We start from the raw sequence: 57,671 nt of genomic DNA on the forward strand, positions 1-57,671 counted from the left end.
AGTTGCCTTGGCCGACATGACATGTCGATAGATCCAAGTGCACGCTACGTCACAAGACCAAACGAGAGGCAGGCGCTCAGGCGCGTCTCTTTGCAACGCTGGCAGCATCATGCCCGCACCCTGCAAGGACACGACGCCCAGGCGACACTCCAACCGCCTCCCTGGTGAAATTAGCGCTATGGAACCACCCGATCCCATCCCGAACTCGGAAGTGAAACGTAGCTGCGCCGATGGTAGTGTGGCCTAAGCCATGCGAGAGTAGGTCATCGCCAGGGTTTATACCCAAAAACCCCGCTGCTCACGCAGCGGGGTTTTTCTTTGTGCGCGAGAAACCAAGGGTAGTGCCGGCCGCTGGCCGGCAACCACGTGCAGCCGCGTGATGTTCATGAGGTTGCCGGCCAGCGGCCGGCACTACCGGAACTCAATACCCACGCGTAGATGCGGCGCCCAGGCGGTGCCGCATTCTGTGGAGCACAGCAGCTGGCGGACATACTCCGCCGCAGCGGTAGGTGCTCTGGCCTTCTTACTTATCATCGTGTCGCATGAAGCCTCAAACGGACCGCCTTCGTACCCGTTGAGTCAAACAACCCCGCCGCGAACCACGCCCAACAAAAAGGCGACGCCCTGCGGGCGCCGCCTTCCATGCAGTAGGCGCAGGCCCGGATCAGTCGATCAACGCGGCCTCGCGCCGGCGGAACACCGATACCGCCTGGTTCAGTGCACCGGCCTGCGACTGCAGTTCACGTGCCGCCGCAGTGGCTTCTTCCACCAGCGCCGCGTTCTGCTGCGTGGCCTGGTCCATCTGCACCACCGTCTGGTTGATCTGCTCGATACCGGAGGACTGCTCCTGTGACGCCGCCGAGATCTCGCGCATCAGGTGGCTTACGTTCTCAACGCCGCCGACGATACCCTGCATGCGCTGTCCGGCATCGGCCACCAACTGGGCGCCCTCGCCGACCTGACGACCTGCCTCGTCGATGAGGACCTTGATCTCCTGGGCCGCCGCCGCCGATCGCTGCGCGAGCACACGGACCTCGCTGGCGACGACCGCGAACCCGCGCCCCTGTTCGCCGGCGCGTGCCGCTTCAACCGCTGCGTTGAGCGCGAGGATGTTGGTCTGGAAGGCAATGCCGTCGATCACGCCGGTAATGTCGCCGATCCGCTTCGACGCGCCTTCGATGGCCTGCATGGTGTCGACCACCCGCTGCATGGCGTGGTTGCCATCACTTGCTGCGCCCTGGGTGGAGGCGGCCAGCTCGCTGGCCTGGCGCGCATGCGCTGCGTTCTGGCGCACGGTGGCGGTCAGCTCCTCCATTGAGGCGGCCGTTTCCTGTAGATGAGCGGCCTGTCGCTCGCTGCGCTCGGACAGCGCGCCGTTGCCGGCAGCGATTTCGCTGGCGGCCGTGCTGATGGTGGTGGCGCAGTGCTGGATGTGGCCGACCATGCGCGCCAGCTGGCCGGCGGTGGCGTTGGCATCGCGCTGGATGGCGGCGAACGCGCCGTGGTACTCGCCCTGCATGCGACGGTCGAGATCGCCGTTGGCCATCGCTGAAAGCATCTGCCGCACTTCGTCGACCGTGCTGCCCAGTGTGTCCAGCAGCTGGTTGATGCCCCCGGTCAGGCCGTCGAGGAAGCTGGCGCCTTCGCTGGCCTGCAGGCGCTGTTCCAGATCACCCTGCGCGGCGGCATCGACAATCCCGGCGACGGCATTCTCCAGCGTCAGTTCATGGGTACGGTCATGCCATTCCACCGCAAAACCCAGGCGCGCGCCCTGTGCGTCGAACACCGGGGTGACGACCTGGGCGAAGTGCACCGGCCCGATCCGCACCTTGCCGTTGTGTGTCGCCTGGAGCCCATTGAGGATGCCGCGGATGCGGTCAGGGTTGGCATGGAAGCGATGGATGCTGCTGCCGACCAGCCGCTCGGCGTCGAAATCGGGGAAGGCCTGGCGCAGCGTGGCCTGCTGGTTGCGCAGCAGCGCCACCACCGAGCGGTTGACGTAGCGGATGACGTGATCGTTGTCGGCGATCATCATCGCCGTGCGCGAGGCATCCAGTGCCTGGCGGATCTGCGCGTTCTCGGCATGTGCTTCGGCCTCGCGGCCGCGCTGCGCCTGCACATGGCGTGCGGTATCGGCCAGCGCGTGGGCCAGTGAACCGGGTGCGTAGTTGCGTGCATCGCTGTGTGCGCCGAGGTCGGCGCCCGTGGCGATGTCGCGCGCCAATGCCGCCAGGCGGTGCGGTCCGTGACCCAGCGCTTCGCTCTGTTGGCGCAGGCGCGCGGCGGTCTGGCCCAGCACCAGCGTCAGCACCGCCAGGGCCATGGCATTCAACAGCGGCGGCAGGACGGCCGCCCCATCAAGCAACGGCGCCAGCAACGCACTGACACCCACGGCGCCGGCCAGCCACAACGGCATACGGTCACGCTGGATGAGCAGCACGCCCAGCAGCAGCGCGATGGGCAATGCGGCATTCAATCCGCTGATATGGCAGAGCAGGCTCAACTGCAGTGAAAGCACTACGGCCAGCCCGTTGCGCGCGAGCGCATGGCCGGCCTGGCGCCAGCCCAGCCAGGCCGCTGGCAGCACCGCGGCGGCAACGGCGCTCGCAGCGGGCAGCGACGTGCCGCGCACGGCCAGTACAAGGCCGATCGCTGCGAATACCACGCTGCCCAGCAGCAGGCGACGATCGCCCCGCTGTGCCAGCTGTTGCAGATAAGGGACACGGCCCTGGTCGGGCGGGCGGGAGGACGCAATGGACATCGGCAACTCCTGGATCAACGGACGGCAGCGGCCATGCAACGCGCTGCGCGGATGAGCGCAACGACGGCACGGTCGGGGAATTCGGGGAATGCGGCGCAGGCAGCGACGCGGAGGACGGACACCGTGACCACATCCTGTGGATGACGGTGCAGCAGACGGGACATGCGGTCTTCCTTGCAGAACCAGGAACGAGCCGCAGGCACAAAGGGCCTGCGTGCTGTGGACGCAGGGGCCCACTACCGTTCTATCGGCCGCGCTGGCGCAGAGTGAAGTGCGCGCGGCCGACGATGGTCAGCGTGCGTTGGCGTTTTCGCTCAGGAACGCATCGATGACGGCGGCAATACGCGCCGGGTGTTCCATGTGCAGGTGATGGTTGCCGGGGAATACCGCCAGGCGGCCATCACGCAGATGCTGCAGGCGCTCGCTGCGCATCGGCTCGGGATAATACGACTGTGCAGGCGTGGCATAGATCACCTGGGTAGGACAGGTGATGGCCTGCAGCAGGTTGTCGATCTGGCCTTCGCTGAGGCGGATCGCGGTGGGCAGCATCAGGCGCGGATCGCTGCACCAGCGATAGCCACCTTCGACCGGCTCGACACCGCGTTCGACCAGCAGGCGTGCGCAGCCTTCGCTGAGCTGGTTGGTCATCATCCGCGCCCGGATCGGTGCAGCCAGGTCCGGGAACACGCGCAGCTGCTTGCGTGCCAGTGCTCGGGTGGCGTCGACGTGCTCGCGCAGGCGGCTGGCAGTTTCTTCCTCCGGCCCGCGCAGGCCGCCGAGTGCCTCGATGGCGATCAGCCGTTCGATGCGATCACTGACCGCTGCGGTGAGGCTGGCGATGCCGGCACCCATCGAATGGCCGATCAGGGTGAACCGGTCCCAGCCCAGTGCATCGGCGACATCGAGGACATGGGTGATCGCTGCTGGCGTGGTGTACACCGCCCCGATCGGCAGATGCGCGCTGTGACCGTGCCCGGGCAGATCGATCGCCACCAGGTCCAGGTGCGGCAGATGCGGCGCCAGCGGAACGAAGCTGGCCGCATTGTCGAGCCAGCCGTGCAGGGCCAGCACCCGCGGACCCTCACCCGGCCGGCGCAGGCCGGCGACGCGGACGCCCGCGACCTGCAGCTCAAACGGCTGCAGGCTCATGCCAGCGAGGCCACGGCCAGCCGAGCCAGAGCGCGGGCGTGTTCCGGTGCGGCGTTGAGGCAGGGGATGTAGCGCATCTGTGCGCCGCGCTCGGCCAGTGTTTCGGTGAAGCCCATGGCGACTTCTTCCAGTGTTTCCAGGCAGTCGGTGGCAAACCCGGGGCAGACGACGTCGATCTGCTTCACCCCCGCTTCGGCCAGCTCCCACAGGCTGGGCTCGGCGTAGGGCTGCAGCCAGCGTTCGCGGCCGAAGCGCGACTGGTAACCCATCTGCCAGTCGTCCGCGCCCAGGCCCAGTGCTGCGGCGATCGCGCGCGCACTGGCCTCGCAGCGCTGCGGATAGGGATCGCCGGCATCGGCAAGGCGCTGCGGAATGCCATGGAAGGAGAACATCAGCTTCTGGCCGCGACCCTGCTGCTGCCAGTAGCGCTGGATCGAGCCGGCAACGGCGGCGACCCAGTCCGGATCGATCGAATAGTCCTGCACCAGGCTCACGGTGACCTGTGGGTTCCTGCGCTGCCAGGCATCCACACGATCCTCGACCGAGGCCGTGGTGGTGGTCGAATACTGCGGATACAGCGGCAATACCACGATGCGGCGCACGCCCTGGGTGGCCAGCCGATCCAGTTCGGTGGTGAGCGCGGGTTCGCCGTAGCGCATCGCGTGGCGTACGCGCAGCGTCGGCAGCAATGCCTGCATGGCCTGCGCCAACTGGCGGGTGTGGACCATCAGCGGCGAGCCTTCCGGCAGCCACACCTGGGCGTACTTGGCGGCTGAACGGCTGCTGCGCAGCGGCAGTATCAGACCGCGCAGCAAGGGCTGCCACAGCAGTGCCGGCAGCGAGACCACGCGCCGGTCGGACAGGAATTCGGCCAGATAACGGCGAACGGCGGGAGCCGTCGGCGTCTCGGGCGTGCCTAGGTTGACCGCCAGTACGGCGGTATCGGGTGCGTCGAGCATGGGCGGTATTGTCGCCGATTCCATCGTCACGTCGGCATGCAGGGTTCGGATGGATGTCATCGATAAGGCCAATATGAGCAGGCAACGCTCATTGGGGATTCATCACAACACTACTAATTTCAGTCACTTGCTATATCTTCCTATGGACTGACTTCTGGAGCCTGCCATGCGTCGCCCGATCCAAGCCCTGCTGATCGCCGCCAGCCTGCTGTCCAGCCAGGCCATGGCCGGACCGCAGGAAGACCAGCGCGCCCGCAACGCGGTGCGTGTACTGGCTGAAATCCAGGGAATCCCTGAACAGGGCATTCCGGACAAATTGCTCGACGAAGGCCGCGCGGTCATCGTCATTCCCGACACGATCAAGGCCGGTCTGGTGATCGGCGGCCGTCGTGGCCACGGCCTGATGTCGGTGCGCATGCCCAATGGTGCGTGGTCCAACCCGGTATTCATCAAGCTCACCGGCGGCAGCATCGGCTTCCAGGCCGGTGTGCAGTCCTCCGACGTTGTGCTGGTGTTCCGCAACGACCGCAGCCTGGACAACCTCGTCAACGGCAAGTTCACCCTCGGCGCCGATGCCGGTGTGGCCGCCGGTCCGGTGGGCCGCAATGCCGCCGCCGCCACCGATGGCCAGCTGAAGGCCGAGATCTGGTCGTGGTCGCGCGCCCGCGGCCTGTTCGCTGGCGTGGCCCTGGATGGTGCGATCCTGCAGATCGACGATGCTGCCAACCTTGACGCCTACGGCAGCAACACCACCCCGCGGATGATCTTCGAGGGCCGCGCGGCTGGCTCGCCTTCAATGGATGTGGTCGCTTTCCGTGATCGCCTGGAAGAGGCCACCTATGCGGCGCGCAACAACCGCAATGGTGGCAATGACGCACCGCGTCCGGCGGCCGCTGCAGCGCCTGCCCCGCAGCCTGTTCAGGCAGCGCCGGCGGCACCTGCTGAAGCGACCACGGCGCCGCTGCAGGCCGTGCCGCAGACCCCGCCGCCGGCCCAGCAGGGTTTCCAGCCGGTCAACGACGGTGAAATCCGCACTGAAACACTGGGCAACAACTGACTTTCGTCACGCGCGCCGGCTAACAGCCGGTGCGCTATGCTCGGCAATCTGATCACTAACGTAACGAGCGACTTATGGGCAGTTTCAGCATCTGGCATTGGTTGGTCGTGCTCGCCATCGTCCTGCTGGTGTTCGGCACCAAGCGCCTGACCAGTGGTGCCAAGGACCTCGGCTCGGCGGTCAAGGAATTCAAGAAGGGCATGCACGACGACGACAAGCCGAACGCGCAGTTGGGCGACGAGTCGCGCAGCCAGGACGCCTCGCGCACCGCGCAGGACGAGCACGACCGCAAGCCGCGTTGATCCGGGGCGGTTGCGGTGTTTGATATCGGCTTCAGCGAACTGCTGGTGATCGCGGTTGTCGCCTTGGTGGTGCTCGGACCTGAGCGCCTGCCCAAGGCGGCCCGCTTCGCCGGGCTGTGGGTACGCCGCGCGCGCAATCAATGGGATTCGGTCAAGCAGGAACTGGAACGCGAACTGCAGGCCGAAGACATCAAGCGGCAGATGCAGGACGTGCGCCAGGGCATGCAGGACACCGAGAACCAGCTGCGTGCCAGCGGCGAAGCCATGCGCCGCGAAGCCGAGCAGATGCAACAGCACAGCGACACGCTGGCGCAGCAGGTGCGTGCACCGGCCCCGGCCGAACAGCCGCCACATCTGGCGGATGCGCCCGAGCCAGGGGTGGCGTCGACTGAAGGTGCAGCCATTACGCCTGCCACCGCTGAAGCTGCGGCCGATGCCGTTGCTGATACCGCGACCGAAACGCCCGCGCGCACGGAGCGCCCGTCATGAGCGAACACGACTTCGGCGAAAGTTCGCTGGTGGAACACCTGGTTGAACTGCGCTCGCGCCTGGTGCGTGCGCTGCTGGGGCTGGGCGTTGTGCTGCTGGGCCTGCTGCCGTTTACCCAGAAGCTCTACAACGCACTGGCCGAGCCGCTGATCTCGCAGTTGCCCAATGGGCAGACGATGATCGCCACCAACCCGGCCGGCGCCTTCTTCGCGCCGTTGAAGCTGACGTTCTTCGTGGCCTTGTTCGTGGCCGTGCCATGGCTGCTGTACCAGCTGTGGGCCTTCGTCGCGCCGGGCCTGTATGCACGCGAGAAGCGCCTGGCGATGCCATTGCTGGTCTCCTCGGTGCTGCTGTTCTACACCGGCTGCGCCTTTGCCTATTTCCTGGTGCTGCCGGCGGTCTTCCACTTCCTCACCACCTTCAGCCCGGAAGTGATCGCGATCACGCCGGATGCGAATGCCTACCTGGACTTCGTGCTGGCGATCTTCTTCGCCTTCGGCGGCAGCTTCGAGCTGCCGGTGGCGATGGTGATCCTGGTGCTGCTGGGCTGGATCACGCCGCAGCAGTTCAAGGAAGGACGCGGTTACGCGATCGTCGGCATCTTCGTGCTCGCTGCGATCCTGACTCCGCCGGACGTGGTGTCGCAGCTGATGCTGGCGATCCCGATGTGCCTGCTGTACGAACTGGGCATCCACGCCGCGCGCTGGCTGGTGCCGTCTTCGGTGGTCAAGAAGCCTGCGGCCTGATCCCCGGTAGCGCCGGGCCATGCCCGGCGTTCGTGGGGCGAGGTGACATCCATCCGCCGGGCATGGCCCGGCGTTACCGTTGAGCCCCGCTCAAGCGTGGAAGACGTCGTTGGCCGGCGGCGACTGCGGCACCGACGGTGCGCCGCGGCTGCCGCGATGCACGAACATCTGCTTCCAGGCCGCATAGACGGCGCCGACATACAGCGGCATCAGCACCGTGGTGAACACCAGCTGCGCGATGAAGGCCGCCGCCAGCGGGCCGCCCAGCAGCATGCCGAGCTGGACCACGATCACGAACAGCACATAGACGCAGAACGCGGCGATCAGGCCGAGCACGGTGAACACGGCGGTGGCGCCGATGTTCTCGATGCAGCCCTGCAGGCTCAGGCGCAGCGCGTGCATGCCGCTCTGGCGGTCGAACACCACCAGTGCCGGCTGGGTGAACATCGCCAGGGTCAGCGCCACGGCGGTGCAGAACACCAGCAGCATCCACAGCGCGATGCGCTGCGCGGGCAGGTTGGCGACCAGTTCGGCGGCGGTTTCAGGACTGATCTGCTGCCCGCTGCGGCCGAGTTCCTGCATCTTGGTCATGGTGTCGCTGAAGGCGGTGAAGCCCTCGCGGCCGATCATCAGGTACAGAAGCGCGCCCAGCAGCAGCACGGCCAGCACCTGGATCGCCAGCGGCACCAGCAGGTGGCTGACACGACGGTCGCGGATCGGCTGCAGCAGATGGGTGGCCAGGCCGGGACGACCCTGGTCGATCTCACCCATGGCGTACAGCATGCCGCCGAACATCACCGGTGAAATCACCAGCGTCATCATCTGCAGGGCCAGGCCGGCGGTACCGGGCAGCATCGTTCCCAGCAGGGTGACCACCCAGTTCACCAGCAGCCAGGTCAGGCCGATCCGGGCCAGCTGCAGCGGCGCACGCCGATACAGCGAGAACGTATCCAGCAACCACTGGGCGCCCGCCGAGGCTGGCAGCTTGCGAATCTCTTTCATGGACATCCGGGGAGGGACAGGAGGGGCCGGGCGGTGTGCCCGTGCCGCCGATTATCCCTGTTTTGCCACCGGCTGGGCTGAAGACAGCCGGGCCTGGCGGACAAAGCGCCGCAACAGCTGGCGCGCCAGCGGCGCGGCGCTGACCGCGCGCTCGATGCTGCGCGCGCAACCGCCATGACGGCCGATGCAGTCGGCGCGTGCGCGCACGTAGCCACGCATGTGGTGAGTGGCGAATTCCGGATGGAACTGCACGCCCCAGGCCTGGCGGCCCCAGCGGAAGGCATGGCAGCCATCCAGCGGCGAGCGCGCCAGCACGGCGGCACCTTCGGGTACGCGCAGCACGGTCTGCAGATGGGTGGCGTGGGCCGCGAAGTGGCTCGGCAGGCCCTGGAACAACGGGTCCTGCGCGGCTTGCGGGTCCAGTGCCAACTCAATCGTTCCCGATTCGCGCCCGGCGGGGTTGTAGGCCACTTCGCCGCCCAGCGCGTGGGCCAGCAGCTGGTGGCCGTAGCAGATGCCGAACACCGGCACGTCGTCGTGCGCGGTCTGCCGCAGCCAGGCGGCACTGCGTTCGCTCCATTCGGCGTGGTCGGTGACGAAGGCGGCCGAGCCGGTTACCAGCACGCCGGCGAACTGGCGTGGATCGGGCAGGTCGGCGCCGTGCTCGACGTCGACCACGACGGTCTCGTGTTCTTCCAGGCCGGCGGCGACCCGGATCCAGTGCGGAAAGCGCCCGTAGCGGCGCAACGACGGCACGGGGCGGCCGGTTTCAAGGATCAGGAAGGGCGCTGGATTCATCCGGGGGAGGTAGTACGGACAGGACTTCCTCGATTGTAGTCAGCCCCTGTGCCACCTTTTCAAGCCCGGCCTGGCGCAGGGTTCGCACTCCTTCAGCACGCGCGGCACGGTTGAAACCGGCCAGATCCATGTCCGCACGGATCAGCCCGCGCAGGCGCGAGCCCAATGGCAGCAACTCATACAGCCCGATGCGGCCGAGGAAACCGGTGCGCCGGCACTCCAGGCAACCGACCGGCCGACAGGGCGTGGCGGCATCTGGATATGCAGCTTCGCTATCAGCCAGCACTGCCCAATCGGCCCGGCCGAGGGTGTGCGGCTGCTTGCAGTGCGGGCACAGGGTGCGCACCAGGCGCTGGGCGAGGATGCCGTTGACGGTGGATGACAGCAGGTAATGCGGTACGCCCAGGTCGAGCAGGCGGGTGATGGCCGAGGGCGCGTCGTTGGTGTGCAGGGTGGACAGCACCAGGTGGCCGGTCAGCGAGGCCTGCACCGCCATCTGCGCGGTTTCCAGGTCGCGGATTTCGCCGATCATGATGATGTCCGGGTCCTGCCGCAGCAGGGTGCGCACACCGCTGGCGAAATCCAGGTCGATGTTGGTCTGCACCTGCATCTGGTTGAATTCCGGCGCGATCATCTCGATCGGGTCTTCCACCGTGCATACGTTGACGTCCGGCGTGGCCAGCCGCTTCAGGGTGGAATACAGGGTGGTGGTCTTGCCCGAACCGGTCGGGCCGGTGACCAGCACGATGCCGTGCGGGCGCTCGACCAGGGCGGTCCAGCCGGCCGCTTCCTGCGGGCTGAAGCCGAGCTGGTCGATGCTCTTGAAGGCCGCTTCCGGGTCGAAGATGCGCATCACGCATTTCTCGCCGAAGGCGGTCGGCATGGTCGACAGGCGCATTTCCACTTCACGGCCGCCGGGCGAGCGGGTCTTGATGCGACCATCCTGCGGGCGCCGGCGCTCGGCCAGGTCCATGCGTCCGAGCACCTTGATACGGCTGACCACGGCGGTCATCACCGCCGGTGGCACTTCGAACACCTTGTGCAGCACGCCGTCGATGCGGAAGCGCATGCGGCCCATTTCGCGGCGGGGCTCCAGGTGGATGTCCGAGGCGCGCTGCTCGTAGGCGTACTGCAGCAGCCAGTCGACGATGTGCACGATGTGCTGGTCGTCGGCATTGACGTCGCCGGTGCGGCCCAGTTCCACCAGCTGCTCGAAGCTGGGCAGGGTGGTGTTGGCCTCACCTCGTACGTCGCCACGGGCACCGCGCACCGAGCGGGTGACGCCGAAGAACTCCATGGTGTAGCGGTGCAGGTCCAGCGGATTGACCACCGCCAGCTCGATGCGCAGGCGGGTCAGGTGCTGCAGGTCGCGCAGCCATTCCTGTGCCAGCGGCTCGCTGGTGGCCACCAGTACGCGTTCGCCATCCACCGCCAGCGGCAGGAAGCGATGGCGGCGCGCGTAGGCGTGCGAGGCCACGGCGGTGACCGAGGCGACGTCGACCCGGGTCGGATCGATGCGCAGGTAGCGGCTGCCGGTGCGCTGGGCCAGCCACTCGGTGAGGCGTTCCAGATTGAGGTCGCCGCCGTCGCTGGCGGCCAGCTTGAGGTTTGACAGCAGCACCAGTGGATGCACTTCACTGGCATTGCGGGCGCCCTGTGCGGAAAAACGGATGCGCTCGCGCTCGTGCGCAGCCACCACGCCGTCGGCCAGCAGGGCCGCCGCAACCTGTTCGAACTGCAGGCGACCGGGCGGCAATGGTGCCGCGCCAGGCTCGCCGGGCGTGCCCGTGGGCAGCCGATGTTCCATCCACCTGCTCCTTCCGGGTACGGAATGCCCCGCAGGTCGGCCGTTATACTAGCGCACCCCTTTGCCGGCCAAGACTCGTCCGCATGTCCGCGACCCCGACCGTTCCGATCACCTTCCAGGGCCTGATCCAGACCCTGAACCAGTTCTGGGCCCAGCAGGGCTGCGTGCTCATCCAGCCGCTCGACCTGGAGGTGGGCGCCGGTACGTTCCACCCGGCCACCTTCCTGCGTGCGATCGGTCCGGAAACCTGGAACGCGGCCTACGTGCAGCCGTCGCGGCGCCCGACCGATGGCCGCTACGGCGAGAACCCGAACCGCCTGCAGCGCTACTACCAGTACCAGGTGGCGATGAAGCCGGCACCGGACAACATCCAGCAGCTCTACCTGGATTCGCTGAAGGCGGTGGGCATCGATCCGCTGGTGCACGACCTGCGTTTTGTCGAGGACAACTGGGAATCGCCGACCTTGGGCGCCTGGGGCCTGGGCTGGGAAGTCTGGCTCAACGGCATGGAGGTGACCCAGTTCACCTACTTCCAGCAGGCCGGTGGCCTGGAGTGCCGGCCGGTGCTGGGCGAGATCACCTACGGTCTCGAGCGCCTGTGCATGTACCTGCAGAACTGCGACAACGTCTACGACCTGGTCTGGACCTACGGCCCGGATGGGCAGCCGGTGACCTACGGCGACGTCTACCACCAGAACGAGGTGGAGCAGAGCACCTACAACTTCGAATATGCCGACGTGGAAGAAATGTTCCACCGCTTCGATGCCTGCGAGCGCGAAGCGCAGAAGCTGGTGGAAGTGAACCTGCCGCTGCCGGCCTACGAACAGGTGATGAAGGCCAGCCACACCTTCAACCTGCTCGATGCGCGCCGCGCGATCAGCGTGACCGAACGCCAGCGCTACATCCTGCGCGTGCGCGCGCTGGCCCAGGCGGTGGCCAAGGCCTACTACGAGCAGCGCGAGAAGCTGGGCTTCCCGGGCGCGAAGAAGGCCTGACGGCCCGTTCTCCCATCACGCGTTTCACCTACTACCCCAGGGGCGCCGGCCGCGTCGCGCGCTGCGCCCCCACCACAGGATCGAACCGATGAGCCACTTGTCTCCCCTGCTGATTGAACTGGGCACCGAAGAGCTGCCGGTCAAGGCACTGCCGGGCCTGGCCCAGGCCTTCTTCGACGGTGTTGTCGACGGCCTGCGCAAGCGCGGCGTGGAACTGGAGCTGGGCGATGCACGCCCGCTGTCGACCCCGCGCCGCCTGGCCGTGCTGCTGCCGGGCGTTGGCCTGGAGCAGCCGGAACAGCACAGCGAAGTGCTGGGCCCGTACCTGAACATCGCGCTGGACGCCGAAGGCCAGCCGACCAAGGCGCTGCAGGGGTTCGCGGCCAAGGCCGGGATCGACTGGACCGCGCTGGAAAAGACCACCGACAACAAGGGTGAGCGCTTCGTGCACCGTGCGGTGACCCCGGGCGCGCGCACTGCTGCGCTGCTGCCGGAGATCCTGCGCGAGGCCATCGCCGGCATGCCCATTCCCAAGCCGATGCGCTGGGGCGACCACAGCTGGGGCTTCGCGCGCCCGGTGCACTGGCTGGTGCTGCTGCACGGCGGTGACGTGGTCGAGGCCGAACTGTTCGGCCTGAAGGCCGACCGCATGAGCCGCGGCCACCGCTTCCTGCACGACAAGACCGTGTGGCTGACCCAGCCGCAGGACTATGTGGAATCGCTGCGCGCCGCCTTCGTGCTGGTTGACCCGGCAGAGCGCCGCCAGCGCATCGTCGCCGAGGTGGAAGCCGCTGCAGCCACCGCCGGTGGCAGCGCACGCATCACCGAGGACAACCTGGAGCAGGTGGTGAACCTGGTCGAGTGGCCGTCGGCGGTGCTGTGCAGCTTCGAGCGCGCGTTCCTGGCGGTGCCGCAGGAAGCGCTGATCGAGACGATGGAGATCAACCAGAAGTTCTTCCCGGTGCTGGATGACGGCGGCAAGCTGACCGAGAAGTTCATCGGCATCGCCAACATCGAGTCCAAGGACGTGGCCGAAGTGGCCAAGGGCTACGAGCGGGTGATCCGCCCGCGCTTCGCCGATGCCAAGTTCTTCTTCGACGAAGACCTGAAGCAGGGCCTGCAGGCGATGGGCGAGGGCCTGAAGACGGTGACCTACCAGGCCAAGCTGGGCAGCGTGGCCGACAAGGTCGCGCGCGTGGTGGCGCTGGCCGAGGTGATTGCGCCGCAGGTCGGCGCCGATCCGCTGCTGGCCAAGCGAGCCGCGCAGCTGGCCAAGAACGACCTGCAGTCGCGCATGGTCAATGAGTTCCCGGAACTGCAGGGCATCGCCGGCCGCCACTACGCGGTGGCCGGTGGCGAATCGCCGGAGGTGGCGCTGGCCATCGACGAGGCCTACCAGCCGCGCTTCGGTGGTGATGACATCGCGCTGTCGCCGCTGGGCAAGGTGCTGGCGATCGCCGAGCGCGTGGATACCCTGGCCGGCGGTTTCGCTGCGGGCCTGAAGCCGACCGGCAACAAGGACCCGTTCGCCCTGCGCCGCAACGCGCTGGGCCTGGCCCGCACGATCATCGAAAGCGGCTTCGAGCTGGACCTGCGCGCGCTGCTGGCCAGCGCCAACGCCGGGCTGGCCGCGCGCAACGTGCAGGCCGACGTGGCCGAGCTGTACGACTTCATCCTCGACCGCCTGAAGGGCTATTACAGCGACAAGGGCGTGCCGGCCAGCCACTTCAACGCGGTGGCCGAGCTGAAGCCGGCCTCGCTGTACGACTTCGACCGCCGTCTGGACGCGATCGGGATCTTCGCGGCGCTGCCGGAAGCCGAGGCGCTGGCCGCGGCCAACAAGCGCATCCGCAACATCCTGCGCAAGGCCGAAGGCGATATTCCGGGCCAGATCGATGCGGCCCTGCTGCAGGAAGATGCCGAGCGCGCGCTGGCCGAAGCCGTGACTGCCGCCATCGACGATACCGGCGCCAGCCTGCACCAGAAGGACTATGTGGCCGTGTTGGCGCGCCTGGCCCGCCTGCGTCCGCAGGTCGATGCGTTCTTCGACGGGGTGATGGTCAATGCCGAGGATCCGGCACTGCGCGGCAACCGCCTGGCGCTGCTGACGATGCTGGGCGAGCGCCTGGGCAAGGTCGCGGCGATCGAGCACCTGTCCAGCTGATCGCCCACGATGGGTAGCGCCGGGCCACGCCCGGCGGTTTTTCTGCAGGCCGCGCTGCGCGCTCGCCATGAATCAGACCGTATCCACGCATGGCGTGGATCTACTGGGTAGCCGGCCGCTGGCCGGCAGCGACGCGATGCCGGTATTTCCGCATGCGGCCGCGATGATCGCCACAAAGGCGCGTATTTTGACCGCCACTTAACAACCGATCCGGATTGGCGTGATGCATTTCGCATCGTCACCTCCGGTCGGTATGCTGTGCCGCATGCAGCCAACGAAATACGCCCTGCCGCTGATGGTCCTCTCGCTTTGCGCCACCTCCGTGGCCCATGCGCGCGGCACCATCGACAAGGTGGACATCAAGGGATTGGACAAGGGCGACGACGCCGCGATCATCGAGAACATCCAGGAATCGCTGTCGTTGTTCGACACGATCGGCAAGGAGCAGGGCGAGTCGCGCCTGGAATACCTGCTGTCACAGGCCGAGCGGCAGACCCGCCAGGCGCTGGAACCGTTCGGGTACTACAACCCGGTGATCAAGGTCGAGGCGCCACGCCAGGATGAGCACGTCACCGTGCTGATCCATGTCGACAAGGGCCAGCCGGTGCTGGTGCGCCGCGAGCATATCGATATCACCGGTCCGGCGATGTACGACCAGTACCTGCAGGACGACCTGGCCGCGTTCAAGCCGCGCAAGGGCCAGCGCTTCGAACACACCCAGTACGAAGCCAGCAAGATCACCGTGACCCGGCGCCTGGCCGAGCGCGGCTACTTCGACGCCGACTACACCCAGCGCCAGGTGCAGATCACCCGCGCGGACAACGCTGCCGACATCGACCTGACCTGGGACAGCGGCCGCCGCTACAACATGGGCCCGGTGACCTTCGAGCAGAACTATTTCGACGACAAGCTGTTTGACCCGCTGGTGTACTGGGACCAGGGCAGCTACTTCCACGAAGGCAAGCTGGACCGCCTGCGCGAGTCGCTGACCAAGCTCGATTACTTCAGTGTGATCGACATCCAGCCGCGCCCGGACCAGGCCGATGAAAACGGCGAGGTGCCGGTCGATGTGAAGCTGACGCGGGCCAAGCGCAGCATCTATTCCTATGGTCTGAGCTACGGCAGCGAAAGTGGCGCCGGTGTGCGTGGCGGCCTTGAGCGGCGCTACCTGAACAGCCGCGGCCACAAGATGAACACCCAGCTGGACTATGCGCAGAAGCGCAAGAGCCTGATCACCAGCTACCGCATTCCCGCATTCAACTGGCTGGATGGCTGGTACACCTTCGCCGCCAGTGCCTACGACGAGCAGACCGACTACATCGATCTGCGCAACTTCAAGCTGATCGCCAGCCGCAGCGGCGAGATCAACGAGAACTGGACCGCCATCGCCTCGATCAACGCGCTGCGCGAGCGCTGGCGCTATGCCTCGGGCACTGAATTCACCGATGCGGTCTACAACACGTCCACGCTGGTCTACCCGCAGATCGTGGCCGACTACGTGAAGGTGGATGACGAGCTGTTCCCGCGCAGCGGCATCAGTGGCACCGCGACGGTGCGTGCCGGCGTCGAAGGCGTCGGTTCGGACACCAGCTTCGTGCAGGCCAATGCCGTGCTGCGCTGGTACATCCCGGTGGGGCCGACCAATCGCCTGATCCTGCGCGGCGAAGGCGGCACCACCTGGACCAGCGACCTGGTGGCGATGCCGCCCAGCCTGCGCTACTTCGCCGGTGGCGACCGCAGCATCCGCGGCTATGCCTACCGTGAGGTCGGCCCGCGCACGCCGAAGCCGGACAAGTACGCGCTTGGTGCCAAGCACCTGGTGGTCGGCTCGGCCGAGTACGAGCATTACTTCAATGGCGGTCCGTGGGGTGCAGCGGTGTTCGTCGACACCGGCAGCGCCTTTGATACCGACATCGACCTGCACACCGGCGTCGGCTTCGGCGTGCGCTGGAAATCGCCGGTGGGCCCGGTGCGGGTCGATATCGCTCACGGTCTGAACAACCCTGATTCGCAGTTCCAGCTGTACCTCAACATCGGAGCGGACCTGTGAGCACGCCCGCACCGACTCCGTCGCCGAACACGCCGCCGCGGCGCGTGCGCTTCTACCGTCGTCGCCGCTTCTGGGCATGGTCCGGCGCGGGCGTGGTCGGCCTGGTGCTGGTCGCCCTGTTGGCCGTGTACTGGCTGCTGCAGACGGTGGCCGGCCGCGATGTGCTGCTGGCGCAGGTGGTGGCGCGCCTGCCGGTGGGTGCCAGCTTTACCTGGGACAAGGTCGATGGCCCGGTGGCCGGACCGCTGACCCTGTACAACGTCGACTTCCGCTACGACGACATCCATTTCCACGCCGAGCGCGCGCACCTGGAGCCGGACCTGCGCCCGCTGCTGGGCCGCAAGCTGCTGCTGGACAAGCTGGAGCTGACCAACGCTACGCTCAATCTGGCCAAGAGCGATGAGCCGTTCAAGCTGCCGTCGTGGCCCGATTCGCTGCCGCAGATCGAAATGCCGCTGGCGATCCAGGCCGATGTGATCGCCATCGACAGTTTCCGCATCAGCCAGGCCAACGAGCCGGTGATCGACATCAGCCGCGTGCGCGGTGGCATCGAGATCGCCAATGGCGAGTTCCAGGCGCGCAAGCTGGTGGTGGACAGCGACATGGGCAATTTCACTGCCCAGGGCCGCTACATCCCGGCCAAGGACTACGACACCGACGTCACCGTCACTGCGGTGCTGCCGGCACCGCGCGGGCGTACCGCGGCCACGGTCGGCCTGGTCGCGCGCGGTGACCTGGCGCATATGGAAGTGGCGCTGGCCGGTCGCGCACCGAAGCCGCTGCACGCGATGCTGGTGTTCGATGGCCGCACCGATCCGACCTGGAACGCGACTGTACGCAGCGACGAGCTGGACCTGGCGCTGTTGTCGCCGGCATTGGCCAGCTCGGCCATCGCGCCGCTGGCATTGGACTTCACCGCCTCCGGCAAGGGCGGCAACGCCAACCTGCATGGCCGGGTGAAGCAGGGTGAGCAGGAACTGGAGCTGGCGCCCTCGGTGGTTTCGCTGCAGGACCAGGTGCTGAAGGTCTCGCCGCTGGTGGTCAAGGGCCTGGGCGGCGAAGCACGCCTGGAAGGTACCGCCGATTTCAGCCAGGAAGACCAGCAGAAGCTGAACTTCTCGGTGATCGCGCAGGACCTGACCTGGGTGCCGGCACCGGACCCGAACACCGCCGGCAGTTCGCCGGTGCCGGTGACGCTGAAGGAAGCGCGCTTTGGACTGGCCGGTACCTTGAAGGCGTGGGCGGCGATCGGCCGTGCCGATGTCGAGCGCGAAAAGCAGAAGGCGCAGCTGCGCTTCGATGTGCGTGGCAACGATCAGGCTGCGGAGATCCGCGAACTGCAGGCGCAGACCCCGGGTGGCCAGCTGCAGGTGGAAGGCAAGGTGGCCTGGGCACCGCAGCTGGACTGGGATGCCAAGGCCACGCTGAAGGATTTCGACCCGGGCTACTTCGCGCCGGGCTGGGATGGTCGTCTGTCCGGCAATCTCGCGTCCAAGGGACGCCAGCTGCCGCCGCCGGCCAATGCGCCGCCGGGCACTGCGGGCACGCTGGAGGCCACGGTGGACCTGCCGTCGCTGAAGGGCATCCTGCGCCAGCGCAATGTGGATGCCCAAGGCAAGTTCGCCCTGCAGGGTGAACAGGGCCAGGGTGAATTGAAACTGGCCGTCGGCAGCAGCCGGGTGACCGCCTCGGGCAAGGTCGGCGACCGCCTGGACATCGACGCGCGCTTCGAGCCGCTGCAGCTGAGCGATCTGCTGCCCGGCGCCGATGGTGGCCTGCGTGGCCAGGTGCAGGTGAAAGGCCCGCGCGATGCACCAGACATCACTGCAGATCTGGTCGGCAACAATCTCAACTGGGACGGTTACGGCGCTGAAAGCCTGAGCATCAAGGGACGCCTGCCGTGGCGTGGCGACAGTGGCACGCTGGCGATACAGGGCCAGCAGGTCAATGCCGGCATGCTGCTGGAACGCTTGAACATCGATGCGCAGGGCAGTGTCTCCAACCTGCGCCTGGCCGCACAGACACGCAACGAACTGGGCGCGATCGAGCTGCAGGGCAGCGTTCGCCAGCAAGGTGAACAATGGCGTGGCGAACTGGCCACGCTGCGCATCGCACCGGTGAAGGGCGATGCGTGGGCACTGCGTGCGCCCGCGGCATTCGCCATCAACGGCAGCAACTACACGCTGGGCGAAACCTGCCTGGGCGCTGCGACCGGTGGCGCCCTGTGCGCACATGCCAACTGGCCGCGCGAAGGCCTGGTGGTGCGCGGCGATGCGTTGCCGTTGGCGCTGGTGCAGCCGTGGTTGCCGCCACAGTCCGGCCGGCGCATCTACCTGCGTGGCGAACTCAACCTGGACGCGCAGATCCGTCCGCGTGGCAACGCATGGGAAGGTCATGTGGAAGTGCGTTCGGCCGAAGGTGGCGTACGCCTGGGCGAGAACCGTAACACCGGCGTCGGCGATGCCAACCGTGGCGAGCTGGTGCGTTATGACCAGTTCTCGCTGAAGCTGGACATGACCCCGGCCAGCATCAAGGGCTACCTGGGCATGGGCTTCCAGGGCAACGGCTTCGTCGATGCGAAGATGCAGACCGGTTGGGAGCCGAGTGCGCCGCTCAACGGCGAGCTCTACCTCAACATGTCGCGCCTGTACTGGCTGGAACTGTTCTCGCCGGATGTGGTGCGCCCGACCGGCCTGATCGAAGGCCACGTGAGCCTGCGTGGCACGCGCGGCCAACCGTCGCTGGGCGGTGATGCACAGCTGAGCAACTTCAAGGGCGAGTTCCCGGCGCTGGGCCTGACCTTCGACCAGGGCAAGGGCAGCTTCGTCGCCCAGCCCGATGGGTCGGCCAAGATCACCGCGCAGGCCAATTCGGGCAAGGGCACGCTGTATGTCGACGGCGGCCTGTCCTGGTTTGGCGATGCACAGCCGCTGCAGCTGAAGATCCACGGCGAGAATGTGCTGCTGTCCAACACCAGCGAGCTGCGCATCATCGCCAATCCCAACCTGGACTTCACCCTGGCCAAGGCCGCGATGGAGCTGCGCGGAACGGTGCACGTGCCCGAGGCCGACATCGATCTGGAGCGCCTGGACCGTGGCACCTCGGTGTCCGAGGACGTGGTGGTGCTGGACCCGGCCGATCCGGAAGAGTCGCGCACCTCGCCGCTGGACATGGAGCTGGCCGTCAGCCTGGGCGACAAGGTCAAGATGAGCGGCTTCGGCCTGAAGGGCGCGCTGACCGGCAAGATGCAGGTCTGGGCCAAGCCCGGCCGCGAGATGACCGCCAACGGCGGCCTGGAAGTCAGTGGCCGCTACAAGGCCTATGGCCAGGACCTGACCATCACGCGCGGCAACCTCAACTGGAACTACAACGCGGTGTCCGACCCGCGCATCAACATCCGCGCCGAACGCCGGATCGGTGATGTCACCGCCGGCATCGACGTGACCGGGCGCGCGCAGCAACCACGCGCCGATGTCTGGTCCGATCCGGCGATGTCGCAGTCCGAAGCACTGGGTTACCTGGTGCTGGGGCGCAGCCTGACCGGTGCCAGCAGCGACCAGACCCAGCAGGTGAACGCCGCATCGGCCGCGCTGTCGGCGGGCAGCGGACTGCTGGCTTCGCAGCTGGGTGCCAAGCTGGGCCTGGACGATGCCGGCGTCAGCCAGTCGCGCGCGCTGGGCGGCTCGGTGATCGGTGTGGGCAAGTACATTTCGCCCAAGTTGTACGTGGGCTACGGCGTATCGCTGGTGGGCGCCGGTTCGGTGATCACCCTGAAGTACCTGCTGCGCCGCGGCTTCGACGTGGAAGTGGAATCGAGCACGGTGGAAAACCGTGGCTCGTTGAACTGGCGGCGGGAGAAGTAGAGCCACGCCATGCGTGGCTGCGGTGGCGCCGGGCCCGGTGCTGCCGTAATCCACGGTTGGGCCAGCGCGGACGGCCGCACTGGACATGCAGGCTTTTCATCCAGCAGGCCTGCACCAGTGCCTGCGCGATCATAGCGACTGCGTCCACCAGCCCCGGTCTTGGTGCGTCCTGCCTCATCGGAGCGAAGCGTTGCAAGAAGCACTCAAGAAGCACTGGTGGATGATGCCGAGTACAGTGCCGCTGCCGATCAATCGCTCACGTACTGGCGGGTGCCTGCAATACCAAGCGATCTCCCCTTGTATCGCTGGGGCTGGCGATAGAAGCCCTGTGGGCTATCGCCAAGGCGCCCAGCAGGGTGCACGCCAACAGCAGCGCCACGACAACACGCTGCCACAGGGGCAGTCGGCGGCGCGGCGCTGAATGCAGCCGATTACCGGCCGCTGCCGCCCAGAACAGGACTTGCTTGCGCTGCAACGGCGGCGGCGGAACCACGAACCACATGATCGGCTCGCCGACCAGGTAGTGCAGAGTGTCGCGCATCTCGCGTCGCGTGTGCGCTGACCGCGCCTGCCACCGTGCACGTAGTGGTCGCCAGCGCCCACTCAACCGAGCCACGCGCACGCGGGCCTGTGCTACGGAAACCGGTGCATCATCGCGATGCATGTAGCGAGCAAGAGCAACCTCGTTACCTCGCAACAGCAACCAGCGCACGTGCATGCTGTGGCCAAGGGCGGCCATGTCGTAGCACTCGCGGATATTGCCCCGGTCATACCACTGGAAGCGGTCGGCCAGCTGCTCGAAGTTCGCCTGCGGAAACGGCGTGGTGCCATTCATCAGCCGTTGCCAGGTTGCCAGCTTCACCGCGCGGGCATCCGCGGGTGCCTGCAGTTCCGGGGACTGCTGCAGCCAGGCTGCGAAATCTGCCGGATCGTGCTGCTGCCCGTGGCGGACGATGCGGTCGGCAAGCGCTTCGGCGGCAGATGGCCCCGTCACTGCGGCTTCATCATTCATGCGTCGTGATTTCCTTGCGGCGTGCCACGCAGGATTTCCGCTGCCGAGCTGTGCGTAGCGGGCCTGTTCACAGAACTGCCCCATCGGCGCGTTTCACGCCGATCAGCGAATGCATGGTGCCCAGATCGATTCCTGCGATCATCGGTCCTTCCCTGGTATCCGTGCCTGATTCTAGCCAGCATCGGTGCCCCCAACCATCGGCCGTTGCCCCATCCGGCCCCAGCAGCTATGGTCCCGGGCTGTTCTGTCGTACCGGATTGCCTCATGTCGCCACGCAAAGCCCTCCCCACCGCCCTGGCCCTGGGCCTGACCCTCGCCGCTGGCGCCCACGCCGATGAAGGCATGTGGATGCCGACCCAGCTGCCGGAGCTGGCCAAGCCGCTGCAGGCGGCCGGCTTCAAGGGCAACCCGGCCGATCTGGCCAACGTGACCGCGCCGCCGCTGAGTGCGGTCGTGCGTGCCGGCGGTGGCACCGGCTCGTTCGTGTCGGCCGATGGCCTGCTGCTGACCAACCACCACGTGGCAATGGGCGTGATCCAGTACAACAGCTCGCCCGAGCACAACTTCATCAACGATGGCTTCATCGCCAAGGGTCGCGCCGACGAGCGTCCGGCCAATCCGGACTTCCGCGTGCTGGTGACCGTCGGCTTCGACAAGGTGACTGACCAGGTGCTGGCACAGGCCAAGGGCAAGACCGGCCGCGCGTACTTCGACGCGGTGGATGCAGCCAGCAAGCAGATCGTGGCCGAGTGCGAGAAGGACGGCAGCGTGCGCTGCTCGGTGGCCAACATGTATTACGGCACCGACTTCTACCGCATCGCCCAGCTTGAGCTGAGCGATGTGCGCCTGGTCTATGCGCCGCCGCGCGCGATCGGCAACTACGGCGATGAGATCGACAACTTCATGTGGCCGCGTCACACCGGCGACTTCACCCTGCTGCGTGCCTACGTGGGCAAGGACGGCAAGCCGGCCGCCTACAGCAAGGACAACGTGCCCTACCAGGCACCGGCGCACCTGCAGATGTCGGTGGAAGGCCCGAAGGAGGGCGACTACGCGATGCTGGCCGGTTACCCGGGCATCACCTACCGCCATCGCACCGCCGCCGAATTCGCTGGCCAGATCGATACCGTGCTGCCGCGCCGGGTGTCGGTGTTCCAGCAGATGATCGACACCATCGAAGCGTCCAGTGCCAAGGATGCGCAGGCACGTACCCGTTATGCCTCGCAGTTGCAGTCGCTGAAGAACAACCGCAAGCGCGCCGCCGGTGAGCTGGAAGGGCTGCTGCGCAGCGATGCCAAGGCCCAGCGTGCGGCCGACGAGCAGGCGATGCTGGCCGCCACCGACCGCAAGTACCAGGGCGACATCAAGGCGCTGCTGGCCAACCTGTCGCAGGGCGCGGCGGTGGGCGAGCGCGACCTGCTGCTGGAGCAGATGGCCGGCCAGAGCCAGCTGCTGCGCTCGGCGCTGCTGCTGGAACGCCTGCGCATTGAATCGGCCAAGCCGGATGCGCAGCGCGAGACCGGCTACCAGCAGCGCGACCAGGCGATGATCGAGGGCGTGCTGAAGCAGGTGCAGCGCCGCTATGCACCCGAGGTCGAGAAGGCGCTGCTGACCACCCTGTTGACGCGCTACCAGCAGCTGCCGGATGCGCAGCGCGTGGCCGAGTTCGACACGGCCTTCGGCCGTACCCCGGCACAGCTGGCGCAGGCGCTGGACACGCTGTATGCCGGCACCCAGCTGGGTGACGAAGCGCAGCGCCTGTCCCGCTTCGCCGCTGCCCGCGAAGGCAAGGCGCTGGCCGCCGATCCGCTGATTGCCGTGGCCGGCCCGCTGGTGGCCGCGCAGCTGCGCATCGAAAACGAGAGCAAGACCCGCGAAGGCGAACAGCTGCGCCTGCGCCCGGCCTACATGCAGGCCTTGTTCGCCTGGCGTGCCAAGCAGGGCCGTGCGGTGTACCCGGATGCCAACCGCACCCTGCGCATCAGCTACGGCAAGGTGGAAGCGCTGCACCCGCGTGATGGCGTGACCTATTCGCCGGTGACCACCGTGGCCGGCATCGTCGAAAAGAACACCAACGCCTATCCGTTCGATGCCCCCAAGCCGCTGCTGGCCGCGATTGCCGAGGGTGACTTCGGCAGCACCGCCGACCCCGCGCTGAAGACCCAGACGGTCAACTTCCTGACCAACCTGGACACCACCGGCGGCAACTCCGGCTCGCCGGTGCTCAACGCCAAGGGCGAACTGATCGGCCTGAACTTCGACAGCAACTGGGAGTCGGTCAGTGCCAGCTGGTGGTTCGACCCCCGCTACAAGCGCGCCGTGCACGTGGACATGCGCTACCTGCGCTGGCTGCTGGCCAAGGTCTACCCGGCACCTGAACTGCTGAAGGAAATGGGCGTTCCGGCGGAATAACGCCGGTTCCCGGTAGGCGCCCACGATCTCCCGGCAGGTGCCCACCGTCTTCCGGTAGGTCCCCGCCGTTTCCTGGTAGGTCCCCACCGTTTCCTGGTGGGTGCCCACCTTTTCCTCTGGTGGGTGCCCACCGTTGGTGGGCACGGACGCCTCTGCCACGACCAACGGTCGTGACCCACCTTTGCGACCCCCCGTCGTGACCTACCATCACGATCAACGGTCGTGATCTACTGGCCCCTCCTCCGACGGAAACACGCGCTTGGTCTCCAGCTGGATCCTGCTGCTGGTCTCGGTTGCCTACGCTGCGCTGCTGTTCGGCGTGGCGTGGTGGGGCGACCGTCGGCCGATGTACCCGGACCGGCCGTGGCTGCGGCCGGTCGTCTACAGCTTGGCGCTGGCGGTGTACTGCTCGTCGTGGACCTTCTACGGCGCAGTCGGTACCGCCGTGCGCAATGGCGTGGGCTACCTGCCGATCTACATCGGTCCGTTGCTGCTGCTGCTGTTCGGCTGGCGCATCATCGAGCGCCTGGCGCTGATCGCGCGCAGCCAGAACGTGGTCTCCATCGCTGACTTCATTTCCTCGCGCTTCGGCCGCTCGCGGCGGCTGGCGGCGCTGGTGGCGATCATCGCGCTGATCGGCATCATTCCCTACCTCGCCCTGCAGTACAAAGCGGTGGCGATGAGCCTGCAGGTACTGACCGGCAACACCGGCCCGACCGGGTTCTTCAGCGATCCAGCCCTGTACGTGGCGTTGCTGATGGCGCTGTTCGCCACCCTGTTCGGTACCCGCCAGGTGGACGCCACCGAACACCACCACGGCATGATGCTGGCCATCGCGCTGGAGTCGGTGATCAAGCTGGTGGCGATGGTGGCGGTGGGCGTGTTCGCCTATGTCTGGCTCAGCGACCGCAACGAGGCGGTGGTGGAGTCGGTGCATACGCTGTTCACCGGGCTTCCGCCGGTGGGGTTCATTTCGCAGACGCTGCTCAGTTTCCTGGCCATCATCTGCCTGCCGCGCCAGTTCCATGTGGCGGTGGTGGAGTGCGGCGATGTGCGCGACGTGCGCCGCGCGCGCTGGATGTTCGGCGGCTACCTGGTCCTGATCTCGGCGATGGTGCTGCCGATCGCCACGGCCGGCATCAGCCTGTTCGGGACCGGAAGCGGCGTGGCCGACGACTCGATGGTGCTGGCGTTGCCGCTGGCCGAGGGCCGCAACGCGCTGGCACTGATCGCCTATATCGGCGGGTTCTCTGCCGCCACCGGCATGGTCATCGTGTCCTCGATCGCGTTGGCGACGATGGTCAGCAACGATCTGGTGATGCCGGTGCTGCTGCGTCGCAGTGGCGACCACCAGGAAGCGGCCGATGTCGCCTCGCGGGTGCTGTGGATCCGCCGGCTGGCGATCCTGCTGCTGGCACTGATGGCCTACAGCTACTACCGCAGCAGCAGCAACGACAGCACGCTGGCCTCGTACGGACTGATGGCGTTCGCCGCGGTGGCGCAGTTCGCGCCGGGCCTGATCGGTGGCCTGTACTGGCGCGGCGCCAGCCGTCGTGGCGTCGAGACCGGCATGCTGCTCGGCTTCGCCACCTGGCTGTACACCCTGCTGCTGCCGGCGATGACCATGGCCGGCTGGATGGATGCAGGCTGGGTGCAGCATGGTCCGTTCGGCATCGATTGGCTGCGGCCGCAACAGCTGTTCGGCATGACCGGCTGGGACCCGCTGACCCATGGCACGTTCTGGTCGCTGCTGGTCAACGCGGCGACGATGATGCTGGTATCGGCGCGTTGGCGTCCGGGCGTGGATGAGCGTCTGCGCGCTGCGCCCTTCCTCGATCCCTATGCCGAGCGGCCTTCAGTGGCCGGTGGTTGGCCGGGCCACGTGCACGTGGGTGACCTGCTGGCACTGGCCTCGCGCGTGGTCGGCGAGCGCCATGCGCGGCGCTCGTTCTTCGAACAGGCGCAGTCGCTGGGGCGCGAGCTGCAGTCCTCGGCACCGGCGGACCGGCCGTGGGTGCAGTTCACCGAGCGCCTGCTGGCCGCATCGATCGGGGCGGCGTCCGCGCGCCTGCTGCTGACCAGCCTCCTGCGTGGCTCCGGCATGGACCTGGGCGAAGTGGTGGCGGTGCTGGACGAAGCCGGGCAGGAACTGCGCTTCAACCGCGAGATCCTGTCGACCACCCTGGAAAACATCAGCGCCGGCGTCAGCGTGGTCGACCCGGACATGCGCCTGACCGCGTGGAACCGGCGCTACCAGGACATGTTCGGCTATCCCGACGGCATGCTCTACGTGGGCCGCCCGGTGGCGGATCTGATCCGCTACAACGCCGAGCGTGGCGAGCTGGGCGAGGGCGACATCGAAGTGCAGATCAACCGCCGCATCGGCTATATGCGCGCCGGTTCGCCGCACGTGTTCGAGCGCACCCGCAGCGATGGCAAGGTGATCGAAATGCGTGGCCAGGCACTGCCCGGCGGCGGCTACGTCACCAGCTACAACGACATCACCGACTACAAGCACGCCGAAAGGGCGCTGCTGGAAGCCAACGAAACACTGGAACAGCGCGTGGCCGAGCGCTCGCATGTTGCGGAAGTCGCACAGCAATCGAAGACCCGCTTCCTGGCGGCGATCAGCCATGACGTGCTGCAGCCGTTGAATGCGGCGCGGCTGTTCGCTTCGGCGCTGCGCGACAGCGACCATGTCAGTGATGAGCAGCGGCACCTGGCCGAACGCGTGGATGCGTCGCTGCGTGCGGCCGAAGAGCTGCTGGATGGGCTGCTGGATGTGTCGCGGCTGGATGCTGGTGGCCTGCATCCGGTGATCGGTGAATTCGATGTCAGCGCGTTGATGCGTGAGCTGGCCGCGCAGTACACGCCGGTTGCGGCCGGGCGTGGGCTGCGGCTGGATCTGTTCGCGCGTACCACCTGGGTGCGCAGTGATCGCCGCCTGCTGCGCCGCGTGCTGCAGAACTTCCTGGCCAATGCGCTGCGCTACACGCGGCAGGGGCGCATCGTGCTGGCCGTGCGCCAGCGCGGCGACGAAGTGGAGCTGCAGGTGTGGGATACCGGCCCCGGCATTCCCGAACACCACATGCGACAGATCTTCGATGAGTTCCACCGCTACCAGCAGCCGTTCGACTGGGGCGAGCAGGGCCTGGGGCTGGGCCTGTCGATCTGCCAGCGCATCTCGCGCCTGCTTGACCATCGCTTGAATGCCCGCAGCCGGGTTGGCAGTGGATCGATGTTCTCGATCATCCTGCCGCGGGTGGCGCCGTTGCCGGGATATACCGAAGCGCTCACCGTGGCGCAGGCCGCACCGCCGATCCGCAGCGATTCGCTGGCCGGCCTGCGCGTGCTGTGCGTGGACAACGACGAGGAGATCCTTGATGGCATGCGCGCGCTGCTGGGGCGCTGGCAGGTGCAGGTGATCACCGCATCGACGGTGGACCAGGCGTTGCAGAAGATCGCCGAGCGTCCGCAGGTGATGCTGGTGGACTACCACCTGCACGATCGCATGGATGGCCTGGATGCACTGGTGGCACTGCGCGAAGCGGCGGGCTATCCATTGCCCGGCGCGCTGCTTACCGCCGATGGCCGCGATGAACTGAAGCGGATGGCACGCGAGCGCGGCTATCGCCTGTTGACCAAGCCGATCAAGCCAGCCTCGCTGCGCGCGTTCCTGGGCGCGTTGCGGGATACCCGCGACAACGACTGAATCCACGCCACACGCGGATGACGAGCCCGGTAGTGCCGGCCGCTGGCCGGCAACCTCGCAATCGCCGGCAGGTTACGCCACGCCGTGCAGATGTTCGTACAGGATCGTCGCACCGATGATCACCAGGATCACGCCACCGATGATTTCGGCGCGCTTGCCGACCATGCTGCCGAGTGCGCGGCCAAGCATGATGCCGGCGGTGACCATGGTCAGCGTGCACAGGCCGATGACCGCCGCCATCACGCCGATATGCACGTCCATGAAGGCCAGGCCGATGCCCACCGCCATCGCGTCGATGCTGGTGGCGAAGCCGGTCAGTGCCAGCTTCCAGAAGCCATGGTGCTGCGACGGATCCTCATCGTCCTCGCCGCTGTCAGGGCGCAGGCCGTTGTAGATCATGTGGATGCCCAGTGCGCCGAGCAGGCCGAAGGCGATCCAGTGGTCGAAGGCTTCGACGTACTGCAGGGCGGCACGACCGAGCAGCCAGCCGATGATGGGCGTGATCGCCTCGATGACGCCGAAGATGATGCCGGCGCGCAGCGCATCACGGAACACCGGCCTGCGCATGGCGGCACCCTTGCCGATTGCGGCAGCGAAGGCATCGGTGGACATGGCAAAGCCGATCAGCAGGATCGAAACAGGAGACATGGGCGGCAGCAGAAGGTCGGGCAAGGACGGACGCACGGCTCGCGCTCGCGCCCAACCTGACGTTGCGCGCGCGGGCCGCTGGTCTCGCCAACCATCATGGTTGTCCACGCCACGGCGCACTGGCCGAGTATGTTGACGTGGACGATTCCTGCGTAGGAATCCGGCTACTCCCCAAGGGGACGCGAAGCTTAGCACCGCGATCCGCGCGTGGCGCATTTCGTGCGAAACGCGCAGGCACGGCTGGTTTGTATAGCGATGGCTATACCACGCGCGATACGGTAGCGCCGGGCCATGCCCGGCGGGCGCAGCGGGTAGTGCCGGCCGCTGGCCGGCACATGCAACGGCGAGAGCGTGCCAAGCAAGCGTGGCACCCACCAGAGCAGTTTCCGGTAGCGCCGGGCCATGCCCGGCGAGCGCAGCGGTGATACAGGTACAGGCGATTGCCGGCCAGCGGCCGGCACGAACCCTCAGTCTTCTTCCGGCGGCAGCACGATGGCGTCGTCGTCGATCGCCAGCTTGCCGGCCATCAGCACCGCCTGGGTGCGGTTGGTCACGCCCAGCTTGCGCAGGATCGCGGTCACGTGAGCCTTGATCGTCGCTTCGGAGACGTTGAGGTCGTAGGCGATCTGCTTGTTCAAGCGGCCCGCACCCAACATCTGCAGCACGCGGAACTGCTGCGGGGTCAGCTCGCGCAGGCGCTGGCCGACTTCGCGTTCTTCGCTGCCGGTCGGCGGCACGTTGTGTGCTTCCGGCGGCGCCCAGGTCTCGCCATCGAGGATGGTGCCGAGTGCATGGCCGATGGTGTCCGAGTCGGCGGATTTCGGAATGAAGCCCAGCGCGCCATGGTCGAGTGCACGCCGCATCACCGTGGCTTCTTCGCGTGCGGACACCACCACCACCGGCAGGTGCGGATGCAGCGAGCGCATGTGTACCAGTGCGTTGAAGCCCTGTGCGCCGGGCATGTTGAGATCCATCAGGACCAGGTCGGCGTCGTTGTGCTGGTCGGCCAGCGCATACAGCGCCTCCACGCTGTCGGCCTCGAACAGTTGAACGCCCGGAATGACCCGCTGCACGGCACCCCGCAGGGCTTCGCGGAACAACGGATGGTCATCGGCAATCAGGAGGGTGGTCATGGTCGGGGGGAACCGTGGGGGGAAAGCAGATGGGGTCAGAGCCCTTTCCTTGTGGAAAGGGATCCGACCCCGGGTAGCACATCAACGCACCTTGCGTTCGTCCACCAGCGACGCCACGACCGACGGATCGGCCAGGGTCGAGGTGTCGCCGAGCTGGTCCGGTGCGTTCTCGGCGATCTTGCGCAGGATGCGGCGCATGATCTTGCCCGAACGGGTCTTCGGCAGGCCCGGCGCCCACTGCAGGTGATCGGGCGTGGCGATCGGCCCGATCTCCTTGCGCACCCAGGCGACCAGCTCCTTCTGCAGCTCGTCGCTGGGCGCTTCTTCGGCCACCAGGGTGACGTAGGCATAGATACCCTGGCCCTTCACGTCGTGCGGGAAGCCGACCACGGCGGCTTCGGCCACCTTCGGGTGCGAGACCAGCGCGCTTTCCACTTCGGCGGTGCCGATGCGGTGGCCGGACACGTTGATCACATCGTCCACGCGGCCAGTGATCCAGTAGTAGCCGTCTTCGTCGCGGCGGCAGCCGTCACCGGTGAAGTAGCTGCCCGGGTAGGTGCGGAAGTAGGTGTCGATGAAGCGCTGGTGGTCGCCGTACACCGTGCGCATCTGGCCCGGCCAGGAGTCACGGATGATCAGGTTGCCTTCGGTCGGGCCGTCCTTGATCTCGCCATCGGCATTGACCAGGGCCGGCTGCACGCCGAAGAAGGGCAGGGTGGCCGAACCTGGTTTCAGATCCATCGCACCGGCCAGCGGCGAGATCAGGATGCCGCCGGTCTCGGTCTGCCACCAGGTATCGACGATGGGGCAACGGCTGTCGCCGACCACTTCGTAGTACCAGCGCCAGGCTTCCGGATTGATCGGTTCGCCGACGCTGCCAAGCAGGCGCAGCGAAGCGCGCGAGGTCTTCTTCACCGGCTCCTCGCCTTCGCGCATCAGCGCACGGATGGCGGTGGGGGCGGTGTAGAAGATCGACACCTTGTGCTTGTCGATCACGTTCCAGAAGCGCGAGGTGTCCGGGTAGTTCGGCACGCCTTCGAACATCAGCGAGGTCGCGCCGTTGGCCAGCGGGCCGTACACGATGTAGCTGTGGCCGGTGACCCAGCCGACGTCGGCGGTGCACCAGTAGATGTCGTCCTCGCGCAGGTCGAACACCGCTTCATGGGTGTACGCCGCGTACAGCAGGTAGCCGGCGGTGGTGTGCAGCACGCCCTTCGGCTTGCCGGTGGAACCGGAGGTGTAGAGGATGAACAGCGGATCCTCGGCGTTCATGGGTTCCGGCTCGCAGCTGGCCGGCTGGCTGTCGACCACATCATGGAACCAGCGGTCGCGCGGGGCCTGCATGTCCACCGCACCGCCGGTGTGGCGCACCACCAGCACGGTTTCCACGGTATTGGTGCCGGGCAGCTTCAGCGCCGCATCGACGTTGGCCTTCAGCGGAATCTTCCGGCCACCGCGCAGGCCTTCGTCGGCGGTGATGATCAGCTTGCTCTGGCAGTCGCTGACACGGTCGGCGATCGAATTCGGGGCGAAGCCACCGAACACCACCGAGTGGATCGCACCGATGCGCGCGCAGGCCAGCATGGCCACGGCAGCGTCGACGATCATCGGCAGGTAGATGGTGACCCGGTCGCCCTTCTTGACGCCCAGGTTGCGCAGCGCGTTGCCGAGACGGCAGGTGCGCTCGTAGAGCTCGCGATAGGTCACGTGCTGGGCCGGCGCGTCCGGGCTGTCCGGCTCGAACAGCAGGGCAGTCTTGTCGCCGCGCTTTTCCAGCTGGCGGTCCAGGCAGTTCACGCTGGCGTTGAGCTCGCCATCTTCGAACCACTTGATGTGGAAGTCGGACAGGTCGTAGCTGACGTTCTTGATCTTCGTCGGCTTGCGCGACCAGTCCAGCCGCTCGGCGGCCTTGCCCCAGAACGCATCCGGATCGGACACCGAGGCCTGGTACTGCTGTTCATAGGTGTTCTTGTCGATACGCGCCTTGGCGGCGAACTGCGGATCGACAGGGTAGAGATCAGCCATGGCACCCTCACTTGCACGTTGACTTTGTGTGTGCAGCCGCAGCATTGCAGCAGCCGTTCCCCCTCAGTTTGCCCCATCCACCCCCGGTCGCGTCACCACTTCGGTTAGACCTTGGTCGAAAGTCGGGGCCCTGCAGGCCCGGGTTCGACCAATGGCCAATAGCCGGTGCGTGCAAACGCCCCGCAGTCTCGGCTCGACCGTGCCCCACGCGCGGCATCACCTTGCCACTTGGGAGAGAGGGCAACATGAGCCACCGTACGTTGAAAGCCGTGCGCACACCTTTGGCGGCCTGCCTGTTGGTCGCCCTGGTCGCACCGGGCATGGCGTTCGCCGAGACCGCCAAAGAGAAGGCACTGGAGTCACGCGTCGCCGAACTGGAGCGGCAGGTGCAGGCGCTGCTGGCGTCGCAGCAGCAGCAACAGACCCAGATCGTGCAGACCCAGCAGGCGGTCACCGACGTCCGCACGCTGCAGGCCGAACAGAAGCCGGCGGTGCCTGCGGGCAAGCAGCCGATCCAGGTCACCACCATCACCCCCGGCGCGGCGCCGGGCACCACGGTCAAGATCGGCGGTTTCATCAAGGCCGATTTCCTGGCCACCCAGACCAGCGATGGCCAGCTGGCCGACGACGCCACCGGCCGCTCGCTGTACCTGCCCGGGCAGACTCCGGTGGAAGGCGCCGGCGGCAGCGGCAAGCGCTCGGACGTGGACTACAACGCCCACGCCAAGTTCTCGCGCTTCAACCTGGGCATCGACAACGTCAGCGAGTCGGGCAACAAGGCCGGCGCGTTCTTCGAGATGGATTTCTTCGGCAACTCGCTGGGCAACCAGACCGCCACCAACACCTATGGCGTGACCCTGCGCCATGCGTACATGTACTGGAACAACTGGATGGCCGGCCAGACCTGGTCGAACTTCATGGATGCGGCGTCGTTGCCGGAAGCGGTCGACTTCGTCGGTCCCACCGATGGTGTGATCTTCGTGCGCCAGGCGCAGGTGCGTTACACCCAGGGTGGCTTCAGCGTCGCGCTGGAGAATCCGGAAACGACCACCCTCACCGGTACGCGCAATCCGGTCACCGGCGCCTGGACCAATGCCAGCGCCAATTCCGATCGCGGCAGCCTGCCGGACCTGACCCTGCGTTATGGCTGGAAGGGTGACTGGGGCACGTTCGGTGTTGGCGGTATCGTCCGTCAGCTGAAGGTCGACAACCAGGCCACCGGCGCAAAGGCCGACAAGGTGGCCGGTGGCCTGACCCTGGGCGGCAAGTGGGTGATGGGTGACAGCGATTCGCTGCACTACCAGTTCACCGGTGGCGAGGGCATCGCCCGTTACATCGGCCTGGGCATTACTGCGGATTCGGCCTATGACGTGGCCCGTGACGAGCTCAACCCGACCGGTGTGATCGCCGGCTATGTCGGTTGGCGCCATGCGTTCTCGCCGAAGCTGCGCACCAACCTGATCTACGCGCGCAGCGACTACGACAACGACAGCATCCTCGGCCCGCTGGTGACCAAGAGCGTGCAGAGCATCCGCGGCAACATCTTCTACTCGCCGCTGCCCAAGGTCGATGTCGGTGCCGAGCTGATGTACGGCAAGCGCGAGATAGAGAACGGCAACAAGGGCGATATCACCCGTCTGCAGTTCACTACGAAGTACAGCTTCTAAAGGAGTGCCGACCAGGGTCGGCACCTACCAAGAATGAGTGCCGACCAATGGTGTCGGCACCTACCTAGACTGCGTGCCGACCGAGGTCGGCACCTACAGAGGGAAAGCTTCCCATGTCCACAACACCTGCACCGGCGAAAGCCCAACTAACCCAGGGACACAAGAAGGTCATCTTCGCGTCCAGCCTGGGCACCGTTTTCGAGTGGTACGACTTCTTCCTGTACGGCTCGCTTGCGGCGATCATCGCCAAGCAGTTCTTCAGTGGCGTCAATGAAACCACGGGCATGATCTTCGCCCTGCTGGCCTTCGCGGCCGGCTTCTTCGTGCGCCCGTTCGGTGCGGCCTTCTTCGGCAGCCTCGGCGATCGCATCGGCCGCAAGTACACCTTCCTGGTCACCATCCTGATCATGGGCATCTCGACCTTCCTGGTCGGTGTGCTGCCCAACTACGCCTCTATCGGCTTCGCCGCGCCGGTGATCCTGATCATCCTGCGCCTGGCCCAGGGCCTGGCCATGGGCGGCGAGTACGGTGGTGCGGCGACCTACGTGGCCGAACACGCGCCGGACGACAAGCGTGGCCTGTACACCAGCTTCATCCAGTGCACGGCCACCCTCGGCCTGTTCATGTCGCTGCTGATCATCCTGGCCTGCCGCTACTTCCTCGGCAACGAAGCGTTCGAAGCCTGGGGCTGGCGCATTCCGTTCCTGGTCTCGATCGTGCTGCTGGGTGTGTCGGTGTGGATCCGCCTGCAGCTGAGCGAGTCGCCGCTGTTCCAGCAGATGAAGTCGGAGGGCAAGGGTTCCAAGACGCCGTTCCGTGACAGCCTGAAGGGCGGCAACCTGAAGCTGATGCTGCTGGTGCTGCTCGGCGCCGCAGCGGGCCAGGCGGTGGTCTGGTATGGCGGCCAGTTCTACGCGCTGTTCTTCCTCAGCAGCATGCTGAAGGTCGATGCCACCACCTCCTACTTGCTGATCGCCGCCGCGCTGGCGCTGGGCGTGCCGTTCTTCATCTTCTTCGGCTGGCTGTCCGACCGTATCGGCCGCAAGAAGATCATCCTGGCCGGCTGCCTGTTGGCCGCAATCACCTACATCCCGATCTTCAAGGGCCTGACCCACTTCGCCAACCCGGCCATCGAAGAGGCCCGCAGCAGTTCGCCGGCCCTGGTCGTGGCCGACCCGACCACCTGCTCCTTCCAGTTCGATCCGGTGGGCCTGCGCAAGTTCACCAGCTCCTGCGACGTCGCCACCGCCGCGCTGACCAAGGCCGGTGTGCCGTATGACGTGCAGCCGGCCGCTGCTGGTTCGCTGGCGATGGTCAACGTGGGCAGTGCCAGCGTCACTTCGTACGAGGCCGCTGGCCTGACCAAGGAAGAAGGCAAGGCCAAGGCCGACGCGTTCGGTGCCGAGCTGAAGACAGCATTGACCGGCGCTGGTTATCCCGCCAAGGCTGATGGTTCGCGCATCAACTACGCAGGCACGATCCTGATGCTGTGGCTGCTGGTGCTGTACGTGACCATGGTCTACGGCCCGATCGCCGCCTACCTGGTCGAACTGTTCCCGACCCGCATCCGCTACACCTCGATGTCGCTGCCGTACCACATCGGCAACGGCTGGTTCGGTGGCTTCCTGCCGGCGATCTCGTTCGCGCTGGTGGCCGGTACCGGCAACCTGTACTACGGGTTGTGGTACCCGATCATCATCGCGCTGATGTCGGTGGTGATTGGTGGCCTGTTCCTGCGCGAGACGAAGAACGTGGACATCACCAAGTAAGAATGATGTTCATCGAATGAAGGAGAGGCCGTGGTGCAGACCACGGCCTTTTCGTTTCCCTGTAGCGCCGAGCCATGCTCGGCGACCGCGCAACGCGCGGCACAAAACTCCGCAGACACGAACAAACAGCGCTGAATGCCTTCATCGCGGTTGACAAGCATCCGAAGCCACCGCCCGTATCGCGACCGGGGTCGGATCCCTTTCGCAGGCGAAAGGGCTCTGACCTCTACCTCCAGAGGCAGTGCGAGGTAGAGCCGAGAGCGGTCGACCAACGGTCGATGCTAATCGCCGTACAGCGCTTGCCTCTGCGAGGGAGTGACGCCAAAGATCCCCGCGTCGATCAGCTTCCTGTAGTGGTCTCTGTTGCGTGGACCCGGCGGGTCGCAACGAAGCAGATTGTCGAGGGAACCATCGGGCGCATCCGAAGGACTCCGATGACCTGACGCATAATCCTCTGCGGTAGCGCCTTCTTCGGTCAGGGTGACAGGTGGGAGGCCGGGAGATGCCCAGTTGCCAATGTCATTGAATGACCCGCCACAGAACTGGCCGGTCTGCCGCGTAACCATGCAACCGCTGCGCGTGTTCATGAACCCACAGTACGGAACCTCATGCATGAAGCGATCTCCATCCGGAGAAGCGACCTCACCGGATTCCACGTCAGTGACAAGCACATACCGGCCGTCAGGAGACGTCGCCGGATCGGCATCGTGTTCGAACAGAGAGTAGGAGCGCTCGCTCAGCTCTATCCGACGCACCAGCTTGCCATGCCTCATGACCGACACGTTCCGGTAGCGACCGTTCTCCTCACCGTCATACCGCAGCGTGATGTCACTGCCAGCCTGTGTCCACTTCTCGTTGCCAGCTTTTGCGTCCACTGGTGAAGCCAGTGATGGGAGCAAAGTGAAGACCAGGCTCAACATACTCATCCTCTCGGAAACGGTCATTTGCAAGCGAGGAAGATGCCATGGGCATCAGCGGCTTGCGGCGGCCCCTTCTGTGCATTCGCCTTCCTGCTCCAGCTGTCGTCTTGAAAACTCCTTGATGCAGAACGCTCGCTGTTCACTCTCATCGCCCGCTTGTCTGATCCGATTAAGCAACTGATCGACGCCGGGGCAATGCGCAACACGAGCGGCAACGAGGTTGCACACGGGAACAAAGGGGAAGTGCACGTCATGGCGTGGAATGTTCAGCTTCTCGTCCCAGGCCTGGAGCGGAAAGAGCACATGCAGCAACCCGTCCACCGCTTCATCTTCGCGTGGTCGCGTAAGGGCGGTATCCGGCGCATCCTCGAGCAATCTGGCATATGCATCCAGAAAGAGACGGCCTCGATGATCGTGCTCTGCGGGTGTCGTCGCCCGCCGCAGGGCGATGTAGAACGAGAAGAGGCTGTCTACATCGGGTCCGCCGCAGGTCACACCGGACGAACGTGAGCTGCCATTGACGGGAATCTGTACACGGCAGGTAGTACGCTCGAGCCTCTCAGCAAGCGCCTCGAGCACCCTGCCAATACTGGCACCGGGTGTGGCATCGCCCTCAAGCTCGCCGACGACGGTGGCCAGGGTGTCGCCCAACAATGGGATGTGTCCGTGCTCGGCGTTCAGGCCGATTGCCGCGACATCAATGGACTGCTCGCTGGCATCGGAAACTCCGGCCATGAGAAGACATCCGATCAGAAATGCATGTGCGCGTCGCATCTACGCATGTTGTTGGAGGTGGGACACTACCTTCAGCACGCTGACGTCCTGCGGCAATGAAACAAGTACGAATCTACATATCAGCCCAGTACTCGATCGTGCCGGTGTGAGGTGACGTATCCAGCCCCACGGAAGACTGGGATTGCTAGCCAGAACTGCCAACCTCTGACGCAAATGGCCCGAATTTTCTCTATTCGTCAGTGCGTCCCATAGCATGAGTGAATCATCGAATCGGATCGGGCATGCGCAGCGTACTTCTGGCAGTGATCATCACTGTCTCAGCGTCAGCGGCCGACGCAGAAATGCATGCAGCTGCCGACGGCTTGGCGCCGCAGGGCAGGCTGCGAGTCGAGGAAAGATCGCCCGTAATCAAGCAACTGTGCGAGACAGAGACGGTCTGGCTGTCCTGGAACGACGCAGTACCAAACGCAACATTGGTGAGCTGCGATTGCAGTTGCACGTCGCATAACAACTCAGGATGGCTTGTCGAGGCACAGCCGGAAGACGACACCTATCGGGTACATCGCGTCTCTCTCGGAAAGGTCTTCAGTCCCAGGGAGTTCCGTCGGGCTGGCGTGCGAATTCAGGACATCGTCTTGTCGCATCCGTGGTGTTCAGTCGCCAAACCGAGCATGCCGATGAATGCGATCTTTGCGACGTTGGTGAAGCAGCCCAAGGAATCGGGCGATGAGGCCTACTGCTTTACGCCCCACTTCTTCGTAGGTGATCGGAATGTCTCCCTGAAGAGGATTCCAATGCCGGGCGAACAGTTCTCCGACGCGCCCGCAGTGGGATCAGCACTGATCGCGCGGGAGGTCGAGATGCTGCGTGACTGGAGGCGGAAGTTTGCACCTGAGTAGCGCATTCGTTCCCTCGGACAAAGCATGAGGGCTATACATTCCGGAGTTTCAGTGATGTTTGTTTTGAAGCGCGTGGCACTGGCATTTCTTGCTGGCCCACCTCTGCTCTTATCTGCTGACGCTGTGGATGCCAGTGCGATGTACGGCGTCAACCACACCCATTGGGCGATCAACCGGTTCAGTGTCGATGGCCGTTCAGCCATTGACATCATTGGCCCATATCAAGGCGGGGGTGGAGCCTGCTGCTACGGCGCACCAGAGCGCTGGTATCCGGGGCTGGCGGTGCGGGTTGACTGGGAAACGGGTGCCGGAAGCACAATAGATTTTCCTGGGACAGAGGATTGGTCCAAAGTTCTGGCTTGGAGAGAAAAAATCCTGGCGCAGAAGCGCAGACACAGCAAAGTCGTCCCCGTCCCGGATTACACCGACCAGGAGGTCTGCGGCCTCACCGTGCATTTCCTGCCCTGTGATGAGATTCAGGTCACCACCTCCTGTTACGCCTACGGCAGCCCCGAGTACCCAATCAAGACCCCGCTTGAATTGCCAGAACCGCAGTCATGCCCGGCAGAACGTACCGACCAGCAGAAGGCCCAGTGATGGACGCGTTCATTGCGAAGGGTGCACGCATGCACGTTTGTGGCGAGGTTCCCGAATGAGGCCATGCGCCACGGCGTGAAGGTTGGCATGCGAGTCGAGCACGGCTCGACTCTACAATCGGCCCATGACCACCACCACCACGCCGACCGACCTCCCCGCCATCTTGCACACTCTGCGCAGCGCGTGGCAGGCCCAGCGCCCGTCGCTTGACCAGCGAGAAGCCGACCTGCGCCGCCTGCGCGCGGCGTTGAAGGACCGCATGGACGAAATGGCCCAGGCCATCGCCGAAGACTTCGGCCACCGCGCCCACGTGGAATCGAAGCTGGCCGATGGCATGAGCGTGCTGTCGGCCATCGACCACCTGCGTCGCCACCTGCGGCGCTGGTCGAAGCCGCAGCGGGCATCGGCTGGCTGGAAGCTATGGCCGGCGCGCGCGCAGCTGCGGCCGATGCCGCTGGGCGTGGTCGGGGTGATCTCGCCGTGGAATTATCCGGTCACGCTGGCGTTGGTGCCGCTGGCCACCGCGATTGCCGCCGGCAACCATGTGCTGCTGAAACCCTCCGAACACACCCCGCGCACCAGCGCGTTCCTGGCCGATCTGCTGGCCAGCGTGTTTCCGCCCGATCGCGTGGCGGTGGTGCAGGGTGGGGCGGACGTGGCTGCAGCGGTCTCATCGTTGCCGCTGGACCACCTCGTGTTTACCGGTTCCACCGCGGTCGGCCGCAAGGTGATGGCGGCGGCGGCCGATCATCTGGTGCCGCTGACGCTGGAACTGGGCGGCAAGTCGCCGGCGATCGTCTGCCGCGATTTCCCGTTGGACAAAGCCGCTGCGCGGCTGGCCACCGGCAAGTGGTTCAACGCCGGCCAGACCTGCATTGCGCCGGATTACGTGCTGATCGACAGCGTGCGCCAGCGTGAGTTCGTGCAGGCGCTGCAGCAGCAGGTGCGCGAGCGCTATGGTGATTTCAGCGATGCCGACGATTACACGCGAATCATCAACGAGGGCCAGTACCGGCGCCTGCAGGGCTATCTGGCGCAAGCCCGCGAACGCGGCGTGCCGGTGATTCCGCTGGCGCAGGTGGATGACGCGCGCGCCGATCGCGAGCGGCTGCTGGTGCCGACCGTGGTGCTGGACCCGCCGGATGACCTGGACCTGATGCGCGATGAGATCTTCGGCCCGCTCCTGCCGGTGCGCGCCTATCCGGACCTGGATGCGGCGCTGGCCGACATCGTGGCCCGCGACCGGCCGCTGGCACTGTATCCCTTCAGCCACGACACGGCCACGGTGGAGCGCATTCTCGGCCAGGTGCTGGCCGGCGGGGTCACGGTCAACGACACCCTGCTGCATTTCGCCGCCGATGGCTTGCCGTTTGGTGGGGTGGGCGCCAGTGGCATGGGGGCGTACCACGGGCGGGCCGGGTTTGAAGCGATGAGCAAGCTGTTGCCGGTGCTGTGGCAGTCGCGCTGGGCGGCCAGTGATCGGCTGCGGCCACCGTATTCGAAGATTGCGGGGTTGTTGAAACTGCTGCTGCGGTGAATCCAGGCAAGGCGTGCATCCAGTGGTAGTGCCGGCCGCTGGCCGGCAGGTGCAGGGTCTTGCTGGAAGGGTCATCGGGTTGCCGGCCAGCGGCCGGCACTACCGGTAGGGGCCAACCCGCGCGGCCCGTTCTGGTAGGGGCCAACCTTGGTTGGCGCGCGTGAACCCCAAGCGCCGACCAAGTTCGGCCTCTACGAAGGCAACAGCGGGAAGCAAAGCGCCGACCAAGGTCGGCCTCTACCCAAGCCCACCCGGGTAGAATGCCCGCATGAAAATCGCCTCGTGGAACGTCAATTCGCTCAATGTCCGCCTGCCGCACCTGGAGCAGTGGCTCAAGGACTTCGGCCCGGACATCGTCGGCATCCAGGAAACCAAGCTGGAGGACCACAAGTTCCCCGACTCGGCGCTGGTCGCCGCCGGTTACCGCAGCGTGTTCGCCGGGCAGAAGACCTACAACGGCGTGGCGCTGGTGTCGCGCGAGCCGGCGCAGGACGTGCAGATCGGCATTCCCGGCTTCGAGGACGAGCAGAAGCGGGTCATCGCCGGCACCTTCGGCGACCTGCGGGTGATCAACCTGTACGTGGTCAACGGCCAGGACGTGGGCACCGACAAGTACGAGTACAAGCTGCGCTGGCTGGAGGCGGTGCACGCGTGGATCGCCGAAGAACTGCAGCGGCATCCGAAGCTGATCGTGATGGGCGACTTCAACATCGCCCCCGATGCGCGCGACGTGCATGACCCGGAGGTGTGGAACGACAACCACATCCTGACCTCCATTGCCGAGCGCGGCGCACTGAACAAGCTGCTGCAGCTGGGCCTGCACGATGGCTTCCGCCTGCACAACGATGAGGCCGGCACCTTCAGCTGGTGGGACTACCGCGCAGCGGGTTTCCGCCGCAACCTCGGCCTGCGCATCGACCTCACCCTGGTCTCCGACGCGCTGAAGGGCACTGCGGTGGCCTCGGGCATCGACCGCGAGCCGCGCACCTGGGAACGTCCCAGCGATCATGCGCCGGCGTGGGTGGAATTGGGTTGAACGAACGGGGCCCGGCGATTGCCGGGCCCGTTGCGATGCATCTGCCGGCCAGCGGCCGGCACTACCGCCGCGTCAGCGTATGCTCTTGCGGGTGAACAGGTTGACGATGGCCAGAAGAATCACCGCGCCGATCAGCGAGAACAGGAACGTGCGCAGGGTGATCGCTTCATTGATGCCGCCGCCGAACAGCCAGCCGGAAATCAGTGCGCCGACGATGCCCACCACGATGTTGAGGATGATGCCCTGCTGGCCATCGCGCTTCATGATGATGCTTGCCAGCCAGCCGACGATGCCGCCGACGATCAGCCAGATGATGATGCCCATGATCGACTCTCCGGTGGATAACCGCGTCCAGTTGACGCGCAATGCCGTGAACCCGCTGTGCAATCCTGTGATGGGCGCGTGCGGATGAGCCTGCCAGCCACCCTTGAGGGCCCCTGGCGGTTTGGTCCGGTTACCGTCTGGCGCTGCCCGCACGTCCCCGGCCAGCGCGGTGAGCCGCAGGCCCGGCAGGTGCTGGCACAGGCCCTGGGGGGCGATCCGGATGCGCTGCCGCTGGTGCGCGACGACAAGGGCCGGCCGGAACTGAGCGGCGCGCTCGCCCACTACGGCACCGGCTGGAGCCACAGCGGCGAGGTGCTGCTGGTAGCGCTGGGCGAGGGCGTGCGGCTGGGCGTGGACCTGGAACTGCTGCGGCCGCGCCCGCGCATGCTGGAAATCATCCAGCGCTTCTTCCATCCCGACGAAGTGGCCTGGCTGCAGGGCCTGGACGAGGCCGACCGCGAACACTGGTTCTTCCGCGTCTGGTGTGCCAAGGAAGCGATGCTGAAGGCGCACGGGCAGGGCATTTCCTTCGGCCTGCACCGCCTGCAGCTGGCCCCGGCCGACGATGGCGCCCTGCACCTGCGCTGGTGTGACCCGGCGCTGGGCGAGGCCGCGCGCTGGCACCTGCACGAATGGCAGGCCAGCGGACAATTCCGCGCCGCATTGGCCTGGTATCCGCAGTGAATCGGCGAATCAACGGCGAAAACCGGCGATAATGCCGGCATGAGCGAACACGATCTTCCCGCCGGCGTAGCGAACACGCTGCAGCAGGGCCTGGCCAGCATGGGCCTGGCCGCCGAGCTGGCCCCGCCGCTGCTGCGCTACCTGGCGCTGCTGCACCGCTGGAACGGCACCTACAACCTCACCGCCATCCGCGATCCGCAGGAAATGGTCACCCGCCATCTGCTCGATTCGCTGGCGATGCAGCCGTTCGTGGCCGATGGCAGCCTGGCCGACCTCGGTACCGGCCCCGGGTTGCCGGGCATCCCGCTGGCGATCGCCTGCCCGGGCCTGCAGGTCACCCTGGTGGAAAGCAACGGCAAGAAGGCCCGCTTCATGCGCGAGGCCGTGCGCCAGCTGGGCCTGGGCAATGCCCGCGTGGCCGAATCGCGCGCCGAAGCGCTGGCCGAGCCAGGCAGCTACGACCAGCTGACCGCGCGCGCGATGGACACCCTGGCCGGCATCGTCCGCGTCGGTGGCCACCTGCTGCGCCCCGGTGGCGTGTTGCTGGCCATGAAAGGCGTCTACCCGCATGAGGAGATCGCAGCGCTGCCGGCCGGTTGGCAGGTGCGCGAGGTGGTCCCGCTGAGCGTGCCCGGCCTGGCCGGTGAACGCCATCTGGTCACCGTCACAGGTCCCTGAACCCCGCCGCCCGCCCCTTGTGGAACAAGCGGTTGGCGATCCACGATTTCCGCACGGGCCCGGTTGTACGCATAATGACCGGTCCCAGCACACGTCGACGAGGCACACCCGCATGGCCCGCATCATCGCCATCGCCAACCAGAAGGGTGGCGTCGGCAAGACCACGACCGCCGTCAACCTGGCCGCTTCCCTGGCCAACGCACCCAAGCGCGTGCTGTTGGTCGACCTGGATTCCCAGGGCAACGCGACCATGGGCAGTGGCGTGGACAAGCGCGAGCTGGTCTCCTCCACCTACGACCTGCTGCTGGGCGAGTCCAGCGCCGCCGACGTGCGCGTGCAGACCGCCGAAGGCTACGACCTGCTGCCGGGCAACATCGACCTGACCGCGGCCGAGATCCAGCTGATGGCGCAGAGCGAGCGCGAGCAGCGCCTGAAGCGCGCGCTGGCACCGATCCGCGATGAGTACGACTACATCCTGATCGACTGCCCGCCGGCGCTCTCGCTGCTGACCCTCAACGCACTGGCCGCCGCCGATTCGGTGATCGTGCCGATGCAGTGCGAGTACTACGCACTGGAAGGCCTGAGCGCGCTGGTGGAAACCATCGAAGCGCTGCGTGCCAACCTCAACCCGGCGCTGGAGATCGAAGGCGTGCTGCGCACCATGTTCGACGTGCGCAACAACCTGGCCAATGCCGTGTCGGCCGAGCTCACCGAGCACTTCGGCGACCGGGTGTTCCGCACCATCGTGCCGCGCAACGTGCGCCTGGCCGAGGCGCCCAGCCATGGCCAGAGCATCGTCGGCTACGATCGTGCTTCGCGCGGTGGCGTGGCCTACCTCGGCCTGGCCGGCGAGATCATCCGTCGCAACAACGAACGCAACAAGGCCACCAAGGCCGTGGAGACCGTCTGATGACCAGCAGCAAGCCTGCAGCCAAGAAGCGAGGCCTCGGCCGCGGCCTGGACGCACTGCTCGGTCCGAAGGGCGCGGTCAGCCAGGTGCAGGCCAGTACGGCGGTGATCGAGCCGCTGCCCGGTGAAGTGCTGCGCAAGCTGCCGGTAGGCCAGCTGCAGCCGGGCAAGTACCAGCCGCGTCGCGAGATGGACCAGGGCAAGCTGTCCGAACTGGCCGACTCGATCAAGTCGCAGGGCGTGATCCAGCCGATCCTGGTGCGCCAGCTGCCGGCAGGCAACTTCGAGATCGTCGCCGGTGAACGTCGCTGGCGCGCCTCGCAGCTGGCCGGCCTGGACGAAGTGCCGGTGGTGGTGCGCGAGCTGGAAGACCGCACCGTCATCGCGATGGCGCTGATCGAGAACATCCAGCGCGAAGACCTCAACCCGCTGGAAGAAGCCGAAGCGCTGCAGCGCCTCATCAGCGAATTCACCCTGACCCATGCCGAGGCCGCCGAGGCCGTCGGTCGCTCGCGCGCGGCGGTGTCCAACCTGCTGCGCCTGCTGGAGCTGCCGATCGCCATCCGCCTGCTGCTGGAAACGCGCCGGCTGGAGATGGGGCACGCCCGCGCGCTGCTGACGCTGGCCCCGGAACTGGCCAGCAAGCTGGCCCAGGAAGCGGCCGACGAAGGCTGGTCGGTGCGCGAGGTCGAGCGCCGCGCGCAGGCGTTTGCCGCCGGCAAGGTGCCGAGCAACCGTCCGCAGCCGGTGGCCAAGGTGCAGCAGGCCGACATCGCCTCGCTGGAAACCGAGCTGTCCGAAGTGCTGGGGACTTCCGTTGCGATCAACCATGGCCGCGGCGGCAAGGGCAAGCTGATCATCCATTACGCCAACCTGGACACGCTCGATGGCGTGCTGGAGCGGCTGCGCACGCGCCAGGGCTGACCCCGGCGCATCTTCATGGGCGCACGGCCTGTTCCTGCCGTGTGCCGTCGATTGCAGGGAACGCACCGCCGCGCGTGCCGGAGGCCGCGTCGTCCACCGCAGGTGGGCCGCTCCGCCCCGTGGCTCATCCAGGGAGCAGGACATGACCATTGAAGTAGACGACGTCAGCCCGGGCGGCAGCCCGATCCTCGTGCACAGCCGCGAGAAGGACTTCACCCCGGCCCAGGGGGAGTCGCACATCGAGGAGATCAGCGCGCACATCGAGCGCCATCTGGGCCCGATCTCCGGCGTCTTCCATGAAATCATCTCCGATATCGTGCACATCGACGTGCATGTGGTGCCCGCCACCGACGAGTGCCCGTACCTGCGGCTGGTGACCTCGGGCATGAGCGACCTGCCGATGGCCGTGCCCGACGAGGTGGACGCCCCCCGGCACATGGAACTGATGGTGACCCTGCCGGCGGATTGGCCGATCACCCAGGATGCCTTCGAGGATGAGCGCAACTATTGGCCGGTGCGCCTGTTGAAGACCTTGGCGCGGCTGCCGCACGAGTACGACACCTGGCTGGGCTTCGGCCACACCATTCCCAACGGCCATCCGTCCGAGCCCTATGCACCGGGCGTGGGGTTCGATGGCGCCATCGTGCTGCCGCCGGTCACGACCCCGGACGACTTCGGCACGCTGGCACTGGAAGACGGCACCACCATCGAGTTCATGGCGATCGTGCCGCTGTACCCGGAAGAGATGGACCTGAAGCTGAAAAAGGATTCGGAAACCCTGCTGGATCGCTTCGATGCGAAGAACATCCAGGATGTCATCCAGCCGGGGCGCACCAATGTGGCCAAGAAGCGTTTCGGCCTGTTCTAGGCCCTGCGCGTACCATCAGACGCCATCACTATTGAATTGACCGTTGAATTCCAGGCTCACCGCAATGACCATCCTGCTCACCGGCGCAGCCGGCTTCATCGGTGCCTACACCGCCCGTGCCCTGCTTGATGCGGGCCAGTCGGTGGTCGGCCTGGACAACTTCAACGATTACTACGACCCACAGATCAAGCGCGACCGCGTGGCCGCGCTGTGCCCGACGCTGGATCTGCGCACGCTGGACCTGACCGACCGCGACGGCCTGGCCGCGCTGTTCGAGGAAGTACAGCCGACTGCGGTGATCCACCTGGCCGCGCAGGCCGGCGTGCGCTATTCGCTGGAAAACCCGCACGCCTACGTCGACAGCAACCTGGTCGGCTTCGTCAACATGCTCGAGCTGTGCCGCCATCGTGGCGTGCAGCATCTGGTGTATGCGTCCAGCAGTTCGGTGTACGGCGATTCGGCCACGCCCCCGTTTTCCGAAGACCAGCGCGTGGACCAGCCGCGCTCGCTGTACGCCGCTACCAAGGCCGCCAATGAACTGATGGCCTACACCTACGCACAGCTGTATGGCCTGCGTGCCACCGGCCTGCGCTTCTTCACCGTGTATGGCCCGTGGGGCCGGCCGGACATGGCGCCGCTGCTGTTCTCGCGCGCGGTGCTGGCTGGCCGTTCGATCGATGTGTTCAACGAAGGCCGCATGCAGCGCGATTTCACACATGTCTCCGACATCGTGGCCGGTATTCTCGGCGCCCTCGCGCATCCGGCTGATGGTCCGGTGCCGCACCGGGTGTTCAACCTCGGCAACCACACGCCGGTCGAGCTGGAGCGCTTCATCGGCGTGATCGAGCAGGCCGCCGGTCGCCCCGCGCAGAAGGTCTACAAGCCGATGCAGCCGGGTGACATGGTGCGCACGATGGCCGATACCCGGCGCGCACATGACGCATTTGGCTACGAACCGGTCATGCCGATCGAACAGGGCCTGCCGCCGGTGGTGCAGTGGTGTCGCGAGTATTTTGCTGATCGCGCCTGAAAACCGATCCTCACGCCGCCGGATTCATCTTCGGATAACCTCGGCTTCGGAAAATGCGCGGTCTTTGTCCCTCCTTGGCCGAGTCCCCCCATGAGCCAACCCGAGCTGTCCGTCGTTGTCCCCGTATTCAACGAGCGCGACAACGTCGCGCCCCTGGTGGCCGAAATCACCGCTGCACTGCGCGGACGGCTGCCGTTCGAGATCGTCTACATCGACGATCATTCGCGCGATGACACCCTGGCCGTGCTGCAGGGCCTGAAGGCCACCACGCCGGAGCTGCGCGTGCTGCACCACGTCTCGCAAAGCGGGCAGAGCACCGCGGTACGTACCGGCGTCAAGCACGCGCGTGCGCCGTGGATCGCCACCCTCGACGGTGATGGCCAGAACGATCCGGCCGACATCCCCAGGCTGCTGGACGCCCGTGATGCGGCCGATGCCCAGGTGAAGCTGTTCGCCGGCTGGCGCGTCAACCGCCAGGACAGCGGCAGCAAGCGCTGGGCCAGCAAGTGGGCCAATGCCATCCGCGCGCGCATGCTGCGCGATGACACCCCCGATACCGGCTGCGGCATCAAGCTGTTCGAGCGCAACGCCTTCCTCGATCTGCCGTACTTCGACCACATGCATCGCTACCTGCCGGCGCTGATGCAGCGTGCCGGCTGGAAGACCACCAGCGTGCCGGTCAACCATCGCCACCGTACGGCCGGCGTGTCCAAGTACAACAACCTGGGCCGCGCGCTGGTCGGCATCCGTGATCTGCGCGGCGTGGCCTGGCTGATCACCCGCAGCAAGCGCACCGCGGTGGAGGAGCGTTGATGGATCTGGAGCTGCACTGGCTGGACCAGCCGCTGACCTGGTTGTACTGGACCGGCCTGCATGTGACCGGTTGGAAGCTGATCGGCTACACCGGCGCGTTGATGTTCGGTGGCCGCTGGCTGGTCCAGTTCGTCGCCTCCAAGCGCGCCGGCAAGCCGGTGATCCCGCGCCTGTTCTGGTACATGAGCGTGGTCGGCAGCCTGATGACGCTGAGCTACTTCCTGTTCTCGGCCAAGCAGGACTCGGTGGGCGTGCTGCAGAACCTGTTCCCGGCGTTCACCGCGTTGTACAGCCTGCAGCTGGACATCAAGCATCGCGGCTGGAAGCGGGACAAGGCCAGTCACTGACGCCCTGGTAGACGCCGACCTTGGTCGGCGCTGGTTTTCTCCGGGTGCCAACCAAGGTTGGCAGCTACCAGAGCGGCCACGCAGGCGCCGCCGTGGTAGCGCCGGGCCATGCCCGGCGGCTGTGGGATGGCGGCCAACATCGGCCGCGCTGCGCGCTCGCGGGGCATGGCCCCGCGCTACCACGCGCGCCGGCAAGCCGGTGATCCCGCGGCTGTTCTGGTACATGAGCGTGGTCGGCAGCCTGATGACGCTGAGTGCCCAGGTGACGCCGACCTTGGTGGGCACCGCTGTGGTAGCGCCGGGCCATGCCCGGCGGCTGTGGGATGGCGGCCAACATCGGCCGCGCTGCGCGCTCGCGGGGCATGGCCCCGCGCTACCACACGCCTTCGGCGCTGGGTCTCCCCGCCTGCCAACCAAGGTTGGCAGCTACGAGGGCTAGGCCCAGGCAGGACCTTCGTCCCATGCCATGCGCGGTGCGGGGTGCCATGATCGGGGTCTGCCTTCCCGGGAACCTGTGCTTGTGAAAACCCGTCTTGCCGTAGCCCTGCTGATCGCCCTGTCTGCCCCTGCCGTGGCCCTGGCCGCAGCACCCACCGCCGTCGCGCCGGCCAGCGTGGCTACCGAGTCGCCCGCCGATGCCGCCTTCCGCGCGCTGTACGAGAAGGAATGGAAGTGGCGCCAGCAAGGCGGCGGCGAGGCCAGCGAGGACGAAGACGCGCCGGCCAATGCCACCCGCATGCCCGACGTCGGCCCGGCCGCGCAGCAGGCACGCCTGGAGGTATGGGACCAGACCCTGGCCGCGCTGAAGAAGATCGACCCGAAGACCCTTTCGCCCGACAACCAGGTCAACTACGCGATCTACCGCGACCAGGTGTTCAACCTGGCCGAAGAAGTGCGCCTGCGCGGCTACGAGATGCCGTTCAACGCCGATTCCTCGTTCTGGTCCAACCTGTCCTTCATGGCCCGGCGCGAAATGAAGACCGTGCAGGACTACCAGAACTACATCGCGCGCCTGAATGATGTGCCGCGCTACTTCGACCAGCAGACCGGGAACATGCGTGCCGGCCTGAAGCGCGGCTTCAGCGTGCCGCGTGCGGTGCTCGATGGCCGCGAGGTGTCCATCGCCACTGTCGCCGAACTGAAGGACCCGACCGAATCGCCGTTGTACGCGCCGTTCAAGAAGCTGCCCAACACCGTCCCGGCTGCCGAGCAGGCCAAGCTGCAGGCACAGGCCCGCGCGGCGATCAGCGGCAAGGTGGTGCCGGCGTTCCAGCAACTGCGCACTTTCTTCGTCAACGAATACGTGCCACAGGCGCGTACCACCCTGGCCGCCGAAGCGATGCCTGACGGCAAGGCGTACTACAAGCAGCAGATCCACGAATACACCACGCTGGATCTGTCGCCGGACGAGATCCACCGCATCGGGCTGGATGAAGTGGCACGCATCCAGAAGGAAATGAACGACATCATCAAGCAGGTGAAGTTCAAGGGCAGCTTTGCCGAGTTCCTGACCTTCCTGCGTACCGACCCGCAGTTCTATGCCAAGACGCCGGAAGAACTGCTGTCGCGCGCCGCATGGATCTCCAAGCGCGCCGATGGCCAGCTCGGCAAGTACATGACATTGCCGCGCGCGCGCTTCACCATCGTGCCGGTGCCGCCGGACATCGCGCCGTTCTGGACCGCCGGCCGTGGTGGCATGGGCACCTACTGGCTCAACACCTACAACCTGCCGTCGCGCCCGCTGTACAACCTGCCGGCGTTGACCCTGCACGAATCCGACCCGGGCCATGCACTGCAGGGTGCCATCGCTGCCGAGCAGAAGAACCTGCCGGAGTTCCGCCGCAATGCCTACATCTCCGCCTATGGCGAAGGTTGGGCGCTGTACTGCGAGAAGCTGGGCGTGGAAATGGGCATCTACGAAACCCCGTACGAGGATTTCGGTCGCCTGACCTACGAGATGTGGCGCGCCACGCGCCTGGTGATCGACACTGGCGTGCACAGCAAGGGCTGGAGCCGCGAGCAGGCGCTGGCCTACCTGCGTGACCACACGGCGCTGAGTGAGCACGAAGTGACCACCGAAGTGGATCGCTACATTTCCTGGCCGGGGCAGGCGTTGAGCTACAAGCTCGGCGAGATCGCCATCGTGCGCCTGCGTGCGCAGGCCGAGAAGGAGTTGGGCGACAAGTTCGACGTCAAGGGCTTCCACGACACGCTGCTGAAGCAGGGTTCGGTGCCGTTGCCGGTGCTGGAGCAGCAGATCCAGGCGTACATTGCCGAGCGCAAGAAGGCCTGATCGCGGTGTGACCGGGTCAGAGCCCCGCCAGAGCGGCGGGGATCCGACCCTGCTGCGGGTCGGATCCCTTTCCGCTGGAAAGGGCTCCGACCCCCTCTCATCTCACCCTGCCACGCGCACCTTCGCCACGCGCGCGGCGAAGGTCGGCAGCACCAGCAGGGTCAGCACCGTGGCGGTGATCAAGCCACCGATCACCACCGTCGCCAGCGGCTTCTGCACTTCCGCACCGGAACCACTGGCGATCGCCATCGGAATGAAGCCGACGATGGCCACCAGTGCGGTGGTCAGCACCGCGCGGATACGGCTGGATGCACCGTTGATTGCGGCCATCATCGGCACGTCACCGGCGTCCAGACGCTCGCGGATCGCCTGCATCAGCACCAGGCCGTTGAGCGTGGCCACGCCGGACACAGCGATGAAGCCCACTGCGGCCGACACCGAGAACGGCATGCCGCGCAGCAGCAGGGCGAGGATGCCGCCGACCAGCGCCAGCGGCACGCAGCTGAACACCAGCACCGCTTCCTTGCCGCTGCGCAGGGCCATGAACAGCAGGCTGCCGATCAGCAGGAATACCACTGGCACCACCGTGGCCAGGCGCTTCTCCGCGCGCTGCAGGTTCTCGAACTGGCCACCCCAGGTCAGGTACGCACCGGGCGGCAGCGCCACGTCGGCCACGGTGGCCTGTGCTTGGCCAACGAATCCGCCGAGGTCGCGGCCGCGCACATTGGCCTGCACCACCACCCGGCGGCTGCCGTTGTTGCGGCTGATCTGGTTCGGCCCTTCGCTGACGCTGATGCGCGCCACCGAGGACAGCGGAATCACCACGCCGGCCGGCGTGGCGATCGGCAGCGAGGCCAGCTGATCCGGGTCGTTGCGTGCGCTGTCATCCAGACGCACCACCACATCGAAGCGACGGTCGCCCTCGAAGATCTTGCCGGCTGCCGTGCCGCCGATGCCGGTGGACAGCGCATCGCTGACGTCGGCGGCGGTCAGCCCGTACTGCGCTGCCGCTACATGGTCGATCTTGACGTTGAGCGTGGGCAGGCCGGAAATCTGCTCCACCCGCACATCGGCCGCGCCCTCCACCGCGCGCAGCTTCAGCGCCACCTGGTCGGCCACCTTCTGCAGCTGGCTGAAGTCATCGCCGAAGATCATCACTGCCAGGTCGGTGCGCACGCCGGAAATCAGCTCGTTGAAGCGCAGCTCGATCGGCTGGCTGAACTCGAAGCTGTTGCCCAGCTGCTGGCCGGCCAGTTCTTCGAAGCGGGCCACCAGCGCCTCCTTGCCCAGCGTCGGATCGGGCCAGTCCGCACGCGGCTTGAGCACGATCACGCTGTCGGAAATGTTGGTCGGCATCGGGTCGATTGCCGCTTCGGCGGTGCCGGTACGCGAGAACACCGTTTCCACTTCCGGTTGCTGGGCGATGGCCTTCTCCAGTGCCAGCTGCATCGCCAGCGATTGCTCCAGCGAAGTAGACGGGACGCGCAGTGCCTGCATCGCCACGTTGCCTTCATCCAGGGTAGGCATGAATTCGCGGCCGAGCAGGCCGAACGAACCAATGCCCACCAGCAGCATCAACGCTGCACCGGCGATCACTGCGCGCGGCCGCGCGACGGCCTGGCGGATGATCGGCTCGATGCGTCCACGCAGCACGCGGATCAGCGTCGTTTCGTGCTGGCCATCATCACTGTGTGCCTCGCCTTCCTTCGGCTTCGGCTCGAGCACCATCAGCGCGGCCATCGCCGGCACGAAGGTGAAGGAGAAGATGAAGGCACCCACCAGGGCCAGCATGAACGTGGCGGCCATCGGGTGGAACGTCTTGCCCTCCACCCCTTCCAGGGTGAGGATCGGTGCGAACACCAGCAGGATGATCAGCTGGCCGAACGCTGCCGGTCGTGCCATCTTTCGCGCCGAATCGGCCGCTACGCGCAGGCGCTCCATCGCGGTCAACGCACGGCCAAGTTCGGCACGACGCTGGCCCAGCATCAGCAGCGTCGACTCGATCACGATCACCGCGCCGTCCACCAGGATGCCGAAGTCCAGCGCACCCAGGCTCATCAGGTTGCCACTGATGCCGAAGCGGTTCATGCCGATCACCGCGAACAGGAACGACAGCGGGATCACCAGTGCGGTGATCGTCGCCGCGCGCAGGTTGCCGAGCAGCAGGAACAGCACCACCACCACCAGCAGCGCGCCCTCGGTGAGGTTCCTGGCCACGGTCTTGATGGTGGAATTGACCAGCACGCTGCGGTCCAGCACCGGCGCGGCCACGATGTCCGCCGGCAGCGAGGCATTCACCTGCTGCAGCCGTGTGGCGGCCGCCTGGGCCACGGTGCGGCTGTTGCCGCCGGCGATCATCAGCGCGGTACCGAGCACGGCTTCATGGCCGTTGCGGCTGGCCGCACCCAGGCGCGGTGCGCGGCTGAGGCCGACATCGGCCACATCGGCCACCCGCACCACCACGCCGTTGCGGGTGGCTACCGGCGCCTGTGCCAGATCGTCGGTGGTCAGTGCCAGACCGTCGGCACGCACCACCAGGCCTTCGCCGGCGCGCTGAACGAAGCCGGCACCGGCCTGTACGTTGGAGCGCTGCAGGGCCGTCACCAGATCAGCCAGGCCCAGGCCATGCGCGGCCAACCGCGCGCTGTCCGGATGCACGCCGTATTCCTTCACGTAGCCACCGACGGTGTCCACGCCCGCCAGCCCGGGGCTGGAGCGCATCTGTGGCGCGATGATCCAGTCCTGCACGGTGCGCAGGTAGGTGGCGCGTTCTTCCGGCGTGCGCAGCAGGTTGCCTTCCGGCGTGCGGTAGACCTCGCCGGCCTGCCAGCCGGCTTCACCGGGCTTGGCCAGCTTCGCAGGGTCGAACGCGGTGAAGTCCACCGTCCACATCAACACCTCGCCGAGGCCGGTGGTGACCGGCGACAGCATCGGCGAGGCACCCTCGGGCAGCGCTTCGGCGGCCTCGCGCATGCGCTCGGCCACCTGCTGGCGGGCGAAGTAGATGTCGGTGGCATCGGTGAAGATCGCGGTGACCTGCGAGAAACCATTGCGCGACAGCGAACGGGTGGTGGTCAGGCCGGGGATGCCGGCCAGCGCGGTTTCCAGCGGATAGGTCACCTGTCGCTCGATCTGCTCGGGCGTCAGTGCCGGTGCCACCGTATTGATCTGCACCTGGCGGTTGGTGATGTCCGGTACCGCATCGATCGGCAGCTTGCCGAGCTGGAACAGGCCCACGGCGGCAACGAGTGCAGCCAGGGCCACGACCAGCCAGCGGTGGCGTACCGCGGTTTCAATGATGAGCTTGAACATGGAAGGTCCTCAGTGCCCGTGCTCGGCTTCGCCCTTGGCCAGTTCGGCCTTGAGCAGGAACGCGTTGGCACCGACGATGCGTTCGTCGCCGTTCAAGCCGCCGAGAATCTCGATGCGGTCACCGGCACGTCGGCCGGCCAGTACCGGCTGCACCTTGAAGCCGCCCTGGACGGCGACGAATACCGCGCTGCTGCCGCCGACGTTCTGTACCGCATCAGCCGGCACGCTCAACGCGCCGTCCTTGCCGTCGGTGACCACCACCGCCGACACCGGCGAACCGGCCGGTGGCAATGCGGCATCCACCGGCATGGCACGGATCACCGCCACGCCACCCTGCTGGCGCACATCGGCGGCCGAACCGGTGACGGTGGCACTGAAGCTGCCGCCCGGCACGGTCACTTCCAGCGTCATGCCCGGCGTGACCTGCGCGGCCAGCGCCGGTGGCGCGGTGAACACCAGCTCGTTCATCGACGGATCGGCGACGTCGGCCACCGGGCTGCCGGCCGCCACCACGCCGCCGGGCGTGACCTGCACGTTGCCGACGATGCCGGCCACCGGGCTGGTGATGCGCACGCGGCCGCTGCTGTCGGGCGAACCGGTGGCGGCGGCCTGTGCCTGCGCGGCAGCGGCCTGCGCCTGCGCCGCCAGCGAGCGCGCGCGTGAGGTTTCCAGTTCCTGGCGAGCGACCACGCCCTGTTCGACCAGCGCCTTGTCGCGGCCGTGGGCCAGGCGCGCCGCCTCGGCCTCCGCGGCGGCGGCAACCGCATTGGCGCGGAACACTGCCGCCTCGCCACTGACCACGATCGCCAGCGTCTGGTTCTGCTTCACTGCCGTGCCCGGTGCGACCAGCACGCGCTCCACGCGACCGGTCACGGTGGAAGCGACCGAGGCACGTGCACCGATCGACGGTTCCACCCGGCCGGACAGCCGCGTCGAACCACCGCCGCCGCGGCCGACGGCCACCACGTCGATGCCGGATGCCTTGATCTGCTCTGGCGTCAGCTGCACCACGCCTTCATCGGCATCTGCTGCGTTGCCGGTTTCGGCCTTGGCGTCGGTGCTGTCGGCGGCGTGGCCATGGCCATCGTCGGCCGTTGCCTTGCCGGCGGGCTCCGAGACTGCCGGGGCCTGTGTGTTACCAGAACAACCGGCCAGCAATGCAGTCAGCAACAAGCCGCCAACCAGCGGGAAAGAACGGGACAGGTTCATCGGGCCTCCACAAAGGGTGCGCGCCCTTCGAGGCGGGCGAGATCGATTTCCGCGCCGACGCGCGACAGGCGCGCGTCCACGGCGGTGCCGCGGGCGGCGATGAGGGCACTGCGGGTGCTGCGCAGTTCCAGCTGCGAGATGCGCCCGGCGTCGAAGCCGATGCGCGCCAGCCGATAGGCTTCCTCGGCGGCGACCACGCTTTCGTCGGCGGCGCGGGTGCGGCTGCCGGCGGCCTTCAGGCCCGCTACCGCCGACAAGCGTTCGGCTTCGCTGTCGCGCCGCTGCTGGTCCAAGCGTGCTTCGGCCGCGCGCTGTTCGGCACTGGCGGCGCGGATGCCACCACGATTGCGGTCGAACAACGGGATCGAGAGACTGACGCCGAGCGTGTAGGCCTGTTCGCGGTCCTCGCGGAAACGCGTCTGCGCGGCGGTAACGCTGAGGTCGGGCAGGGCGCGCTTGCGCTCGACGTCGACCAGACGACCGGCCGCATCAACTTCGGCTTCGGCCACACGCACGGCCAGAGCCACATCGATGGCGCCACGCGGTGCTGGCGGTGCGCGATCGAGCAGACTGTTGTCGATGGTCTGCACCGGTGCATCCAGCAGGGCCGCACCGGCCAGGCGGGCCAGCGCGGCGTCGCGGAAGGCCTGCGCCTCATCCAGCGCGGCGCTGGCATTGGCCACTTCACTCTGTGCCTGCACGGCACGCAACTGCGGCTCGCGGCCATGCTTGACCATGGCGGTGACCGCCGCCGCATCGTCGCGGGTGAGGCTCAGCGCTTCTTCGGCCAGCGTGTAGCGACGCAGGGCGCTTTCCGCCTGTGCGTAGATCGCCGCCAACTGGCTGGCGACATCGCTGCGGCTCTGCGAACCCCGCAAGGCAGCGGCCTGTGCCTCGGCGTGGGCGGCGCGGACGCGCGCGCCGCGCTGGCCCCAGACCTCCAGAGGCTGGGACAGGGTAAGCACTGTGTCGGCCCGGCCCATGCCGCCGTAGGAGCCTGTGCCCCAAGCGTTTTCGGCGGACCAGGAAAGGGATGGATTGGGCAGCGCCCGGGCCTGGTCGGCGCGGGCGTCGGCCGCCTCGGCCAATGCCGCGCCGACGCGGGCGCCGGGCAGCTGGTCCAGGCGTTCAAGCAGGGTGTCGTACGAAGGTGCGGCTTGTGCGGCGACCTGTGCGGCGGGGATCAGGCCCAGCAGCACGGCGACGACCAGCCCGGCCGCGCGCGGCGACCGACGTGTCAGGATCGACATAGGGGGATTCCGGTTGTGAGTGAAACGGGAGCCCGCGATTGCGGGACGCGCTCAACTCACGCCCGGGGAGGACGTGCCAGTTCGTCCTGGGCGACCGCATAGGTCGCCGCATCGCCTGCATTCGTCCAGCGCGCCGGTTGCGGCGCGCCAAAGGCGGCGAAGGTGCTCGCCGGCAGGCTCAGGTTGGAGTGGTGGCAGTGGTTGTGGCTGCAGGCAGCGGCGTGCTTGCCGTCGTTGTCAGTGTCACCGTCGGCATCTTCGGCACCGGCTTCCACATGCACCACGGTGCTGTCGTGCGGTTCCACCGCACACGCCAGCACATCAGCCACCGGCACGACCACGAATGCCGCCATCAGCAGCATCAGCAGGGTCGAACGAAGGTGGCGGGCGATCCGGCGCATGGAGGGGAGGCTAGCAAGCGGTTTTCGGTGGATACAATATCAATGGCCACCTCGGGAATTCGTCGGAACCTCCCGTTCAGGTGCGGGGTACGCCACTGGATGGCGCCTTCGGCTCTGGTAGGTGCCGAGCTTGGTCGGCATGCCTTTCGACGCCCAGCCTGCGATCCCAGGTAGTGCCGGCCGCTGGCCGGCAACCTCATGAGCGCAGGCAATCGCCCGCCGTTGCCGGCCAGCGGCCGGCACTACCTGTCCGCAGGCAGCTTGGCGATCACCTTGATCTCGAACTGGAACCCATACAGCCAGGTCACGCCGATGCCGGTCAGGGTCGGGTGCGGCGCTTGGCCCCAGTACTCGGGCACGATCGCCCAGGCCTTTTCGAAGTTGGTTTCCGGGTCGACCAGGAACACGGTCACGTCGATCACGTCATCGAACGTGCAGCCGGCCGCGGCCAGCACCGCGTTGAGATTGTCGAAGGCGCGGCGGACCTGGGTCTCGAAGTCCGGTTCGGGCGAGCCATCCTCGCGGCTGCCGACCTGGCCGGAAACGAACAGGAAGCCATTGGATCGGATCGCCGGCGAATAGCGGTTTCGCTCGTACAGCGCCTGCCGGCCGGCGGGAAAGACAACATCACGGTGGGACATGGGACGGATTCCAGACGGGAGCGGACCATCCTCCCCGCTGTCGCTGTCTGGATAAACCGTGATGATCGGTCTAGATTGATTGCATATTCCAAACAATCACAGCCGCGGCCATGGACCGTTTCGAAGCGATGCGCGCGTTCGCCCGGGTGGTGGAGACCGGCAGCTTCACCCGCGCCGCGCACACCCTGCAGCTCAGCCGCACCACGGTCACCCAGCTGGTGCAGCAACTGGAAGCGCATCTGCGGTTGCGGCTGCTCAACCGCACCACGCGCCGGGTCAGCGTCACTGCCGATGGCGCGGCGTATTACCCGCGCATCGTTCGCCTGTTGGCCGAGCTGGAAGAGGTTGAAGGGGGGCTGGGCGAGGCCGCCGCACAACCGCGCGGGCGCCTGCGCGTCGACGTGCCGGGGCCGTATGCGCGCCTGCGGCTGGTGCCGGCATTGCCGGATTTCCAGGCGCGCTATCCGGAGATCCAGCTGGACATCGGCGTCAGCGACCGCGAGGTCGATGTCATCGCCGACAACGTCGATTGCGTGATCCGTGGTGGCGCGCCTGCCGATCCCGCGCTGGTGGCACGACCGCTGGCGCGCCTGCCGATCGGCTTCCATGCCAGCCCGGGCTATGTGCAGCGGTTCGGTGTGCCGGAACACCCGCGCGCGCTGGAAGGGCCGGACCACCACACGGTCGGTTTTCTCAGCCCACGCAGTGGCCGCGCCCGCGTGTTCACCGCGCAGCGTGGCGCCGAGCGCGTCGAGGTGCAGGGGCGTCATTCAATCGGCTTCGATGATGGCAACGCTTATCTGGCCGCTGGCCTGGCCGGCCTCGGCGTGGTCGCGCTGCCCAGCTACATGGCCGAACCGCATGTGGCGCGCGGCGAGCTGCTGCCCGTGCTGCACGATTGGCAACTGCCGCCGATGCCGATGCACGTGATGTTCCCGCCGAACCGGCACATGAGCCAGCGGCTGCGGGTGTTCATTGATTGGGTGGTGGAGACGTTGGGCTGAGCCACCGCTCGAGTGCGGCCACGCCGCATGCCACTCCATCCTCGTTCGCCATTGCAGCGCCCAGCGCGGCCGCCCGTGCGCGTGTATCGGCATGCTCGGCGAACGCCAGTGCATCGGCCAACACGTTCGGCTGCAACCGCTTGGGTGACAGTGGCGCCGGTGCCACGCCCAGGTGCTGCAGTCGATCGGCCCAGAAGAACTGGTCGGCGGCGAACGGCATCACCATCGACGGTATGCCGGCGCGGCATGCCGAATGCGTGGTGCCGCTGCCGCCGTGGTGGATCGCCAGTGCGCAGCGCGGCAACAACGCTTCATGCGGGGTCGGGCCGATCACCCGTACCGAGTCGGGCAGCGTCATGTCGGGCACGCCGACCCAACCGGGAAACAGCAGCACGCGGCGCGGCGCCAGCGCCGACAACAGCGCCGGCAGCACACGTTCGCGCTCGAAGCCGGTCATGCTGCCGAAGCCCAGATAGACCGGCGGCGGTCCTGCATCGAGGAAAGCCTGCAGTTCGCACGACGGATGCCACGGCGCAGCAGGGGCCGACCATTGGCCGCACACGAGGTGGTCGGCCGGCCAGTCCGAAGGCGGTGGCAGCAGCTGCGGCGAGATGCCGTACAGCATTGGCAAGCCGGTCCAGAGCGAGCGTCGTGGCGGCTGCCCGGCGTGCTGGCGGGCCGTGTTGATCGGGCCGCGGAACTGTCGCCAGATCAGGCCGTTGACCAGGCCATAGCTGGCC

Annotated in this window: 46 protein-coding genes, 1 rRNA gene, 1 pseudogene and 1 riboswitch (1 of these 49 running past the window's edge); of the genes and pseudogenes, 28 read left to right on the forward strand and 20 right to left on the reverse strand. The window is 66.7% G+C overall.

The window, feature by feature from the left end; genetic code table 11:
- Positions 1-160: 160 nt before the first annotated feature.
- Positions 161-275: ribosomal RNA gene (gene rrf, locus ABIA73_RS07995) — 5S ribosomal RNA — on the forward strand.
- A 389-nt stretch (positions 276-664) separates the two neighbouring features.
- Here the strand turns inward: rrf and ABIA73_RS08000 are convergent.
- The 4 genes from ABIA73_RS08000 to hemH all read right to left on the reverse strand — a co-directional run bounded on the left by ABIA73_RS08000 (position 665) and on the right by hemH (position 4,869).
- Positions 665-2,761: a methyl-accepting chemotaxis protein gene (locus ABIA73_RS08000; RefSeq protein WP_134833290.1), complete on the reverse strand. Its 2,097-nt coding sequence runs from the start codon at positions 2,759-2,761 to the stop codon at positions 665-667.
- A gap of 14 nt (positions 2,762-2,775) precedes the next feature.
- Positions 2,776-2,925 carry a hypothetical protein gene (locus ABIA73_RS08005; RefSeq protein WP_154231535.1) on the reverse strand — a complete coding sequence of 50 codons (150 nt, stop codon included), beginning with the start codon at positions 2,923-2,925 and terminating at the stop codon, positions 2,776-2,778.
- Positions 2,926-3,052: 127 nt separating this feature from the next.
- The gene (locus ABIA73_RS08010) at positions 3,053-3,910 is read right to left on the reverse strand and encodes an alpha/beta fold hydrolase (protein WP_354275618.1); all 858 of its coding nucleotides are present in this window, start codon (positions 3,908-3,910) and stop codon (positions 3,053-3,055) included.
- Entirely contained in the window at positions 3,907-4,869 is a 963-nt protein-coding gene (gene hemH, locus ABIA73_RS08015; RefSeq protein ID WP_354275698.1) for a ferrochelatase, read from the reverse strand. Before hemH ends, ABIA73_RS08010 begins: the two co-directional genes overlap by 4 nt.
- Before the next feature lie 166 nt (positions 4,870-5,035).
- Between hemH and ABIA73_RS08020 the strand changes: the two genes are divergently transcribed.
- From ABIA73_RS08020 to tatC, 4 genes are all read left to right on the forward strand, one after another.
- A complete protein-coding gene (locus ABIA73_RS08020; RefSeq protein WP_025878761.1) occupies positions 5,036-5,926 on the forward strand; it encodes a lipid-binding SYLF domain-containing protein in 891 nt (296 codons plus the stop codon).
- A gap of 74 nt (positions 5,927-6,000) precedes the next feature.
- On the forward strand, positions 6,001-6,228 hold the full coding sequence (gene tatA / locus ABIA73_RS08025) for a Sec-independent protein translocase subunit TatA (RefSeq protein WP_025878762.1): 228 nt from the start codon (positions 6,001-6,003) through the stop codon (positions 6,226-6,228).
- Positions 6,229-6,243: 15 nt separating this feature from the next.
- Entirely contained in the window at positions 6,244-6,717 is a 474-nt protein-coding gene (gene tatB, locus ABIA73_RS08030) for a Sec-independent protein translocase protein TatB (protein ID WP_218788206.1), read from the forward strand.
- Positions 6,714-7,463, forward strand: coding sequence for a twin-arginine translocase subunit TatC (gene tatC, locus ABIA73_RS08035; RefSeq protein WP_025878764.1), 750 nt, complete (start codon positions 6,714-6,716; stop codon positions 7,461-7,463). The genes tatB and tatC overlap by 4 nt, the downstream gene beginning before the upstream one ends.
- Positions 7,464-7,553: 90 nt before the next feature.
- Here tatC and ABIA73_RS08040 read toward each other — a convergent pair whose 3' ends face one another.
- Genes ABIA73_RS08040 through ABIA73_RS08050 form a run of 3 tightly spaced genes read right to left on the reverse strand, consistent with a single transcriptional unit; the run spans position 7,554 to position 11,070 of the window.
- Positions 7,554-8,465 (reverse strand): BPSS1780 family membrane protein, encoded by a 912-nt coding sequence (locus ABIA73_RS08040; RefSeq protein ID WP_105164885.1) that lies wholly within the window; start codon positions 8,463-8,465, stop codon positions 7,554-7,556.
- A gap of 51 nt (positions 8,466-8,516) precedes the next feature.
- Positions 8,517-9,263, reverse strand: a complete 747-nt coding sequence (locus ABIA73_RS08045; protein ID WP_025878766.1) for a glutamine amidotransferase — start codon at positions 9,261-9,263, stop codon at positions 8,517-8,519.
- On the reverse strand, positions 9,235-11,070 hold the full coding sequence (locus ABIA73_RS08050; RefSeq protein ID WP_032976767.1) for a GspE/PulE family protein: 1,836 nt from the start codon (positions 11,068-11,070) through the stop codon (positions 9,235-9,237). The genes ABIA73_RS08045 and ABIA73_RS08050 overlap by 29 nt, the downstream gene beginning before the upstream one ends.
- 83 nt (positions 11,071-11,153) lie before the next feature.
- Between ABIA73_RS08050 and glyQ the strand changes: the two genes are divergently transcribed.
- From glyQ to ABIA73_RS08070, 4 genes are all read left to right on the forward strand, one after another.
- Positions 11,154-12,065, forward strand: coding sequence for a glycine--tRNA ligase subunit alpha (glyQ, locus tag ABIA73_RS08055; RefSeq protein ID WP_025878768.1), 912 nt, complete (start codon positions 11,154-11,156; stop codon positions 12,063-12,065).
- A gap of 88 nt (positions 12,066-12,153) precedes the next feature.
- Entirely contained in the window at positions 12,154-14,229 is a 2,076-nt protein-coding gene (glyS, locus tag ABIA73_RS08060; RefSeq protein WP_059065650.1) for a glycine--tRNA ligase subunit beta, read from the forward strand.
- A gap of 253 nt (positions 14,230-14,482) precedes the next feature.
- Complete coding sequence (locus tag ABIA73_RS08065) at positions 14,483-16,279, forward strand: autotransporter assembly complex protein TamA (RefSeq protein ID WP_025878770.1); 1,797 nt, start codon at positions 14,483-14,485, stop codon at positions 16,277-16,279.
- On the forward strand, positions 16,276-20,142 hold the full coding sequence (locus ABIA73_RS08070) for a translocation/assembly module TamB domain-containing protein (protein ID WP_354275619.1): 3,867 nt from the start codon (positions 16,276-16,278) through the stop codon (positions 20,140-20,142). Before ABIA73_RS08065 ends, ABIA73_RS08070 begins: the two co-directional genes overlap by 4 nt.
- 256 nt (positions 20,143-20,398) lie before the next feature.
- On the opposite strand, the gene ABIA73_RS08075 is transcribed toward ABIA73_RS08070, so the two are convergent.
- Complete coding sequence (locus ABIA73_RS08075) at positions 20,399-21,154, reverse strand: hypothetical protein (RefSeq protein WP_354275620.1); 756 nt, start codon at positions 21,152-21,154, stop codon at positions 20,399-20,401.
- 264 nt (positions 21,155-21,418) lie between these two features.
- Here ABIA73_RS08075 and ABIA73_RS08080 point away from each other — a divergent pair, with 264 nt between their 5' ends.
- Positions 21,419-23,566 carry a S46 family peptidase gene (locus ABIA73_RS08080; protein WP_354275621.1) on the forward strand — a complete coding sequence of 716 codons (2,148 nt, stop codon included), beginning with the start codon at positions 21,419-21,421 and terminating at the stop codon, positions 23,564-23,566.
- A 259-nt stretch (positions 23,567-23,825) separates the two neighbouring features.
- The gene (locus ABIA73_RS08085; RefSeq protein WP_025878774.1) at positions 23,826-27,278 is read left to right on the forward strand and encodes a hybrid sensor histidine kinase/response regulator; all 3,453 of its coding nucleotides are present in this window, start codon (positions 23,826-23,828) and stop codon (positions 27,276-27,278) included.
- Positions 27,279-27,350: 72 nt separating this feature from the next.
- Here ABIA73_RS08085 and ABIA73_RS08090 read toward each other — a convergent pair whose 3' ends face one another.
- The 3 genes from ABIA73_RS08090 to acs all read right to left on the reverse strand — a co-directional run bounded on the left by ABIA73_RS08090 (position 27,351) and on the right by acs (position 31,084).
- A complete protein-coding gene (locus ABIA73_RS08090; RefSeq protein ID WP_032976929.1) occupies positions 27,351-27,926 on the reverse strand; it encodes a manganese efflux pump MntP in 576 nt (191 codons plus the stop codon).
- A gap of 89 nt (positions 27,927-28,015) precedes the next feature.
- Positions 28,016-28,105: riboswitch (yybP-ykoY riboswitch) on the reverse strand.
- Between the two features lie 288 nt (positions 28,106-28,393).
- On the reverse strand, positions 28,394-29,059 hold the full coding sequence (locus ABIA73_RS08095) for a response regulator transcription factor (protein ID WP_006477308.1): 666 nt from the start codon (positions 29,057-29,059) through the stop codon (positions 28,394-28,396).
- Positions 29,060-29,140: 81 nt separating this feature from the next.
- Complete coding sequence (gene acs / locus ABIA73_RS08100) at positions 29,141-31,084, reverse strand: acetate--CoA ligase (protein ID WP_025878776.1); 1,944 nt, start codon at positions 31,082-31,084, stop codon at positions 29,141-29,143.
- Between the two features lie 245 nt (positions 31,085-31,329).
- On the opposite strand from acs, the gene ABIA73_RS08105 reads away from it, so the two are divergent.
- Both ABIA73_RS08105 and ABIA73_RS08110 read left to right on the forward strand, forming a co-directional pair.
- Positions 31,330-32,751 carry a DcaP family trimeric outer membrane transporter gene (locus tag ABIA73_RS08105; RefSeq protein WP_025878777.1) on the forward strand — a complete coding sequence of 474 codons (1,422 nt, stop codon included), beginning with the start codon at positions 31,330-31,332 and terminating at the stop codon, positions 32,749-32,751.
- A 113-nt stretch (positions 32,752-32,864) separates the two neighbouring features.
- A complete protein-coding gene (locus ABIA73_RS08110) occupies positions 32,865-34,520 on the forward strand; it encodes an MFS transporter (protein ID WP_025878778.1) in 1,656 nt (551 codons plus the stop codon).
- Between the two features lie 281 nt (positions 34,521-34,801).
- Here the strand turns inward: ABIA73_RS08110 and ABIA73_RS08115 are convergent, their stop codons facing one another.
- Both ABIA73_RS08115 and ABIA73_RS08120 read right to left on the reverse strand, forming a co-directional pair.
- Positions 34,802-35,437: a hypothetical protein gene (locus ABIA73_RS08115; protein ID WP_154231536.1), complete on the reverse strand. Its 636-nt coding sequence runs from the start codon at positions 35,435-35,437 to the stop codon at positions 34,802-34,804.
- A 54-nt stretch (positions 35,438-35,491) separates the two neighbouring features.
- Entirely contained in the window at positions 35,492-36,175 is a 684-nt protein-coding gene (locus tag ABIA73_RS08120) for a hypothetical protein (RefSeq protein ID WP_354275622.1), read from the reverse strand.
- A 281-nt stretch (positions 36,176-36,456) separates the two neighbouring features.
- On the opposite strand from ABIA73_RS08120, the gene ABIA73_RS08125 reads away from it, so the two are divergent.
- From ABIA73_RS08125 to xth, 4 genes are all read left to right on the forward strand, one after another.
- Complete coding sequence (locus tag ABIA73_RS08125) at positions 36,457-37,074, forward strand: hypothetical protein (protein WP_354275623.1); 618 nt, start codon at positions 36,457-36,459, stop codon at positions 37,072-37,074.
- A 54-nt stretch (positions 37,075-37,128) separates the two neighbouring features.
- Entirely contained in the window at positions 37,129-37,671 is a 543-nt protein-coding gene (gene tli1a / locus ABIA73_RS08130) for a Tli1a family immunity protein (RefSeq protein WP_354275624.1), read from the forward strand.
- Positions 37,672-37,795: 124 nt separating this feature from the next.
- Complete coding sequence (locus ABIA73_RS08135; protein WP_354275625.1) at positions 37,796-39,208, forward strand: coniferyl aldehyde dehydrogenase; 1,413 nt, start codon at positions 37,796-37,798, stop codon at positions 39,206-39,208.
- 268 nt (positions 39,209-39,476) lie between these two features.
- Positions 39,477-40,244 carry an exodeoxyribonuclease III gene (gene xth / locus ABIA73_RS08140; protein ID WP_354275626.1) on the forward strand — a complete coding sequence of 256 codons (768 nt, stop codon included), beginning with the start codon at positions 39,477-39,479 and terminating at the stop codon, positions 40,242-40,244.
- A gap of 72 nt (positions 40,245-40,316) precedes the next feature.
- Here the strand turns inward: xth and ABIA73_RS08145 are convergent, their stop codons facing one another.
- The gene (locus tag ABIA73_RS08145) at positions 40,317-40,568 is read right to left on the reverse strand and encodes a GlsB/YeaQ/YmgE family stress response membrane protein (protein WP_025878785.1); all 252 of its coding nucleotides are present in this window, start codon (positions 40,566-40,568) and stop codon (positions 40,317-40,319) included.
- An 84-nt stretch (positions 40,569-40,652) separates the two neighbouring features.
- Here ABIA73_RS08145 and ABIA73_RS08150 point away from each other — a divergent pair, with 84 nt between their 5' ends.
- The 10 genes and pseudogenes from ABIA73_RS08150 to ABIA73_RS08195 all read left to right on the forward strand — a co-directional run bounded on the left by ABIA73_RS08150 (position 40,653) and on the right by ABIA73_RS08195 (position 49,114).
- On the forward strand, positions 40,653-41,252 hold the full coding sequence (locus ABIA73_RS08150; RefSeq protein ID WP_080149549.1) for a 4'-phosphopantetheinyl transferase family protein: 600 nt from the start codon (positions 40,653-40,655) through the stop codon (positions 41,250-41,252).
- 39 nt (positions 41,253-41,291) lie between these two features.
- Positions 41,292-41,930, forward strand: a complete 639-nt coding sequence (rsmG, locus tag ABIA73_RS08155; RefSeq protein WP_025878787.1) for a 16S rRNA (guanine(527)-N(7))-methyltransferase RsmG — start codon at positions 41,292-41,294, stop codon at positions 41,928-41,930.
- 112 nt (positions 41,931-42,042) lie between these two features.
- Entirely contained in the window at positions 42,043-42,840 is a 798-nt protein-coding gene (locus ABIA73_RS08160) for a ParA family protein (RefSeq protein WP_025878788.1), read from the forward strand.
- Positions 42,840-43,763: a ParB/RepB/Spo0J family partition protein gene (locus ABIA73_RS08165; RefSeq protein WP_025878789.1), complete on the forward strand. Its 924-nt coding sequence runs from the start codon at positions 42,840-42,842 to the stop codon at positions 43,761-43,763. Before ABIA73_RS08160 ends, ABIA73_RS08165 begins: the two co-directional genes overlap by 1 nt.
- 142 nt (positions 43,764-43,905) lie before the next feature.
- Positions 43,906-44,631: a suppressor of fused domain protein gene (locus tag ABIA73_RS08170; RefSeq protein WP_032976777.1), complete on the forward strand. Its 726-nt coding sequence runs from the start codon at positions 43,906-43,908 to the stop codon at positions 44,629-44,631.
- Between the two features lie 64 nt (positions 44,632-44,695).
- A complete protein-coding gene (locus tag ABIA73_RS08175) occupies positions 44,696-45,661 on the forward strand; it encodes an NAD-dependent epimerase/dehydratase family protein (protein ID WP_025878791.1) in 966 nt (321 codons plus the stop codon).
- Positions 45,662-45,751: 90 nt separating this feature from the next.
- Positions 45,752-46,474 carry a glycosyltransferase family 2 protein gene (locus ABIA73_RS08180; protein ID WP_099589329.1) on the forward strand — a complete coding sequence of 241 codons (723 nt, stop codon included), beginning with the start codon at positions 45,752-45,754 and terminating at the stop codon, positions 46,472-46,474.
- A complete protein-coding gene (locus ABIA73_RS08185) occupies positions 46,474-46,821 on the forward strand; it encodes a lipid-A-disaccharide synthase N-terminal domain-containing protein (protein WP_025878793.1) in 348 nt (115 codons plus the stop codon). The genes ABIA73_RS08180 and ABIA73_RS08185 overlap by 1 nt, the downstream gene beginning before the upstream one ends.
- 121 nt (positions 46,822-46,942) lie before the next feature.
- Positions 46,943-47,077, forward strand: a pseudogene (locus ABIA73_RS21520) (lipid-A-disaccharide synthase N-terminal domain-containing protein); the annotation flags it as partial.
- A gap of 264 nt (positions 47,078-47,341) precedes the next feature.
- Complete coding sequence (locus ABIA73_RS08195; protein ID WP_301867172.1) at positions 47,342-49,114, forward strand: DUF885 domain-containing protein; 1,773 nt, start codon at positions 47,342-47,344, stop codon at positions 49,112-49,114.
- A gap of 102 nt (positions 49,115-49,216) precedes the next feature.
- Here ABIA73_RS08195 and ABIA73_RS08200 read toward each other — a convergent pair whose 3' ends face one another.
- The 5 genes from ABIA73_RS08200 to ABIA73_RS08220 form a co-directional block, all read right to left on the reverse strand.
- Entirely contained in the window at positions 49,217-52,426 is a 3,210-nt protein-coding gene (locus ABIA73_RS08200; protein WP_354275627.1) for an efflux RND transporter permease subunit, read from the reverse strand.
- Positions 52,427-52,435: 9 nt separating this feature from the next.
- Complete coding sequence (locus tag ABIA73_RS08205) at positions 52,436-53,635, reverse strand: efflux RND transporter periplasmic adaptor subunit (RefSeq protein WP_354275628.1); 1,200 nt, start codon at positions 53,633-53,635, stop codon at positions 52,436-52,438.
- Positions 53,632-54,885, reverse strand: coding sequence for a TolC family protein (locus ABIA73_RS08210; protein WP_354275629.1), 1,254 nt, complete (start codon positions 54,883-54,885; stop codon positions 53,632-53,634). Before ABIA73_RS08210 ends, ABIA73_RS08205 begins: the two co-directional genes overlap by 4 nt.
- 56 nt (positions 54,886-54,941) lie before the next feature.
- Entirely contained in the window at positions 54,942-55,286 is a 345-nt protein-coding gene (locus ABIA73_RS08215) for a hypothetical protein (RefSeq protein ID WP_354275630.1), read from the reverse strand.
- A gap of 242 nt (positions 55,287-55,528) precedes the next feature.
- A complete protein-coding gene (locus ABIA73_RS08220) occupies positions 55,529-55,927 on the reverse strand; it encodes a RidA family protein (protein ID WP_059065633.1) in 399 nt (132 codons plus the stop codon).
- A gap of 110 nt (positions 55,928-56,037) precedes the next feature.
- Between ABIA73_RS08220 and ABIA73_RS08225 the strand changes: the two genes are divergently transcribed.
- On the forward strand, positions 56,038-56,931 hold the full coding sequence (locus ABIA73_RS08225) for a LysR family transcriptional regulator (protein ID WP_223486992.1): 894 nt from the start codon (positions 56,038-56,040) through the stop codon (positions 56,929-56,931).
- Here the strand turns inward: ABIA73_RS08225 and ABIA73_RS08230 are convergent.
- A protein-coding gene (locus ABIA73_RS08230) for a nucleotide disphospho-sugar-binding domain-containing protein (protein WP_223482968.1) crosses the window boundary here: on the reverse strand, positions 56,900-57,671 show its 3' portion. Its footprint extends 461 nt past the window's final position; 772 of the gene's 1,233 nt are visible here — the last part of the coding sequence; its start codon lies beyond the right edge, outside the window; its stop codon occupies positions 56,900-56,902. The genes ABIA73_RS08225 and ABIA73_RS08230 overlap by 32 nt on opposite strands.

Origin of the sequence: Stenotrophomonas sp. 2694 (genome assembly GCF_040548715.1) — a bacterium.
Taxonomy (GTDB): Bacteria; Pseudomonadota; Gammaproteobacteria; order Xanthomonadales; family Xanthomonadaceae; genus Stenotrophomonas; species Stenotrophomonas indicatrix.

Coding starts and splice junctions, on each gene's coding strand:
- ABIA73_RS08000 (WP_134833290.1), bottom strand. CDS start 2,761: ATGTCCATTGCGTCCTCCCGCCCGCCCGACCAGGGCCGTGTCCCTTAT.
- ABIA73_RS08005 (WP_154231535.1), bottom strand. CDS start 2,925: ATGTCCCGTCTGCTGCACCGTCATCCACAGGATGTGGTCACGGTGTCC.
- ABIA73_RS08010 (WP_354275618.1), bottom strand. CDS start 3,910: ATGAGCCTGCAGCCGTTTGAGCTGCAGGTCGCGGGCGTCCGCGTCGCC.
- hemH (WP_354275698.1), bottom strand. CDS start 4,869: ATGCTCGACGCACCCGATACCGCCGTACTGGCGGTCAACCTAGGCACG.
- ABIA73_RS08020 (WP_025878761.1), top strand. CDS start 5,036: ATGCGTCGCCCGATCCAAGCCCTGCTGATCGCCGCCAGCCTGCTGTCC.
- tatA (WP_025878762.1), top strand. CDS start 6,001: ATGGGCAGTTTCAGCATCTGGCATTGGTTGGTCGTGCTCGCCATCGTC.
- tatC (WP_025878764.1), top strand. CDS start 6,714: ATGAGCGAACACGACTTCGGCGAAAGTTCGCTGGTGGAACACCTGGTT.
- ABIA73_RS08040 (WP_105164885.1), bottom strand. CDS start 8,465: ATGAAAGAGATTCGCAAGCTGCCAGCCTCGGCGGGCGCCCAGTGGTTG.
- ABIA73_RS08045 (WP_025878766.1), bottom strand. CDS start 9,263: ATGAATCCAGCGCCCTTCCTGATCCTTGAAACCGGCCGCCCCGTGCCG.
- ABIA73_RS08050 (WP_032976767.1), bottom strand. CDS start 11,070: ATGGAACATCGGCTGCCCACGGGCACGCCCGGCGAGCCTGGCGCGGCA.
- glyQ (WP_025878768.1), top strand. CDS start 11,154: ATGTCCGCGACCCCGACCGTTCCGATCACCTTCCAGGGCCTGATCCAG.
- glyS (WP_059065650.1), top strand. CDS start 12,154: ATGAGCCACTTGTCTCCCCTGCTGATTGAACTGGGCACCGAAGAGCTG.
- ABIA73_RS08065 (WP_025878770.1), top strand. CDS start 14,483: ATGCTGTGCCGCATGCAGCCAACGAAATACGCCCTGCCGCTGATGGTC.
- ABIA73_RS08075 (WP_354275620.1), bottom strand. CDS start 21,154: ATGAATGATGAAGCCGCAGTGACGGGGCCATCTGCCGCCGAAGCGCTT.
- ABIA73_RS08080 (WP_354275621.1), top strand. CDS start 21,419: ATGTCGCCACGCAAAGCCCTCCCCACCGCCCTGGCCCTGGGCCTGACC.
- ABIA73_RS08090 (WP_032976929.1), bottom strand. CDS start 27,926: ATGTCTCCTGTTTCGATCCTGCTGATCGGCTTTGCCATGTCCACCGAT.
- ABIA73_RS08095 (WP_006477308.1), bottom strand. CDS start 29,059: ATGACCACCCTCCTGATTGCCGATGACCATCCGTTGTTCCGCGAAGCC.
- acs (WP_025878776.1), bottom strand. CDS start 31,084: ATGGCTGATCTCTACCCTGTCGATCCGCAGTTCGCCGCCAAGGCGCGT.
- ABIA73_RS08105 (WP_025878777.1), top strand. CDS start 31,330: ATGAGCCACCGTACGTTGAAAGCCGTGCGCACACCTTTGGCGGCCTGC.
- ABIA73_RS08110 (WP_025878778.1), top strand. CDS start 32,865: ATGTCCACAACACCTGCACCGGCGAAAGCCCAACTAACCCAGGGACAC.
- ABIA73_RS08120 (WP_354275622.1), bottom strand. CDS start 36,175: ATGGCCGGAGTTTCCGATGCCAGCGAGCAGTCCATTGATGTCGCGGCA.
- ABIA73_RS08125 (WP_354275623.1), top strand. CDS start 36,457: ATGCGCAGCGTACTTCTGGCAGTGATCATCACTGTCTCAGCGTCAGCG.
- tli1a (WP_354275624.1), top strand. CDS start 37,129: ATGTTTGTTTTGAAGCGCGTGGCACTGGCATTTCTTGCTGGCCCACCT.
- ABIA73_RS08135 (WP_354275625.1), top strand. CDS start 37,796: ATGACCACCACCACCACGCCGACCGACCTCCCCGCCATCTTGCACACT.
- xth (WP_354275626.1), top strand. CDS start 39,477: ATGAAAATCGCCTCGTGGAACGTCAATTCGCTCAATGTCCGCCTGCCG.
- ABIA73_RS08145 (WP_025878785.1), bottom strand. CDS start 40,568: ATGGGCATCATCATCTGGCTGATCGTCGGCGGCATCGTCGGCTGGCTG.
- ABIA73_RS08150 (WP_080149549.1), top strand. CDS start 40,653: ATGAGCCTGCCAGCCACCCTTGAGGGCCCCTGGCGGTTTGGTCCGGTT.
- rsmG (WP_025878787.1), top strand. CDS start 41,292: ATGAGCGAACACGATCTTCCCGCCGGCGTAGCGAACACGCTGCAGCAG.
- ABIA73_RS08160 (WP_025878788.1), top strand. CDS start 42,043: ATGGCCCGCATCATCGCCATCGCCAACCAGAAGGGTGGCGTCGGCAAG.
- ABIA73_RS08165 (WP_025878789.1), top strand. CDS start 42,840: ATGACCAGCAGCAAGCCTGCAGCCAAGAAGCGAGGCCTCGGCCGCGGC.
- ABIA73_RS08170 (WP_032976777.1), top strand. CDS start 43,906: ATGACCATTGAAGTAGACGACGTCAGCCCGGGCGGCAGCCCGATCCTC.
- ABIA73_RS08175 (WP_025878791.1), top strand. CDS start 44,696: ATGACCATCCTGCTCACCGGCGCAGCCGGCTTCATCGGTGCCTACACC.
- ABIA73_RS08180 (WP_099589329.1), top strand. CDS start 45,752: ATGAGCCAACCCGAGCTGTCCGTCGTTGTCCCCGTATTCAACGAGCGC.
- ABIA73_RS08185 (WP_025878793.1), top strand. CDS start 46,474: ATGGATCTGGAGCTGCACTGGCTGGACCAGCCGCTGACCTGGTTGTAC.
- ABIA73_RS08200 (WP_354275627.1), bottom strand. CDS start 52,426: ATGTTCAAGCTCATCATTGAAACCGCGGTACGCCACCGCTGGCTGGTC.
- ABIA73_RS08205 (WP_354275628.1), bottom strand. CDS start 53,635: ATGAACCTGTCCCGTTCTTTCCCGCTGGTTGGCGGCTTGTTGCTGACT.
- ABIA73_RS08210 (WP_354275629.1), bottom strand. CDS start 54,885: ATGTCGATCCTGACACGTCGGTCGCCGCGCGCGGCCGGGCTGGTCGTC.
- ABIA73_RS08215 (WP_354275630.1), bottom strand. CDS start 55,286: ATGCGCCGGATCGCCCGCCACCTTCGTTCGACCCTGCTGATGCTGCTG.
- ABIA73_RS08220 (WP_059065633.1), bottom strand. CDS start 55,927: ATGTCCCACCGTGATGTTGTCTTTCCCGCCGGCCGGCAGGCGCTGTAC.
- ABIA73_RS08225 (WP_223486992.1), top strand. CDS start 56,038: ATGGACCGTTTCGAAGCGATGCGCGCGTTCGCCCGGGTGGTGGAGACC.